Raw genomic sequence first — 56,219 nt, forward strand, 5'->3', positions numbered from 1 at the left:
GCGTGGGCGGCCTGGGAGGTCAGGGCCACGGCCGCAGCGGCGGTCGCGGTGAGCACGGTCACGCGGGTGCGGCTCGGCTGCTTGGGACGACGGTGTGACGCCACGAAGGCGAGCTCCTTCTTCCTCGAGCCGCCTACCGGGCTGTGGGGGATACGCACGAATCCCCGGCTCCGTGCACGTCACGGACTCGGCGGTTCCTTCGCCGTCACCCCGGATGGGTGATCAATCGAGCGGAGGTTCGAGGCCTGACCCTAGTAATCATCTTGTGATCTACGCAATCTTCACAGGGTGAATGTCGACACAGAGGTAACTTCTTTACTCGCATCACACGGCGTGTAGCGATGATCTGACGGACCGTCCCGTAATCTCCGGCCCGCGACAACGAGCCTCGGTCGAGGGGCGTGACCAGGGCGGCGCGCCCCTTCCGGAGTGCCTGCCGCAGGAGCCTCACCCACCGGACCAGGGAAGACCTTCTCGGTGACAACGGCGGAACGTTCGCCTTCGATGGGCTGCGGGCCGCAGCCCGGCGGGCCAAGGATGCCGCAGGAGACAAGGACGTCCTCGTGCTGGGTGCCGACCTCGCCCGGCAACTGCTCACGGCGGGCCTGCTCGACGCGGTGCACATCCACCTCGTCCCCCTGCTGATGGGGGAGGGCACGTCGCTGTTCGCCGGGGAACGGGCCGAGCTGATCCCGCAGGGAGAACCCTTGGCGGAGTCCGCGACCCACCTGCGCTACCGCATCCCGAAGTCCTGCCCGGTTTCGGCTCGGCAGGGCGACGTCGGCGTGTCGAGGGCGAGGCCGGTTCCGTTGACGACCTTCCCGCGTCGGCCGGGGTAGGGCGGCGGTCTGTCCGGGCTCAGCAGGGTCAGTAGCCGCTGGGGCCCTGTGGTTACCCCCAGGAACAACACTGCAGGGGGCAGGCTGGTCGTGACTTGCCGTCCGTCGCAGCCTTGATCCATGCCTGTACTCCACAGAACACATCGATTGCCTCGATTACTGCTGATCCTGTTGGTGCTGATGCTCGAGGCCGGCACGCTCTCGGTCGCTGCCCGGCCGGTGCACGCGAACGAGGTGCCCACCACTGATCCGGTGCGGGAGCTCGCCCGCGTCGCGGAGCCACTGCGTTCCACGGTGCCCGGTGCCCCCGACGGCGATCTGCGTCCCCTCGGCCGCATGATCGGGTCGGCGAAGATCGTCGGGCTGGGTGAGGCCACGCACGGCTCCCGGCAGTTCTTCACGATGAAGCAACGCGTCTTCCGGTACCTCGTCGAGGAAAAGGGCTTCACCACCTTCGCGCTGGAGGCGCCCTGGTCCACCGGCCTGGTTCTCAACGAGTACGTGTTGTACGGGAAGGGCGACCCGGCGAAGATCATGCGGAAGGAGTTCCAGAGCTCGTACCGGATATGGAACACCGGCGAGTATCTCGATCTGCTGAGGTGGATGCGCGCCCACAACGTCCGCCATCCCGACCACCCAGTGCAGTTCATGGGTGAAGACAACGGTTACGCGGGACCCGAGCTCTTCGACGAGGTCACGCACTATGTGTCCGCGCACCACCCGAAGCTGCTGCCGGAGTTCCGCCGCCTTTACCGCGAGCTCCGGCCGATGGGGAGCGTGGAGGAGACCGTCAACGGAAACTTGGCCAAGCCCGTCGCCGAGCGTAAGCGGACGGCCGCGATGGTGCGGCGCGCTTATGAGCTTCTTCAGGCGCAGGGGCCGCACGGGGACGGGCAGGCGTACGAATGGGCCCTCCAGCATGCGAGGGCCATCTCCCAGACCGGCACCCTCTACGCGTACTACGACTTCGACGACCCGGAGAAGATCGCGCAGGCCATGCTCTACCGCGACCAGGTCATGGCGGAGAACACCGTGTGGTGGCAGCGCCACACCGGCCACCGGATGCTGCTGTCGGCCCACAATGGCCATGTCTCGTACGAGTCCGACAATCCCGAGCAATACCCGAAAACCCAGGGGGAGTTCATACGTCAGACGGCCGGGGCCGAGTACATGAACATCGGCTACACCTTCGGGCAGGGGGCGTTCAACGCGATGGACCTGACGGATCCGGAGGAGCCCTACCGCCGCTTCTCGGTGGAGCCGCTCGGGGCGGGCAGCAACGAGGCGGTGCTGGAGCGAGTCTCGGGCCGGGACTACTACCTCGACCTGCGGGCCGTGCCCGAGTCGGCGCAGGACTGGCTGATGGCGAAGCGGCCGACCCGCTCGATCGGGAACTCCTGGCCGGAGGCGCTCTACGAAACTTCGCTCGGTCGCCAGTTCGACGTGCTGATACACCTCCATCGCGTCACGGCTGCGGATCTCCTGCCAACGGCACGGGAACGGAAGCCCAGGGGATGCGCATCGGGTGTCACCGGCGCCGGACATCCATCAGTTCGTTGTCCGCGGCAGGGCTGACCACCGGCGCTGTCGGCCAGTGCTTCACCTCCGCCCGCGCACCACGCTCCCGCCTGGCCCTCGCCGGGCGGGAGGCACCCCACTGTCCCGGCACCCTCACCCGGTGCCGGGGCAGTGGTCCGTCCGGGCCTGCAGGGCGCTGGTGAACCCGTGCTCGGCGATCAGGAATCACGCTCCGGGGCGGCGGCTTCCCTGCCGGGCCATCCGTGGGCAACGCGTTCCTCTCGGACGCCACTTGACAAAGCGGAGCGTCGTTCCGGATAGTAAATGGAGCGACGTTCCGTTTCGATTGGCTGGAGCGGGACGCTCCTTACCCCTTGTCCGTCGCCGGTCCCACGAGACCGGATGGCGGCAGGGCCCGCAGAAAGGGAAGCAACGCCCCGTGAACACCTCCACCTCCACCGCCGACATCTTCGGCGCACCCGCCCCGGTGCTGTCCTTCAGTCCGGTTGTGCTGTCCGTATCCGGACGTCCCGTGAACATGCAGGTGCGTGTCTCAGCACCCGCGACCGGGACCGGACTTCCCGTCATCCTGCTCTCTCACGGTCAGGGCCCCTCGAACAACCTCTCCTCGCTGAACGGCTACGCGCCGCTCGTCAACTTCTGGGCGGCACATGGGTTCGCAGTCGTCCAGCCCACCCACCTCGCCTCCAGGACTCTGAGCCACCTGGTCGCCGACGCCCCCGGAGCACCCTTCTTCTGGCGCTCGCGCGCCGAGGACATGAGACACATCCTTGACCGGCTCGACGTGATCGAGAAGGCCGTGCCGCTGCTCGCCGGGCGGCTCGACCACACCAAGATCGCTGTTGCCGGACACTCCTTCGGCGGCTTCACCTCCGGCCTCCTGCTCGGTGCCCGGATCACCGACCCCGACAACGGGGAGCAAGTGAGCCTCATCGAGCCCCGGATAAGGGCGGGCGTGCTGCTGGCCGCACCCGGCAGGGGCGACCTCCTCAACGGGCCCATGGCAGACGCGCTGCCCGTCTTCCGGACCACTGACTTCTCCACGATGACCACGCCCGCCCTGGTCGTCGCCGGCGACGAGGACGACTCCCGGCACTTCACGGACATGGGGCCGGACTGGCACGCCGATCCCTACACCCTCGGCCCGGGCCCCAAGTCCCTGCTCACCCTGTTCGGTGCGGGGCACGCACTCGGCGGGATCCCCGGGTACGACGCTGCCGAGACCACGGACGAGAACCCCGAGCGAGTCGCCGCCGTCGGGCGGCTCACCGCGGCCTATCTCCGCACCCAGCTCCACCCCGGCGACAACAGTTGGCAGACCGCACGCGAGACGCTGGCGAGCTGCCCCAACCCGGTCGGACGAGTCGAATCCAAGTAGGCCGTCCGAGTGGTCTCCTCGACAGGGTGGCCCGAGCCGGCGTCAGTCGTCCGGGTTGCACCCTCGGCACGTTTCGCGCTGGGTCGGCGTGCCACGCTCTTCTTCTCGCCCGCCGCGTCGCCGATCACGCTGCCCTTCCACTCTCTTGGCCGTAGTAGAGCCCCTGGTGCCGTATCCGGGGCGGCAGGACTCCAGGAGTCCAAGGACGATGAGTTTCGCCGTGGCTGCCAGTCCGCATCCCCGACACGTCATCACCGCCCTCGAAGGAGAGCATCATGACCACTACCTATACATTCGACGTCTTCTCCAGCCTCGACGGCTTCGGCGCCGCAGGCGGCAACTGGACCGGCTACTGGGGCAAGCAGGGCCCCGAGCTTCTGGAGCACCGCCTCGCCCTGTACGGCGAGGAGCAGCGCATGGTCTTCGGGGCCAACACGTATCGGGCGTTCGCTCGAATGCTGGCATCGAGTACCGCGCAGTCCGAGGTGCGTGACCCATGGGTCTCACGGATGAGGAGCCTGCCGGCAACGGTTGTGTCGACCACACTGGAGGGATCCCTCGACTGGCCGGACGCGAGCTTGGTGAGTGGCGATGCCGTCGACGTCGTCACCCGGCTCAAGGAGGAGTCCGAGGTGCCGTTGCGCTCGCACGGCAGCCTCTCGATGAATCGGGCGCTGATGGCCGCAGGCCTGGTCGACCGTGTCCAGGTGACGATCTTCCCTGTGATCACCGGTCGGACCGGGCTGGACCCGATCTTCCAGGGCGCGGCCGATTTCGACCTCGAGCTGATCGAGAGCCGGACGCTCGACCGCCACATCCAAGAGCTCACCTATCGGCCCGCCCTGCACGTCTGAGTCCATTCATGTAACTGACCGTCAAGCCGCGAACAACACTGCAGGTTCCCGCTGACGGCCATGGAGGGCGGTCCAGTTGGCCGCCCTGGTCGCGGCTTGCTGATCACCAACTGGACCGTCGGGTCGTTCGTCGAGCCGGTCATCGGCGGTAGATCCGTCAGTGGCCCGAGCACCAACTTCCGCACTCGGTGACGGGGTTCGACTCGCGCGAACCGACCTGTGATCCGGCCCATCAGGCCCTCGAATGCTGCCTGTCAGCGGGCAGGGACTACGCGGTGACCCGCGGCCACCGCATGATCTTCAGACCTCACACACCGATGATCGGCAGCGGGAAGGATCCAGCCTTCGCATCCGTTGTCCGCAAGCAGTGATCCCAGGAGTGCTGAACGAGGGGCGAGGCCGTGTCAAAGCTGTTCAACGAGGAGACGCGCAAGCTGCTGGACGGGAGGAACTTTGCCACCGTCGCGACGCTGAACCGGGACGGCGGTCCGCAGACCTCGGTGGTCTGGATCGTCAGGGAGGAGGATACGGTGCTGTTCTCCACGACAGCCGGGCGCCAGAAGGCGCGGAATCTCGCACGGGATCCACGGGTCAGCCTCACAGTCTTCGACATCACGAACCCGTACCGGTCCGTAGACATCCGCGGCACTGCCGAACTGATCGACGACTCGGAGAAATCGCTGCCGCGCGAGCTCTCGCAGAAGTACCTGGGCGAGGACCCGCCGGCCGAGCCGGAGGAGGTCCTCCGGCTGATTGTCCGGGTGACGCCGCAGAAGGTCACAGGCTTCTCCGTTTGAGGCACGCAGACGCCTGGTTGCCCGCCGTGCCCAGCGCGGTGGGCAACCCCGTAAATCCGTCTACTGCGGGCCGCCCTTCACCGGATTCGGTGTCGGGGTCCGCCCGGTCTGTGAGGGAACCGACGGCGCGTTCGCCCCGTATTGGGCTGCCTGGGCACTGAACATGCCCCGGTAGATGCCGTCTTGTCGTGCCATCAGCTGCTCGTGAGTGCCCTCCTCGGCCACCCCGCCCTGGTCGAGGACGTAGATGCGGTCGGCGTTGGCCGTGGCCGCGAGGCGGTGTGTCACGAGTACGACCGCGTGGCCTTCTTCCGCGAGGGACCACAGGCCGTCGAACGCGGCGATCTCCGCGTGCGGGTCGAGCGCCGAGGTCGGCTCGTCGACCAGGAGGAAGGGGGCGCCTCGGTACAGGCTTCGCGCGGTGCCGAGTTTCTGCCACTGTCCGCCCGAGAGCTGGACACCGCGCTCGTAGCCCTTGTAGACGATGGAGTCCCATCCGTGACGCAGGCTCTCGACCAACTTGAGGACACCCGCGGACAGGGCGGCGGCCTTGACCCGTCCCATGTCGCGGACGCGGTCGCCGGCGCCGATGGCGACATTCGCAGCTGCGGTCATCTCCCAGCGAGGGAAGTCCTGCGCGAGCAGCCCCACCATGGCAAAGATGTCGGCCCGGTTGGCCTCACGGAGTTCGACCCGGTCGCTGCCGTCGGCGTCCTGCCACCACACGTTTCCGTCGGGGGGCAGCAGCAGTCCGGACAGCACCTTGGTCAGGGTGGTCTTGCCGGATCCGTTCGCGCCCACCAGCGCGGTCACCTCGCCGCGGGGGACCCGCAAGCTGACGTTCCGCAACGCGGGGGAGTCGGCCCCGGGATAGGTGTACGACACGTTGTCCACGCGGATTTGATGGACATGGGCCGGGAGCGGGGCGCCGGTGGTGGGAATGGCGTTCTCGGTGGCCAGGGCGATGGCGTCCTCGGTGTCGGTGAGGAAGAGCAGTTCCTCGTAGAGCCGGTTGACCTGCTGGACCAGCGAGGTCAACCGGGCGGTGGAGGCGCGGATCGCGAGGACCGCGGTGCCACCGACGGCGAGCGGCAGCGAGCCGTCGGCCAGCAACCACCACAGAACTCCGTAGCAGGCCAGCGACGCGATACCCGCAAACCCACCGGCGACCAGGTCCGTGGAGGCCTGCGCACGGGCCAGGCGACGCTGCTCCGCCTCGGTCTGGTGGGACATCTCCTCGTAGCTGGACAGCAGCTTGGTCCCGGCGGCGTGTACGCGGATCTCGCCCTGCGCATGCGGGCGGGTCAGGAAGCCCAAGAGCGAGGCAATGGCCCGCCGGTGGTCGATCCAGTGCAGCTTCGAGACGTAATCGCGGCGTGCGGAGCTGACCGCGCCCCACCCCTTGGGCAGGGCGATCACAAGGAGCATCGGCAGTAGCATCCAGTGCAGTGACGCCAATACGACGGCGGCCGCCACCATCGAGACGAGGACGTTGCCAACCCCCACGGACAGCATCAGCATGCTGCGGGCCGAGTCCGTGCCGAACCGGCCTGCCTCCAGCACACGCTGGACCTCCGGGCGTTCGGTTGCTTCCAGTTCCACACGGGTGACGGCCGTGTAGTAGCGCGCCGAGACGGCCCGTTCCACCTGTGGCTCCAGCCGGCCGGACATCGCCGTCGACCACGCCATCAGCAGGGCCGCGACCACCGCGGTCGCTGCCAGTACTGTCAGGGACGGCAGGGCTCCGCGCAGCTTGTCTGCCGTCGGCCCCTCCGCGAACAGATCCGTGAGCACGCTGTTGACCGCGACCAACCCCCACGCCGCGGTCACCCCCTGCCCGAGCTGCGCTGCCACCACCCCCGCCATGGCCCGCCGATCCGTCTGGCAGCCGGTTCGGAGCACCAGGGCGACCATGCGTGGCAGCGCGGCCGCCATGTGCCGGAAGGAAAGCCTGGTCAACGGGCCCGCATGGCGCACGAAGGACTGGTCGTAGCGCAGCCGCCCCCCGTACAGTTCGCGCTCCGCGTTCGAGATCGTGTCCGTCGCTGATGCACTTTTTGCGCCCTGTGGGGCGCGGCGTGGGCCAGTGGGTGTCAACGTCGCTCCTTTTTGACGGTCGTGGCGGCATCGTCGGGTTCAACGACCCCGCCGAGTTTTCGAACAGGTGTCTTTCGGCCAAGTTGCAGATCTCGGTTCCATGCGGCTGCTGCAAGGTGCGGATTGCACGTGTGGCCGGGATCTCTACCTCGCGGGTGGGAGCCCGATCCGCTGTGGGTGTGTGAGGTGGAGGAGCGGTTGAGGTCGTGATCGCGTCGGATGCCGCAGTTGCAGCTACTTGGACGGCGTCTCCCGTATTGCTCTCTGCCGGCACCTCAAAAGGTTGGCGCTTGAGCTACCGTCGGCGTGACTGCTGCGGTTGACCCTCACACCGTGTCAGGCGCTGAACTCGGAGACATCATGTTCACCATCGGAGACTTCGCCCGGCACGGCCGCGTATCGGTCCGCATGCTGCGTCACTACGACGCCACTGGACTGCTACGACCGGCTCACGTCGACCCCGCCACCGGCTACCGGTACTACTCGGCCGCCCAGTTGGCGCGTCTGAACCGCGTCATCGCGCTGAAGGGCCTCGGCCTGACCCTTCAACAGGTCCGCAAGATCCTGGACGAGAAGGTCACCACCGAGGAACTGCGCGCGATGCTGCGGCTGCGGCGGTCCGAGTTGGAGGTTGCAATGGCCGCCGCGGCGGTGCGGCTGGTCCAGGTCGAGGCGAGGCTCCGGTCGATCGAGAGTGAGGGGCACATGCCCACGAACGACGTCGTCATCAAGAGTCTCCCGGCGATCCGGGTGGCGGAGCTGACCGCGAACGCCTCGAGCTTCGAGCCCGAGGACATCGGCCCGGTCATCGGGCCGCTCTACGACGAGCTGTTCCGGCGCTTGTCCGCGGCCGGGGTAACGCCCGCGGGACCCGGCGTCGCCTATTACGAGGACGCCCAGGAGGGCGGTGGCGAGATCAGCGTCCACGCCGCCGTCCAGGTCGCGGCCCCGCTTCGGGACGGCGCGTTCCGGGTGCTCGACCTGCCGTCTTTCGACCAGGCGGCGACCATTGTGCATCGCGGCTCCATGGACACCGTGCTGCCCACGGCCCAAGCCCTGGCTCTCTGGATCGACGAAAACGGGTATCAGTCAGCCGGATACCCCCGGGAGATCAACCTGGAATGCCCGGACAACCGCGACGACTGGGTGACCGAACTCCAGGCGCCGGTGACCAAGCCCTGAGCCCCAGGGCCATCCTCCCAGGACAGGGGCCCACGGGCTCGAGCGTCCCGGCCGGGCAGTCAGTGGTCGCAGTTGACCGCGGCTGCCCGACCGCAGTTCGGACAGCCTGCTTGTAGCAGTTCAGCGCGGCTACGGGACCGAGCATCGGAAGAATGCGCTCTGGCGCTCGTACCGAACTGTGAGCCGGTGGCAGCCGAACAGCTACGAGATCGACCCCGACCGGCGAGGCAGCACCGCCCCGATCGCCGACTGCCTGCCAGGGCTTCCCGGGGCGGCAGAGGATCCCTCGGCTGAAGCCTGGCGAGCCGTCAACGGCTGACACCTCCACGACTACGGAAGGCGAAAACATCCGGCCGGCCCTTCTTCAACTGCTCCGCAGGGCCTGCCTGGACGGCGCAGCAATCGGGAGCTGGGGGCGGCGAGACACCGAAGCGCTTTGCAACTAAGCTAAACCTAACCTAATAATGGCCTTCTTCAGCTCGGGAGTGGTTCTTCGATGTCCCAATCGCTCGCAGCCGGTCGGGTGCCACCGCAGCGTCCCATGTTCGTGACTGTCGCCGAGGTGCGCCGACTTACCCCGCGGATGCTCCGGATCACGCTGGCCGGGAACGATGTGGGCGACTTCCACTACGCCGGCGCCGACCAGCTGGTGAGGCTGTTCCTCCCGGTCTGCGATGACCTGCAGCTGCCGACCAGCTCCGATTGGTGGGCCGAACTGCAGGCGATGCCGGCCGAGCGGCGCCCTGTGGTCCGCAATTACACGGTTCGCCGTATCGATCATGCTCGCCGCCGGCTCGACATCGACTTCGCGCTGCACGGGGACAGCGGTCCGGCTTCTGCCTGGGCCGGCACGGCCAAACCGGGCGACCGGATCGGCATACTCAGCGACGGCGCCCGGTACCAGGCCGGAGACGCGGACTGGCAGCTGCTGATCGGCGACGAGACGGCTCTGCCCGCGATCGCGTCCATGCTCGAAGGCGCCCGCACCCCTGTGTACACACTGCTCGAAGTCGAGGATGAGCAGGATGTGCTGGACCTGCGTGGTGAGGCGACCTGGCTGTACCGCTCGGGCTCCCACGGTTCTCGGACGGTGGAGGCACTGCGCGACCTGCCCTTCCCCCCTGGCACGCCGTACGTATGGGTAGCCGGTGAGTCCACTCTTGCCACGTCCGTGCGGCGATATCTGGTGAACGAGCGAGGTATCGACAAGCAGCAGATCTACTTCTGTGGTTATTGGCGCGGGACGCCGTCCACCGTCCGAGCGGCCGCCGAAACGGAACAGGAGCCGGCACACGCCTGATCCGACGCGCCACGGGACAGTCTGACGGCTCAAAAGTGGCGAGCCCCCTTTGCCATTGAGCGGAGGGTCCCAGTGCCCCGAGTGCAGTTGGTCATTGGCATGGACTGCGAGCTCGTGCACGAAGCTCTCGGGCGCGAGCTGCGGGAGGAGGCCGGGCCGCCGGCGGGCGAACAGACACGGACCACACTCCTCGTGCTCATCGACTTCGAGCAGCATCACCCTTCGGCCTTGGCCGCTACCTTCGAGATCGATGAGTGGGCGCGGGGCGTCGGGTCGGAGGACGACGGCATCAAGCAGGTCGCCTTCGAAGAGCGAACCCGCCCCGCGCGGACAGGGCCGTGACGCACCACCGGTCCGGCTGTGGGATTCAGTAACCGGCGCCACCCCGGACGACGTCGAACCTCGCCCGGTCTTGCTACCTGCACAGATTTGACCGGGAACACACGTTCCGCCTGTTCGAGCAGTCCCTGGGCGGGACCCGCCTGTGGGACCCGCAGGCGGCGGGCCGGTGGGCCAGGAACAAGCTGAGCGGATCCGGGCCCCCTTCCCATCCACTTGCCCCACCAGGTACCTTGCATCGCATGGAACCAGGTGATTCGACCAAGCAGGCCCGGGCAGCCGCCCAGCTGCGCAAGGGTGTCCTGGAGTACTGCGTGCTCGCCCTGATGCGGGACCGCCCCCGCTACGGCGTGGAACTCCTCCAGGCTCTGGAGGACTCCGGTGCCCTGGCTACCAGTCAGGGCACGGTCTACCCGCTGCTCTCCCGGCTCCGCCGCGACGACCTGGTCTCCACCACCTGGCAGGAGTCCGTCTCCGGACCACCCCGTCGCTACTACGCGCTCACCGACAGCGGCCGGGCCGCACTCGATGAGTTCTCCCGCGTCTGGCCCGGCTTCCGCGACGCCGTCGATGCCTTCCTGACCACCCCGCACCCCTCCACCGGAGACCTCGCATGAAGAACTCTGCCGACCCCGTACGCGACTACCTCTCCGCCGTTGAGCGCGAGGCCTCCGCGCTCCCCGCCGACCGTCGGCAGGAACTCCTCGCCGACCTCGCCGAACACATCGAGGTGACGCGCGCCGAACGCCCCGACGCCACGACGGGCGAGGTCCTGGCGGAGCTGGGGGACCCCCGCACGATCGCGGCAACGGCGCTGGTCGAGGCGGGGAACGGGGCCGCCGGGGCCCCGGCCCGGGGCGGTGCGGGTGCACCCGCCCGGCGCGGCAAGGTGCACCCCCTGGTCCCGCTCCTGTTGCTCACTCTCTCGCTGCCCTTCATGATGATCTTCCCCGACGCCCCGGGCCCGCTGTTCGGCGTCCTGCTCCGCGTCATAGGCGCGGTACTTCTCTGCACCTCAGCCCACTGGATCGCCGTCCAGAAAACCACCGGTGTACTGCTTGCCGCCGTCCTGCCGAGTGCCGTCATCGCCACCTGGAACCTGTCCAGCGGCGGCCCGGCGGGCGACGCGCCGGCCCTCCTGGCCAATTTGGCGATGCTCGCCCTGCTGGCCGGTACGGCAGCATGGCTCTGGCGGGTCCGCCGCGCCTGAGCGCGGACACCGCCCTCATACCCGGCAATAGACCCGAAGAGTGACCACGCGACCGAGCCCACTGTTGTTCGTGGCGTGAGGAGATCTGACGGACGAGGAACGGGCGATGCCGGAGCTGTTGCCGCCGAAGAGCAAGAGATCCGGCCACCCGCTGACATGGGCCGGCGACAGCTGGTCGTCGGCATGCGGTTCCGGGTGTCCGCGCACCCGTCCGAATGGCCATGGCGAGATCTTCGCAACCGGAGATCACCACAGGGATGTGTGCGGCGAACCTCCGGGGGCTGTGATTCTCCCGTAGCGGTTGGCCACTTTCCTTCAGCTATCGCGCTCGACCGGCTGGCGGTCATCTCCGTGCCGAGCTGCCTTCGCGTCTTCCCGAAGTGAGCGCTGGTACTGGCCGGGTGTCTGTCCTACAAGTGTCGTGAACGCGTCGATGAAGGCGCTCGGATTCGCCCATCCGCAGGCGGTCGCCGTGTTGATTACGGAGACCTCGCCGGCGAGCAGCAGAAGCGCGTGGTGAACGCGAAGCTGCGTGCGCCACTGGGGGAAGCTCATTCCGGTCTCCTGCTGGAAGAGCCTGCTGAGTGTACGTTCGCTGGCGCCGACTTGATGTCCGAGCCGGCTGAGCGTGAGAGGGCTCGACATCCCCTCCTGCACGAGGGCGACAACGGCGCGGAGTCGGTCGTCGCCGGGCTCGGGAAGATGTAGCGGTTGTTCGGGCGCGGTTGTGATGTCGTCGATGATCACCCGGCGCAGACGTGAGCGTGCGCCCGCGGAACGGCGCTCGGAGCCGGTCAAGGTCAACGTGGCCTCACGCGCGAGCGGCGTCATGACGAGCACCGCAGGATGCGTCGGCAACAGCTCGGCCAGGCTCGGCGCCATGAACACGATGCGCATGTCGGTCTGGCCGTGAGCGCGATGCTGATGCGCGAAGCCTGCGGGAATCCACACGATCCGATTCGACGGGGCGATCCATGAACCTACCGAGGTCACGAGCGAGAGCACGCCCGTAGCCGGATACACCAGATGTCCGCGAGTGTGCTCGTGTTCGGGAGTGCGCTCGTCGTGCCCGAGCAGGAAGACGTGTTCACGGAGGACGTGGTCGAGCCGCATCGACTCGTGGCGGGTTTTGGGCATCTCTCGTCAGGTTATCAGTTGTCCGCCTCGGTCCCGGGCGGGTGAACTGTGGTCGTAGCTCGGCGCCACTTGCTGGCGACGACCTCGCGCTACGCCATGGACCTCCCCGGCCGATCGGGGATCGAAAGGACAACGAACGTGACCGATCTCCTCCAAGAACCGACTCTGCGAACACGGCCCGGTAGAGGCGCCCGCGGCAAACTCACCATTGTCGTGTTGGCAGTCGGCCTCCTTGCGGCTGCGTTCAACCTGCGAATCGGTGTCGCCTCGGTCGGCCCGGTGCTCTCGGACATCCAGACAGACCTCGGCCTCTCCGAAGTCGTCGTCAGCCTCCTCACCACCATTCCTGTCGTTGCATTCGGCGCCTTCGCATTTGTCACCCCAGCGCTGAGTCGCCGCCTGGGTCTGCACCGGCTCCTCGGAGCGACGATGATCGCGCTCGCTGCCGGCATTGCCCTGCGTCTGCAGCCCAGCCTCGCCAGCCTCTTCATCGGCACCGTCGTCATCGGTGCGTCGATCGCGTTTGCCAACGTGATCATGCCGGCCGCGATCAAACGGGACTTCTCTCACCGTGTCGGCTTGATGATGGGTCTGTACGCGACCGCGCTCTCTGCGGGCGCCGCCCTCGCCTCGGGCACCACGGTGCCATTGCTCTCAGTGGCCGGTGGTGGTCGGCGGCCCACGCTGGCGCTGTGGGCGATTCCCGCCCTCTTCGCCTTCCTCATCCTCATCCCGCGGTTGAGGCACACCCCAGTCCGCGATCCTCGGACTCAGAATGTCGCCGATGCCCCGTCCGTGGCCGGCGAGCCCTCCGTCCGCGCTCTTACGCGGGATCCGGTCGCCATCGCCGTGACCGCGCTCATGGGTCTCCAGAGCATGAGCTACTACGCGGCCCTGACCTGGGTTCCGACCCTGTTCCAGGACGCGGGTATGGACGCGCATTCGGCCGGCTGGATGCTGTCGTACTCAGCCTTTCCCGGCATAGTCGCCTCACTCGTGACGCCCGCGATCGCCAAGCGGACTCGCCCGACGTGGCTTCCCGTTGCGGTCGCCGTCGTGTTGACCGGTGCCGCCTTCGCCGGTCTGGCCACGGCTCCCATGCCGGCGGCCTATGTGTGGATGACCATGCTCGGGCTAGGCCAAGGGGCTTCCCTCAGTCTGTCCCTCACCTACATCGTCTGGCGCTCGCCCGATGCCAGGCACACCGGCCACGTTTCGATGATGGCCCAAGGCCTCGGCTACCTCCTGGCCGGCCTTGGCCCCGTAGGCCTTGGTGCACTCCACACCGTGACGCAGGGCTGGAGCATCCCGCTCTCGGCGCTCATCGGCCTGCTCGTCCTGCAGATGTGGGCAGGCGCGCTCGCGAGCCGTGAACGCCACGTTCTTCATGGCCACGGCTGAGAGACGCAGGGGCCGCGCCCCGCAGGTCGGACCTCGCGCGGGACCCGATTCGATTGGCGGACAACGGATCCACCGCCCTCCAGCAGTCCGTGTATCGAAAGCGGATCTTGAGCGTTGGTGATCGGCGGAAGCCGTCCCAGGGGTGGACTGTCTCGCCGACCTGGGGAACTGACGGCGCGAACCCTGGGGCGAGCCTCAGGTGGCGTCCCGCTCCGCCGTCTCGGCGATGCGCTTGAGGCGGTCGAGCCGTCGGTCCCACTCGCCGGCGAGCGCGGACATCCATCGAGCCGTGGCGTCGAGTGCGGCGGGTCGCACCGTGTACCGCACCTCGCGTCCTGTCCGTCGGCCGGAGGCCAGTCCGGCAGCGTCCAGGACGGCGAGGTGCTTGACCACCGCCTGCCGCGAGACGGGAAGCGCTTCGGCGAGTGTCGTCGCGGTGGCCTCTCCCTGTGCGGCGAGCAGGTCGAGTATCCGGCGCCGCATGGGGTCGGCCAGGGCGCCGAGGACGCTGTCGACGTCCTCGGCTGCCTCGTGGTGCCCTTCCGTCACGCCGGATCCCCTTCGGCACGCTTCCTGAGTGCGTCGAGCACCTGCGGCCAGCCGCCCGTGTTGTCCTCCATCGCTTTGCTGCGGAGTTCGTCGGACCCGGCCAGGGCCGCGAACCCGCTCTCCACGACGCGGAGCCGAGTCGAGCCGCCCTCCGGGACCAAGGTGAATTCCACGAGGGTGCTGTTGCCCTCGCGCAGCCCTTCGCCGGGGAACGCGCTGGCCCAGCGGTACGCCACGTATGTCAGGGGCTCGACCTTCTCCACTCGCACGGGGAATTCGCCGTACTCGGCATTCTTCGCCACCGTCGTCTCGCCCTCCTTGGCCACGGGGCCAAGCGGGGTCGTCACCTCGGCCACCCAGAAACCAGGCTGGGTCACCAGCGACCAGACCCGCTCCTGGGAGGCTGCGATCAGGGTTTCGCGTTCGATCCGGTCCTCGTTCACAAGAAGGCTCCTTCGCTTACGTCGAAAAATTGAGTGCAACCTCAGGGTTGCACATCTCTCATTCAGGAGCAACTGAAGGGTTGCGTCTTGTCGGCCCGGCGCGCCGTCCAGGAGGGCCGCCCATGCACGACCGCTCTCTCCCGCCGTGCCCAGGCATCGGTCAGCGCGTTGGCTAGGTGCAGGCACGGGCCATATGGAGGAGTCCCCGGACCGTTTCGCGTACCAGGGCCTGGTCTCGTCGGCGCACCTGAATTTCACCGCGGCCGGGTGGGTTTCGCGGTCCACGCGGGGCCGCAGCTGTTCTTCCTGCGAGGCGGCGACCCAGAGCTGGAGCGCCGCCGGATGAGCGGCCCCGTGCAGAGGTGGACCAGGGCGGCAATGACTCCCGGAAGGCGGCGGGCTGAACAGCTGAACAGGGCCAGTAACGCTGTCCCCGGCGCGCAGCAGCGCGGTCAGTTCGCCGCCAGGACCCGTTCGAGCGTGGCGTAGCCTGCCGGTTCCCATGTCGGTTTGCCCCCGGGCAGACCGAGCCTGCCGTTTCGGCCGATCCCGATCAGGCCCAGGGCGCGCAGGACGGCCCAGCCACGGGCCCGGGTGATGGTGGCTTCGTCGGCCTGCTCATAGGCGTCGAAGAACCGGCTCGCTGCACCGGCGGGCAGCAGGATCCAGGCGGCTGAAAGATCGGTCGCGGGATCACCTGCGCACATCTCGCCGAAGTCGATCACCCCGGCGAGCATTCCGTCCCGGACGACCACGTTTGCCGGATGCAAGTCACCATGCAGCCAGAGCGGCGCGCCCTGCCAGGGGGATGCCGCCACGGCCTTCTCCCAGACTGCCAGTGCGGCGGCAGCGGTCGCGTAGTCGTTGATGACCTCGAACCAGCTGTCGCGCTCCACCTGCAACCCGGCCAGAGGGATGCCGCGCACAGGGTTCGCCGGGGCGTCGGCGGGCGCCTTACGATGCAGCACGCCGAGGAACTCCGCGAGGATTTCGGCCGCATCGATGCGGGTGATCGGAGCGTGATCAGCCGGCTCACCCTCGACCCAACGCGCGATCGTCCAGGTGTGCTCGAAAAGGCTCGAAGGCTTGCCGATGCGCACCGGAGTGGGCGTCGGTAGCGGCAGGAGGTCTGCCAACACCGGCAGCCACGTCTGCTCAGTGTGCAGCAGGGCCGGCGCGCGCTCGGTACGCGGCAAGCGCACGGCCAATTCCTCCCCGAGGCGCCATAGTTGGTTGTCCCAGCCGCCGTTGACATCTCGAAGCCCGAGGTCTGCGAGATCCGGATGCTGCTCGCGTAGCAATGCCCGCACCAGGTCCTGCTCGAACTTGAACTCGTTCATCACTGAGGCTCCGATCGTTGGCATGCGCAGGCACGCTAGCAGCGGTCGAGCGCGGGCAGACGGAGATTCCGTCTGCACCGCAGCGTTCCGGTTCACCTGGTTCTTCAGTGGACAGCCCGCCCTTGGCGGGGGAGAGGAAGCGGGCTCCTGCGGAGCAGGGCAACGAGCGTCGCCGGCTCCGCCTGGCCTGGAACTCAGGGTCGTAGAAGGACGCGTCAACCGGAGAGGAAAGCTGAGGGGGGCGACGTACAGCGTGGACGCAGTAGTAGCGAACAGCCTGATCCGCATGGCCGCTGCAGACCGATCCAGGGAGCCCTGGCGGAGCCCTTAGGACGCTTGGCTGGTCAAGTTGGGCCGCGACGCCCCGGCCGACGTCGAGGTCCCGCCGCTTCCCTTACTGGCTCGGCTCGCTCGCAACGAGTACCCGAGGCCGCCGACCTGTTCGACCTCGTACTGGAAGGGTTGGGCCTGCTGCCGCCGCCGGCCTCCGAGCATCCCGCCAAGGCGCGCTGGACCGCGGCCCGTTGATGGTGCACAGCGGCTCGCGGGAATCCGTTCGCGTGGCGGGCCCCCGGCTGCTTGCTGTCTGATGTGACCTGGACCACCACCTGATCGTTTCGGGTCGGGCGTGCGCGATCATTATTGGCATGGACGCTGAATTCCTTGGCATCACTGAGCTGGTCGAGGTCCCATCCGTAGCGGTCGTGGTCGACGTCATGCGTGCCTTCACCGTGGCTGCCTGGGCCTTTGCCCAGGGGACGGAAAAGATCGTTCTTGCTGAGTCGCTGGACGACGCTCTGGCGCTCAAGGCTCGCCATCCGGATTGGGTGGCGCTCAAAGACGGGCCGCCCGCGCCTGGGTTCGACATGGTCAACTCGCCGGGCCTGCTGCGGTCTGTTGACCTTGGCGGCCGGACCGTTGTGCAGAAGACCACGGCAGGGACGGTCGGCGCCCTTGCGGTCAGGGAGGCGTCGCTGGTGCTGTGCGCCGGCTTCGTAGTGGCGGAGGCGACGGCTCGGCTCTTGCGGACGCGCACGAGTGACAGTGTCACGTTCGTGGTCACTGGCGACGGTGGAAAGGCCGATGAAGATCTGGCGTGTGCTCAATACATCGCTCGGAGGGCCACCGAGGCTGGGGCGGATGCTGCTGGGTTCCTTCGCCGCGCTGCCGAGTCTCGCGCCGCCGCCGAGCTGGCGGAGGGCGTGCGTAAAGGGGTCCATCCCGATGACGTTGCACTTTGTCTCGAGCTCGACCGGTTCCCCTTCGCCATGGTGGCGGCTTTGGAAGACTCGCTCATGGTCCTGCGTCCGTGCGCCCTGCCTTCGCTGGCCGACGGCGCCTCGATCTGACAAGCGGAAGCCAGCACCGGTCGGGTATGCGCCATCAGCTGCATGTTCCGATGGCAGTGGCTCGGGGAGGAAGCAGGCGGTTGACCCGAGTTGTGGTTTCGGCGGCGGCTTTGCGGAGTCGCATGGTCTCCTCGCGCTGGGCGGTGAGGCGGGCCAGAGCATGCGTGCGGAGGTCCGTGCGTATGAAGGTGATGCGGGCTTCGGTGTTGCAGAGGGCATCGCCGCTTCGATGAGGGTGAAGCGGTCCACGAGGGACAGGCGCCGACGGCGCTGCAATGTGGGTGAGCGGGGTGGGGTGGCCGAGGGCAGGGCAAGCCGGTGTAGCTGTCAGACCCCGGTGGGTGAGGCGACGGTGACAATCCGAGCGCTACAGCCGCGTGACAGGCGCGCCCGGCAGCGGCCACACCCTTTCGCTCAGGGTTTTTGCCGCGTCTTCTGCCGTGCGCGCTCTTCGGACTCCTGCATCTCGAGGATCCGGAAGACATGAGCGCTTGCCCGTTTACGTGCGCTCCCGCTGGTGAACAGCGCCGCGCCCGCGATGGCGGGTGGCACAGCGAGGAATCCGAGCGCGAGCAATTCCGGCCAGTCACGCTCGGCGCTGCACAGCTTGCCCGCGCCTTGGCTGTACGAGGTGCTCTCGCTGTCGTAGAACACGGGTGCGTCGCAAGCGATCTCGTCCTGGTAGTCGTGCACGCTGAACGGCATCAGCAGCAGGTAGCCCAGCCAGAGGAACAGGGCTGCTGAGACTGCCATCAGGCCGACACCCCAACTCTGTTGCCGCCCGGCCCAGCGGTCGAATTCCTGTCGGGCTGTCCATTGCATGCGAAATCCCCCCGCTAGTTGTCCGGCTCGCTTGCATTACCGAAGATCGTACGTGCGTTGCACGCGGCCCCGACGGCAGTCCCTGATCCCCGGAGAGGGTAACCCTGCCAACTGTCCTCACTTCCGCGGCTCTTGCTTCGGCGTGATCGTGCTCAGCGGGGGCGGTCTGGATCAAGGCCCCGCCAGCTCCCCGCGACGGCATCAACCCCTCAAGAAGAGAATCCGCTCATCGTCCAGTCGTGTGTCCTTTCCGGCCGGATGAGCCGTCATTCATCCGTCGAGGGCCTCGGTCATGGTGTCGAGGTCGGCCAGGAGGGCCGTCAGTCGCCGTCCGGGGTGCTTTCGAGCATGCGTTCCTCGATGGCGTAGACGGCAGCGTCCTACCGGCCCCCGGCTGAACGATTCCGACTGCGCGTGGCCGCCGGCCTGGCCCAGGCCGGCGTCGCCCACGCCTTGAGTGTGCGCGCACCGAGCATCACCGCCTGGGAAGCCGGCCGCGCCGAACCCAAGGGCGAGCGCCCGAAGGAATGCCGCGGAAGAACGGCTGGACGCTCGCGGAGGAAGCCGGGCACACCGGTCCTGACCGCATTCACCGGTTGCCGAACCGGATCGAGTTCGAAGGTGGCCATGGCCAAGGAGCTGGTCCACCGGGCGACCAGCGACAAGATCACCGTTCTTGAGAGTGGTGCGGTGTCATCGGCAGGAGGTCGCGGGCTCCTGCGCCGTCATGGGTCATCTCCAATCGACGGGCTGCCCGTCCTGCTCATCGCTGCGCGGCAGGCGGCTCAGAGCAAGACCTAGGACGATCACCGTGTACGCACACAGCACTGCGACCCCGGCCCACCACGGAAGCGGAAAATATCCTGCGGAGGGCGCATAGTGGGCGATGACCTGCGGATATTCGGTGAGGGTCTGCTGGGTGGCGAAGCCGGCGGCCGGAGTGACACGCAGCAGCCACTGGGACAGGCCGTCGGGCAGTAGCGGGACGGCAGTCACGGCGTACGGGACCGCGATCGCCGACACGGCGACGAGGATCGCCAGCCAGGTGCGCCGAAGCATGGCGCCGAGGCTGAGGGCCAGTACGGCCGCGAGGGCGAGCACCGCGGCAATACCGACGACGACCCGTACCCCTGTGAGCGTGGACACCTCGATGACGGGCATCCCGTTCGCCTTCAGGATCGCCAGACCGACCGGGATAAGGATGCCCACGGTGAGGAGACCGGTCAGGAACGTGACGGCTCCGATGACGGTCGCCTTCGCCGCGAGTACCTGGCGGGTGACCGGTGCGCCGCCCGTGGGTTCGCGGCGGTACTCGGCTGTTGCGAACCGCACCGCGACCACGAGCATGATGAGCAGTGCGAGGGTCAGACCGGTGAGGGTGCGCTCCACGGGACGGCTGCCCTCCGTCCCTGTCGGCCCGATGTCGCCGGTGCCGGTGACGGTGATCGTGCCGTTCGTCTCGACCACCCCCTCGGACGCCTTGTGGTACTTCTCCCAGTCGGTGTGGTTCATATCGCCGACGGCCCTGCTGCTCCAGCCCCGAGCGTCGTCTGTGCCTTTCAGGCTGACGTGGTCGAAAACGCCGCCGGCCTGTGTGAAACGCGTTTCCTCGGTGGTGCCGCCGAAGCCGGTTGGCCGCAGAGTCAAGTCGCCCGGGGAGGTGGCGAACAGGCCGACCTGTACGGTCGTGGGCAGCCCGGAGAGTTCCGCCGTGCCGACCTTCGACCACTGCTTGCCGTCGGCGGACTCGTAGCCGGTGATGTTGTCGCCCGACCGCGTCAGCCGAAGCCACCGCGGCGACTTTGCCGAGACCCCACCCGCGTGGCCGGCGATGTCATGGCGGTAGTCGTACTGCATCCGCACGCCGTGGCTGCCGGTGAGCATCAGAGCCGCGTAGGGCGACCCCTGACGGACACCGTCCTTGACGATGATCCCGGCCTTCGCCCAGGGCACCAGCCCCGACACGATCTGATCATGGTCAGGCGGCGGGTAGGTGATGGTGCCGGTCATGGACGTCATGCGAACGGTGATGCTGCCGTTCTCACCCAGATCCCGGTGCACGAAGTAGAACTGGTCGCTGACGAGGGAGCCGTCCGGTCCTGTCGGATCGGTCGGGCACGAGCCCTCGCAGGACGCATGGTTGCCGACCGCGTAGAGCAAACCGAGGGCGAGGACGACCAGAGCCGCGGCCGCCATCGCGATCAGCCGGCCCGGACGCCGGAATTTGGTCCACTCCTGACGGAGCAGTTCGTTGGTTGTGAGCATGGTCCGGTTCTACGGATTCGCACATAACGTCGTCCGAACGGCTGCTGTCATGTCGTTGTTAGGTGTGGCAGGGCATCCTGAGTTCGACCAAACCTGACCTGACAGGGAGAGCAACCATGGGCAAGCTGCGGCAGGGGACCGTCGGACGGCGGTTCACGATCTTGTATGCCGTGGTGTTTCTCGTGTCCGGAATGGGACTGCTCGCCCTGACCTACCTGCTGTCCGGCAGCGAGGAGGCCCGCGTCGCTCCCGGACAGCCCCCGCCCGGCCCGTCCGGCCTCGCCGCGGCCGAGCAGCACATCCGCGACCTGGAGGCGCAGCTCTCGGACGTGCATGCGCAGCAGTCCCGACAATTGCTGGTCGGCTCGCTGATCGCGCTGGTGGTGATGGCGGTCGTCTCCCTGCTGCTCGGCCGGGCCCTCGCCGGCCGCGTTCTGCGCCCGCTGCGGCTGATTACCGCGGCGACGCGGCGGATCTCCGCGGAGAATCTGCATCAGCGGCTAGCTGTGGCGGGGCCCGCCGACGAGGTCAAGGAGCTCGCCGACACGATCGACAGTCTTCTGGAACGCCTTGAGGCCTCATTCGCCGCGCAGCGCCGGTTCGTCGGCAACGCGTCACACGAGCTGCGCACGCCACTGGCGACCATGCGGGCGTCGCTGGACGTGGCCGTCGCCAAGCCTGAGCCCGCTGCGCCGACCGTGGCACTCGCCGATCGCTTGCGGACCGAGCTCGACCGGGTAGATCACCTGTTGGACGGCTTTCTCGTCCTTGCCAGGGCACAGAACGGCGCCCTGGCTGACCGGGCTGTTGTGTCGCTCGGCGAGCTGACCGGGGAGGCGCTGACCGCTCGGGCCGCCGACATCGCTGCGAAGAGCCTGACCGTCGACGACGAGGTGCGACCGAAGTCCTGGACGCGTGGCAGCCCGGCACTGTTGTCGCGGCTGGTAGGCAATGTGATCGACAACGCGATCGTGCACAACGTGGAGGGCGGCTGGATCCGGATCGCTGTCGATCACGTCGACGCCGAGGTGCGTCTCGTCGTCGAGACCGGCGGGCGCGTCCTCGACCAGGACCGGGTAGACCTGCTGGGGCAGCCGTTCGAGCGGCTCGGCGCCGACAGGACCGGGTCGGAGGAGAGTTCCGGCCTGGGGTTGTCGATCGTCGCAGCGATCGCTGCCGCGCACGGCGGCAGCCTCGCGCTCAGAGCCCGGCCGGAGGGCGGGCTGCGGGTCACGGCCGCGTTGCCGTCGGCGGCCGATGCGGAAGTCGGCCAGTTCGAAAGGGTCGGCCAGTTCCGAGGGATGACGCCATGAGGGTGCTGGTTGTCGAGGACGCGCGCTCGCTCGCCGAGGTTGTCGCCGAGGGGCTGCGGGACCAGGGGATGGCCGTCGACGTCGCGCACGACGGGCTGGCTGCCGCAGCCAAGCTCGACGTCAATTCATACGACGTGGTGGTCCTCGACCGTGACCTGCCCGGCATCCACGGCGACACGCTCTGCCAGATGATCACCGAGCGGGACGATCGCGCGATGGTGCTGATGCTGACCGCGGCAGGGTCGCCCGGCGACCGGGTCAGCGGTCTCACTCTCGGCGCCGACGACTACCTCGCCAAGCCCTTCCACTTCCCGGAGCTGATCCTGCGCATCCTTTCCCTGTCCCGCCGCAGGCCCGCGGCCCGGGCCCGCACGCTGTGCGTCGCCGGCCTCCAACTCGACCCGGTACGCCGGACCGCCTTCCGCGACGGCTGTTCGATGGACCTGTCTGTCAAGGAGTTCGCCGTTCTGGAGGCGCTGCTGCGGGCAAGTCCGGGCTTTCTGAGCGCAGAGGAACTCCTGGAACAGGTGTGGGACGAGAACGCCGACCCGTTCACCAATACAGTGACCGTCACCATCGGACGGTTGCGCCGCAAACTGGGCAGCCCGCCGATCATCACGACGACGCCCGGGGTGGGTTACCGCATCGGCAAGGCCTCGACCAGCTGACGAAGCTCTGATCAGCCAGGACTACGGTCATTCGCTGCACCTTGGCCATCAACCCATGGATTCAAGATCATCCCGATGCCGGCAATGAGTCGATTCGGGAGAGGCGGCGCCGGTCAACGCCGTCCACGGTGCAGAATTCATCCGGCAATCGAACCAGGGACCTCGTCGCACACAATTCCGTGTACTCGCCGCTCTTTTGCCGTTGCAGGAGGGTGCTGCTCTTTTCGGGACCCAGCAAATGGTGAGTACCTGAAGGTGGCCACGGACGCCGTGGTCGTCCGTATGGAAATCGTGGACACGAGGCTTTCCCACCTCATGTCGGCTTCCCAGCCGACGGGTCAACAGCTCGACGTGTCGGAGGTATCGACTTGTCCCCGGCCGATCGCTATCAGCGCGCGGTCCAGGACCTCCTGGACGTGGCCGAGGGCCGAGATCGTGGTCACCAGACCCTGGGCCTGGTAGTGGTCGACGACCGGCGCCGTCTCACTGCGGTAGACCTCCAGCCGCTTACGAACAGTTGCCTCGCGGTCGTCATCGCGCTGGTACAGCTCACCGCCGCAGGCGTCGCAGGCTCCTGCTACTTCAGGCGGGCTGTGGTCGACGTGGAAGATGTGTTCGCGGTCCTGACGGCACAGCCGTCGTCCAGCGATCCGGCTGACCACCTCGGCCTCGGGAAGCTCCAGGTCGAGCACGGCATCCAGCCTCGACTCCGAGTGGGCCAGGATGCCGTCCAGCGCCTCGGCCTGGGCAAGGTTGCGGGGGAAGCCGTCCAGCAGGAATCCGCGCTCGGCGTCCGGGCGGGCAAGGCGCTCTTTGATCACCCCGATCGTGACCTCGTCCGGCACCAGAAGCCCGGCGCGTATGTGCGTGTGAGCGTTCTGCCCGAGCTCGGTGCCCTGGTCGATGTGCTCGCGGAACAGGTCACCGGTGGAGATGTGCTGGATCGTCAGATGCGCGGCAAGGCGCCTTGCCTGTGTGCCCTTGCCGGCTCCGGGCGGCCCGATCAGGAGGATGCGCATCGATGAGGTGTCCCTTCGTCATGCGTGGCCGGGGTCGATCCCAGGATTCGAAGTAGCTGGGCGTCATGACTGCGTAGAAGCCCTTTATGTATTCCAGCAGATGATAGGCACCGTGACGTCGTTTCGCCCGGGTGCCCAGGTATCTCCGTGGCGTGCCCTGGGATGCCGAAGAGGTGCGGGCGCTTGCCGGCCCGGTGCGCGAGCGCAGGGGGCAAAGGGAGGTCCGCACTTACAGGGCGGAGGCCGGCGTCGGGCGGGTGACTGTGAGGTGCTTGCCGCAATCGTGTTCGTGGCTACCTCGGGCTGCACGCTGGAAGCCCTCGTGCGCGGCATCCCGCCCATCCGCCTCCGCCGCGGACCGCGACGCAGTCGACCGGGCACACTGCACGGTGACAAGGGATACGACTACGACCACCTGCGGCGATGGCTTCGCTCTCGTGGCATCACGTCTCGGATCGCCCGGCCTGACGGGCTGCGGCCATGATCTCGGTGATAGTGCGTGCCTTGAGAGCGGAGTAGGCGAGCAGAGTGGAGGCTTGGTCCGCTGCTTCACGCTTGGTACGGGCATACCGTCGTGCCAGATCCGGACGGGAAATGAGGAAGTTTCGGAAGAGAATGTTGTCTTTCCACAGTTGCCCATCGCGTTCCATGACGTGGACATTGGCGGGCGGCTCGGAGCGCCTCCTGAGGTACTCGCGTCCCGGCACACCGGCGGGGCCGAGATGCTCGAATCCCAGACGCTGGATGTCTTCGACGACAGCCGGGATGTGCGCGGAAGCACAGCCCACCTGCACATCGATGACTGGCTTTGCGTCCAGCCCAGGCACGGACGTGGAGCCGATGTGTTCGACATCAGCGGAGGCCCACACCAGCTGACGAGAGATGTCACGGACGAGCGCATGGCCCGTCTCTGCCCAGGCCGGGTCATAGGCCACCACGTGGATGGGCTCATCGAGATCCACCATGGCGCCAGACTAACGACAGCTGGCCCGCGAGTCGGGTGCGCCAGCAGACGACTCACTCAACCATCAGGAACGACGTCTTAGGAGGAGCCCACCGAAGACATGAAATGCCGCGCCGACCAAGGCGCTTGCTCCTCGGTCACCACCGGGCGCAGACGACCGCCCGGCCTGGAGAGGAAGCCGCTGAAAACGCTCAGCGTGCCCACTCCAACCGGACAGCAGGCGCGGTGAGTTGAGCGGGACCCCGGTCGCCTGGTCTGGCGAAGCTCTGGTGGACGACTTCACGACCAAGACCCTCGTTCGGCCAGCGCTTCGTCATGATTGTCCACCCGTCCGCGATCGGCCTGTCCAGTTCGCACCTGCGCAGCGTGCCCCGAGAGCTGGCCGATCACCGCCGTCAGGTCGGCATGGATCACCTGGATGCCGAGCAACGAAGTGCCCCATCCTGGACCTTGAAGGGAACGGAGGTGGGGTCGTGGGCGGGCCGGCATCTTCGCACCGCTGACGGCGTGTGCGGCCGCTGCTAGCCTGCGCCCATGATCAAGGGAAGATCGCCCGGCCGAATAGCTCACATGGCGGGGGGCAACAGGTCAGAGCGTGTATTGATCCTGGCGAGCTTCGTGAACCGGGTCGGCAATGGGCTCTTCAACACGGCGTCGGCGCTCTACTTCACCTTGGTCGTGGGTCTACCGGCAGTGCAGGTGGGTGCCGCCCTCACTGTCGCCGGCTTGATCGGCCTGCTCGCGGGGATACCGGGAGGGCACCTGGCCGATCGACGTGGGCCGCGCACGATCATGATGCTCGCTCTGACGGTTCAAGCAGTGTCGATGTGCGCTCTCGTCCTTGTCGAGAGCTGGGCTGCCCTCACGGTCATCGCTACCGTTGACCGGCTTGCCGCGGCCGCCGGCGGCGCAGCCTGGGGAGCCCTCGTGGTCCGGGTCGGTACTGACCGCCCGGCGTCGTTCAGGGCGAAGCTTCGTACCTACGTCAATCTGGGCGTCGTCCTGGGAACCGTGGGTGCCGGATTTGCGGTCACGGCGAATACTCGTACTGCCTACACGGTGCTGATTCTCGGCAACGCGGCCAGCTTTGCACTGTGCGCCCTCCTCCTGCTCGTGCTCCCCAACTACAGGGCAGTGGCGTCACCGTCGCAGCAGCGCCGCTGGATCGCTCTCACCGACCGGCCGTTCGTGACCTTCGCAGCCCTCTACGGTGCGATGGGGCTGCAATACCCTGCGGTGTCCCTGCTTCTGCCGATCTGGATCTCAGAGCACACAGACGCACCGCGCTGGACGGTGGCCGCGGTATCCGCGATCAATGCCGGAGTCTGCGTCCTGTTGCAGACCAGAATCGGATCCCGCATCGAAACCCCTCGCGATGGCGGTAAAGCGTTCCGCACGGCAGGACTGCTCTTCCTCCTCAGCTGTCCGATGATGGCCCTGAGCGCGCACGCTCCCGTGTGGGCGGCCGCCGGCCTCGTGGTCGCAGCGATCTTCGTCCACAGCCTCGGGGAGATATGGGAGTCCTCGGCCGGCTTCGCCCTTGGCTTCGGCCTGGCACCGGACCACGCCCAAGGCCAGTACCAAGGGCTTCTCGGACTTGGCTTCAGCGCAGGCCAGGCGCTGGCCCCAGCCATCCTCACCACCGTCGTGCTCGGACTGGGCACGGCCGGCTGGCTGCTCCTCGGCGTGTTCTTCGCCGCCGTGGGCGCCGTCGGCCCATCGCTTGAGCGCTGGGGCACGCGGACCCGAGCTGCAGTTGCGGGACCCGGCGGAGAACCGGACGAGGCGCACGCGTAGCCGCACCCTGGGTGCTGGCGCATGTGTGCCTCCGCGGCCTGCCCGACGTCGTCCGACTGCCCGAGCCCCCGGCATCACGCCCCCATACCGACGAAGGGCTGGGCGCTCACGTAGGGCGAGCCTCTGGGCAGCCGCCCCGGCTGTTGCCGGCGAATCGGGCCCATCGAGTGGCGGCGCCCGGATGGATACTGCTGAATGTTCGCAGACTGGGCCGCCGTTCCCGGCCGACGCAGCGATATCACCGGGCAGGGCGCAGCCGGTCCGGTCACTAGTGGGGGAAGCGACGGGGTGGGCGAGTCACTATGGAATCGCGGAACTCAGCGATGCGCGAGTGGACTTGACGCATCAGATGGGTGTCCTCGATCCGATCCAGGTAGAGACAGCGGGCCGCCAGGCCCGGGAGGTCGAAGGCGAAGTACAGGGACATCAGCGGGTTCACGAACAACTCGCTGCCCCGGGTGCGATCAGTGAACCGGACATCGCCGAACGAGCCGCGCACGGCTGCCGCGATCGAACCGTTCACGATGCTGGGGTGCTGCGGGGTGTGCTGCTGAGCGTGCGTAACCGCGTCAAGGTAGAGAGCGCCCTCGCGGGTGGCGCGCGGTATCGAGAACGCACCGAGGTACGCGCCGTCGCGCTCCAGCGCGGCGATATTCTCCAGTACCTGTGTGTGATTGACGCCGTGGTACGCGTCCACACCGAAACCGACAGATACGACGAGACGGGTCGGTACACCGTCCAGCGCGGCCAGCGCCGCCACGCTGGCCAGGTCCTCCTCCGGAGTGCCGAGCCCGGCTTCGTCACCGCGCATCAGAATGTCCGTGCCGCCGTCGACCAGCACCACTGCGTCGACTCGGTGCAGCTCGATCAGTGCCTGGTAGGCGGCGCGCAGCGGACGCACCCCGGTCTGGGGGAAGGCGTACACGGTGAATGGGTAGTCGTTCCGGCGCAGCCACTGGGCAAGGGTCCGCTCCGGGAAGTAGCTCTGGTGCAAAGCGGAGTCGGGAGTGACGGCGGCCAGGTCGGGGGCGACCCAGTCATCGATCGGGAGACCTTCGAGTGCGCTGAAGGAGAGGTTCGCGAGATACACCTGCTTGCCCTGGTGCAGGAGGCTGAGAGCCAACGGCAGGCCGGAGTAGATGTCGAAGCCACCGCCGGCGCCCGCGACGAGGATCCGTTCGGCATCGGCGAGCCGGGTGAAGAGCGGGTTGGAGTGGAGGGACGTCATACCGGCCATTGTCCGGGACCGGTGCCCCTGGCGGTCCCGATTTCTGCTGATCGGCAGTGGCCGCTCCTCGGCCTGGTGAGCCTGCAGCAGGTGTGCAACGGGTACTGACATTCGGTGCGGCGGCCATGACTGTGCCCCGGACAATGCCGGCCCGGGGCACAGGGTACGGCGAAGATCAGTAGTTGCCGTTGGACAGGAGCTCGCCGTCCTTGTCGTAGATGGTGACCAGGCCGTTCTCCGAGTCCTTCCAATCGGCGAATGCGGACGCGAGGAGCTTACCGTCGCCCTGGTGCGGGCCCATCAGGCCGCCGGCGTAGTCGGTGTAGACGTCCGCGGTGTCGAAGATGTCGTTCTCCTCCTCGGCGCCCTGCACCTTGATGATGTGCTCGGCGGCGGCCTTCTCTGCGGGGGTGCCGTTCTCGTTGATGAAGGCCTTGAACTTGTCGGCCTGCGTCAGCTCCTTCTCCGGGGCGGGCTTCGGGGCCGGCTTTTTCGTCTCCTTTTCTTCCGCCGGTGCGGCGGGCTTGGTGCTGTTCTTCTCGGCGGGCTTCGCGTCCGCAGTCTTGCTGGCGGTGGTCGACACCGTGTCGGACGAGGTGTTGCTGGGCGCAGGGTCGCCCACGGCGATCCCGATGATGATGAGGACGAAGAAGAACGCGAAGACGCTGCCAAGGACGGTCAGGACGGTGTGGCGGGCGAACCACGATCTCTGCGGCGGGACGGGGCCGCCGGGGTAGCTGCCCGGTGCGCCCGTGTACAGCTGCTGCGGGTGGCCAGGGTAGGTGTGGCCGGGCTGCTGCTCCCCCTGGTACTGGGGCGGGCCCTGGTAGAAGCCCTGAGGCTGCTGCGGCTGGTTCGGGTTGTACGGGGGCTGAGTCACGGTGAGGGGCTCCTTGAAAGGCAGGGCAGATGCGCTTGTGAACGGCGTCGACGAGCTCCCCACCGGTTTCCGGGGGTGCTGATCTCGGGGAGCCGGGTGGTGACGGTGAACCGCTCGAGGGCCAGCTCCGACGGTTCGGCCCGGTCGTCCGGGAACGACTTGACGGAGCTGCACTGGTTGATGCCGCGGATGAAGGTGGAGGCGCTCAACACGCGATTTCGCGGGGGGTCATGCTGGGCTCAGTCGCCCAGGGAGCCGGCGAAGGAGCCGGACTTCGCTTCCTCGGCGGAAAGCTGAATCTTCCCGCGGTGGCTGATCTCGACCTGGTAGAAGTCCTCGTCGGCCGGCACGTCCTCGACGGACACGTCGTAGGTGCACGACCCGGCGGCCTCGTCGAACTCCGACAAGGCCAGGAAGCTCGTGGCGATGACTGCTCCGGCGGCGTCGTACACGGTGACGGACGTGCCGAGCTCGATGTCGTCGTACCCGTCGGCCCCTTCGCAGCCGCCGATGCCGTCGCTGATGGCTGCCTCGGTGAGGGTGAATTCGCCTTCGAGGGTGAACGTGCCGTCAGGGGTGGTGTTGATGATGTCGGCGGGCAGCCCGGTCGCAGCGTGGTCGCTGCTGTCGCCGCCTGTGGCGGTGGTGTACCAGGCGCCGCCGACGATCGCTGCACCAGCTGTCGCGCCGATGAGGAGGGTGACGAGGGTGCGCCGCCAACTCGGCTTCCCGGATGCCTTCGCAGGGGCCTGGGCGGGGAAGGGGGCGGGCGGCCCGGCCGGCAGCGGAGGCGTCGCGGCACTGTCCGGCGTGGGCTGCTGCTCGTCGCCGGCAGGGGTGGGCTGGGTGTCAGTCATGGGCTACCTGTCGCGAGGGTCTGCCGGGCGGTGGGGTCGCGACGGCGATGTGGTTAATTTGTGTGACACCTGTGAAGGTCGGATGGTTGCAACCGGTGGGGAATATTCCGAAAGCGTCACGTTGCCCGCTCGAAACCCGGCCGCTCACGCCTTCGTGAGGACGTGAGTCAGCCCGAGGAACAACCCGGGGAATCCGAGCACGCCCACGCGTCGATCGAACTGGTCGGGTGTCAGTGCTGCAGCGGCGTACAGGCAGATGGCGAGGCGCCGCTCAGGTTCGACTTGCGAGAAGGTCGACCCCGAGCCTGTAGGGATGCTCCCAACGCCGAGCGGTGGAACCAGAGATGACCGGTGGTCGGTCTCGTGCGCGCGGGGTGCTCCGCTGGACCGGGAAGTGTTGGTCGCAGCCCTTAGGGTGCCGCTCAGGGGGCGAGATGATGAAGAAGAGTAGCTGGGGCCACCCGCGTTGGAATCTGACGATCGTGGTGCCGCTTTTGATCTTTGTGATCGTCGAGGACGACGTAATCACGCGATGTCTGGCAGCTGTGGCGCTCACGCTGGCGGCTGTCCGCTATGGGCACGAGTCGGCCAAGCGGACCAGTGTCAAAGCCGCCTTGCCCCTGACGTCAGCACCTGACAACAAGGCGTGCGAACCTCGGCGGCCGATCCCGAACGTAGACGACTGATCATTACGCTCCGGCGGCTGGTCTGCCGGCATCGAGACGTCACCTGGCAAGGCTGCTGCTCTGCGAGCCTGCGAGATGGTCCGGCCGCAGAAGCCGGAGCCGTAAAGGCCGCCGGGTCGGCCCCGGGCGTGCGGGGATGCTCCGCAAAGCGACGGTGGGGCCAGCCGTTCACCGCAGGTCGACCCCGCCCCCACCGATCCGGGTGACGCCCCCGCCAGTTGGTGCCCCTGCTTGGGCGGCCAGTCGGTGTGAGGCCCACGCGAACGACCGGGGCGGCGGCGACGCTGTCCGTCGCAGTGGCTCGCACGAACCGTCAGAAGCCCGACGAGGATCCGGCCGAGTGGCTGCGCCGGCACCGGAAGCGCAGTGCCGGTACGTGGGGGAGTGGGTGGTAACCCAAGCTGCGCCGGCAGCTGTCCGTGGACGCAGGGGAGCGTCTCCACTCGCCATCTGATTGCGCCCTCAATGAGCAGACGGGTTCTCTTCCTGAAGGCCGGCTGCCCTTGGTGCCGCGATGGACGGCGGCCCGGGTATGCGGGCCACAGGAGTCAGTCCGGCCATGAGGAGCAATGCGCCGATCGGCAGCAGGTCGAGGTTGGCCGAGAACAGAAGGAAGCCCCCGAGTACGAGCAGGGGACTCCAGGCGGGCAGCAGACGCGGTTTCGCGGCCACCAGCATGACCAGCAAGGTGAGCCAGCCCAACTGGAACGCAAGTGGGCCGATCATCTCCAGCGGTTCAGGCAACGGTGCTGCGCTGTCCAGGTCTGCGAACAGATCACCGAGAATCACCCAGAGGAAGCAGGCGACGCCGAACAGGGTGACTGCTGCGGTCACGTTCGCGAGGAGCCGCCTGCGCACGGTGGTGGTGGGGACGAGTTTCCGCAGCCTGACCGTCACCACGCCGAAGAGTACGAAGCCGATGAAGAACAGAGTGTGTCCGAGGTTCCAGGCGATCCCAGGTCCATGCTCCCCGTCCAACCCGTCGACGAGTCGCAGCAGGCCGTACAGCACCAGCAGGAGCGGAGCGATGAGGGCGGTGCTCTTCACGCCCACGAGTTTGGAGGTCATACCGGCAGACTCACAGGCCGCTTGCCTCCGGTATATCGGGGGCGGCCCCCACCGAACCCGGGAATGTGTCCCGTAGGGGCCGTGTGTCGCCGGGGGATGCGGGTGCCGAAGTCCTGACCCCTGGTTGAAGGCCGACCGGCGAATCTTCACGGTCGTCAGGCCGCCGGGCGACGGAGGAGCGGTCGGGGCCGGGGGATACGACACGCACCGCGAACGGCACGCCGGGCCAGGCCCCGGGGCACCTTCCGCCCCGGTTGTCGATTGTCTTGAAGGGTTGATTGGCCAACTGGGCACCCTTGCGGGGACATTGGACGTTTTCCTTGCGTTCAGAGCGCCTCCATAGCTTTGCCGGATGCTCGATACCCCTCCGGCTGTCCGGCGTTCCGCGCCGACATCCACGCACGCCCACGACGGGCCGCCGCTCATTTCGTACGTGCTACCGGTCTTCAACGAGAGGGACGGAATCCGGTCGTTCCACCAGGAGTTGCTGGCAGCCATCTCTGAACGACCCGAGTACGCGTACGAACTGGTGTACGTCAACGATGGATCCCTGGACGGCACCATGGCCGTTCTCAAGGACCTGGTGAAGAGCGACCGCCGGGTGCGCGTCGTGGATTTCGCCCGCAACTTCGGTCACCAGATGGCCATCACCGCCGGGCTGGACGAAGCGCACGGTGACGCGGTCGTGGTCATGGACACGGACCTCCAGGATCCGCCAGCAGTCAGTCTGGAACTCATCGACGCCTGGGTGGACGGGGCGGAGATCGTGCACGCGCGCAGGCGGACCCGCCGGGACGGCGTCATCAAGCGGGCCACCGCACACGCCTACTACCGGGTTCTGCGCGCCTGCGCCGAAGTGGATATCCCTCTGGACACCGGTGATTTCAGGCTGATGGACCGGCGAGTGGCGGACGAGTTGAGGCGCTTCCGCGAGCGCAGCCGCTTCGTGCGGGGAATCGTGGCCTCGATGGGTTTCACCCAGACCGAGATCTGCTTCGACCGCGACGAACGCTTCGCCGGGGAGACGAAGTACCCCCTGCGGAAGATGGCCCGGCTGGCCATCGACGGGGTCACCGGCTTCTCGACGGTCCCGCTGAAACTGATCACCCGTCTCGGATTCATGGTCCTCGGCCTGTCCTTCGCGGGCATCGTGTACGCGGTGGGCATGAAGGTCCTCCGGCCCGACATCACCGTCTCCGGGTGGACGCTGATGATGGTCGTGGTCCTCTTCATGGGCGGGACCCAGATGCTGTCGCTGGGGGTACTGGGCAGCTACATAGGACGGACCTACGCCGAGGCGCAGAACCGCCCGCTGTACATCGTGCGGCAGGTCATCCGGCATGACGGCGACTGATCCGGGACAGCGGCTGCGGGACCGTGGGGACGTACGCCAGCTGATCAGCTACGCACTGGTCGGCGGCAGCGGCGTACTGCTCGACCTGCTCGCCTTCCTGGCACTGTTCAACTGGTTCGGGGTCCACGAGCAGGTGGCCAACGCCCTCAGCACCACTCTCGGCATCACCAACAACTTCCTTCTCAACGCCCGGTTCACCTTCCACCGGCGCGACCGGCTGCTCGGCCGCTTCCTGCGCTTCTACGCGGTCGGCCTGACCGGTACGGCCCTGACGTTCGCGCTGCTGTGGATCTTCGCGGGCCGACTGGGGGCCGACCCGAACCTGGTCAAATGCGCCTCGCTGCCCTTCGTGCTCGCGATGCAGTTCGTGCTCAACAGAAAGTGGAGCTTCGCATGAATCTCGGCATCATCGGCGCCGGAGCGACCGGCCTCACCGCTGCCTACGACGCGGTGAAGGCGGGGCACGACGTGACCGTCCTGGAAGCCGCGGACGAGCTGGGCGGGCTCGCGGCCTCGATCGAGGTGGGCGGCACTCCGCTGGAACGCTATTACCACCACATCTTCCGCAGCGACCGGGCCGTGATCGAGCTGATCGAGGAACTGGGCCTCGGCGACGACCTGCGCTTCCACAGACCCACCACCGGGATCTTCCGGGAGGGGCGGCTGCACCCGTTCAGCACGCCGTGGGAGATGCTCCGCTTTCCCGCCTTCTCGCCGCTGGACGCGGTCCGCTTCGCCGCGTCCTCCGCCGCGCTGAAGGTGGTACGCGACGGAGAGCGGTTCAATGACGGCACCGCTCTGGCCTGGCTGCGCCGCTGGGCCGGCCATGGGGCGACCCGCAGCGTGTGGGAGCCCCTGCTGCGGGGCAAGTTCGGTGACCGCGCGGACGAGATCTCGATGGCCTGGCTGTGGGCCCGGGTCCACAGCCGCACTTTCGAACTGGGTTATGTGCACGGCGGCTTCCAAAGGGTGTACGCGGCGCTCGCCGACGCGGTCGCGACGGGCGGCGGGAAGGTCGAGTTCGGCAAGCGGCTGGCGTCCATCCGCCAGCCCGAAACGGATCATGTCACCGTCACCACCGAGGACGGCTCCTCCTACTCCTTCGACCAGTTGATCGTCACGACGCCGCAGCCGGTTTTCGCGGAGGCAGCGGGGCTGCCCGAGGACAGCACGGTGTGGCGAAATCAGTATCTCGGCGCCACCTGCTTCGTGCTGGAGCTCGACCGCAGCGTCATCCCGTACTACTGGCTCAATGTCAACGACACCGAATTCCCCTTCCTGGCCGTCGTGGAGCACACCCGCATGGTCGACCGGTCGGAGTACGGCGGGAAGCACATCGTCTACGTCGGGAACTACGTACCGCGTGACGACTGGCGCTTCACCACGGACCCGGCGGAGCTGCTGGATGCCTACCTCCCCTGGCTGCGGCGGGTCAACCCGGACTTCGACCGCTCGTGGATCACCGGCTGGCGCTTCTCCCGCGCGCCGTTCGCGCAGCCCGTCGTCACCCCCGGCTACCGCAACCTGATCCCTGCCCACTCGACGCCGATGAGCCGGGTCACACTGGCCACCATGGCGCAGATCTACCCGCACGACCGGGGGCAGAACTTCGCGGTGGCCATGGCCCACCGGGTCACCAAGATGATCGGGGCCTGCTGACCCAGCCCACCCCAACGCGCGTATCACGGCGTCCCCCGCCCGCCACCGGGCGAGGGACGCCTTCGTCGTCACCGCAGCCGGCACACCACCAGTGCCTCCCGAGGCCCGTCGGGGCAGTCGTAGAGCCTCTCCACCCTGGCGGCGACGCTCCGGTCGATCTGCCCGAGCGGGAACCACGACCGCTGCAGCACGGCGTACCGGGGAGGGTCCTCCTCCAGGCAACGGGCGTTCTCGACGTGCGAGTCGAGGGATCGGACGTCGGGCAGGTAGCGGACCCGCTGCAGGAAGGTCGGGATGGGGTAGCGGCAGGGCGAGGCGTGGCCGACGAAGTACGCCTCGTCCCCGAAGGCGAGGTACTGCACCAGCGCGCCATCGGGGAGTTGCCTCCGCACTTCGGCGGCCCTCTGGGCCTTGGCCTCACCGGTCCGCAGGTACGCGGCGTTGGTGACCTGGACCTTCCCCCGGTTCATCTGGTGCGGCGCACCAGGCCAGACCGTCACCGCCAGCAGGCACGTCCCCATCAGTACGGCCAGGGCTGCCGGGACCCGGGGGGCCCGTTCCGCGGCCCGCACATCGAGCACCACCGCCCCCAGACACGCCAGCGCGGTGACCCAGACGACGGCCGGCCGCTGCAGCTCCGGGGGCGCCTCCGAGACGAACATGCCCCCCACCGCCAGCAGCACGCTCAGCACCGCGAAGCAGAACGGCGGACGCCCGTACCTCGCGGACCAGCGGGCCACCGCCAGGCCCCACAGCGCGGCGCCGCCCACCGGTAGGGCAGCCGCGTGGTACGCGAACCAGTTGCCCTGAACCACCACCGCGCCGAGGCCCACGGCGAGCAGTAGCGCCAGGAGTGCGGACCACTCCGCCCGCCGTCGCCGCTCCCGCTCCTGTACCAGCAGCAGCGCGAACGCCGCCGGGAGAAGGACCAGTACCGGACTCAGTGATGCGCGGTCCGCCACGAAGTCCAGGGACCGGTCGAACAGTGCTTCCGGGTGGATGCCCTGGCGCGAGAGCGCCCCCTGGTTGATCTGCGGCATGTCGCGGATCCACTGCCACTCGTGTGACCCCTGCCAGAGACTGAAAGCGAGCAGGACCGTCCCTGATACCGCGGTCGCCGCCCCCAGCAGGGCCGCGCGTCGCCGGTCGGCGGCGAAGACCACGAGGAGTGCCATGACGGCGGTGGCTGCGGTGGAGTACTTCATCATCACCGCGAGGCCGAGCGGCAGCGCCGCGAGGGCCGCCGCCGGCAGCGGCCGCTCGACGGCGAGTACCGCGGCGACGGCGAGCACGGCGAGCACCACAGCCGTCCATTCGGGCTGCAGGAAGTCGGTCCGAGGGGCGAAGGCGAGCGCCAGGGCGACCATGACAGCGGTCACGGTCGCCTCCCGCGCCGGCAGCCTCCGGAGCAGGGCCGCCCGCAGAGCCATGCCGCAGGCGGCGCACAGCGTCACACCTGCCAGCCGGAGAAGCGCCTCGCGCACCGCGATCGGCCCCACGGTCAGCTGGTCCAGCCCGTAGAGGAACCAGCGGTAGAAGTAGGGCCGGTGGGTGAACACCTCCGAAGGCGAAATGCCGACGGCCTCACCGCTCCGCAGACACGCCAGCACGTACCGGATGTCGCCGTGAAGTCGCACCGACACGACGGAGTACGCGAGCAGGGCGGAGACAAGGAGGCCGGCGAGAACACGCCACCAGTGCCGAGCGCGGGGAGATGCGCCGACAGGGGATATGAGCGAGTGGGTCACACGCCGGGACGTTAACAGCACCCAAGGGGGCCAAAACGCTGTTGAACCGGTGTTCTTCTGAACTTCGGCAGAGAACCGGTTTTCATTTGCCGCACAGTCGGCCCACGGCTCCCGAGGGGGTGTGAGACGGCAGTCGAAGCCGCTTCCCGAAGAGTGCACTCACGAAGGAGGCGGTCCGACGACGTCGGGAGGCGTCACCGTCAGGGCCACAGTGAGCGAGCGTGTCGTGAGCGTCCGCCGGGGTGCGGCGGCGTCTTGACGTCGACCACGGTCACCACGGCGATTTGAGCGAACGGCACCGTGCCACGCCCAGGGGATATCCGCATACCCCCACGACCGGCCACCCAGTCAGGGCGCATCTCATGCAGAGCGCGATCAGTTGTGCCAGAAAGCCCGGTGGCTGCCGGCCTGCTGCCGTGGCTTCCGGAGCGGGGTGGGGGGCGGAAGCCACAGCGGGCCGGTGCTGTCCGCCGGCCGGGCCGGGCGCGCAGCCGTTGTCACCCTCCCGCCACGGGGAGGGGCAGGGGTGCGGACGCGCGCAACACCGACGTGTGCATCACTGCACCGGCCCCGGGCAGCCCTTCTACTCGCTACAGACGAGGACAGGTTTCGCGGCTCCTGGGATAGCCGTGTCACGGCACTGCTCTGGGAAGCCGCAGGGGACTGCGCCAGAGCGAATGGCTGGCGCAAGTCACTCTCACCTTCCCGTCCCGGGCGGTGGTGCCGGCCCCGATGCCGGCGCGATCAGTTCCGGCTGTCTCTTTCGGCTACGCGTCGGGGGGCAGCACCGGACGGCCCCGCCCAGGTGGCCGGCCCCCGGCGCCTGCTGTCCACTGGAGCTTGCGGCCCCGCTCGGGTGGCCGATGATCAAGGAGTCCCCGATGAGACGCCGCACCAGGACAGCCGCAACGCTGGCATCCGCACTGCTGATCGCGACCGCGGCAGCCGGCTGTTCCGACAACGGGCCCGACAGTGGCAGCGCCAGTGGGACGGACACGGGCGTCCAGCACACCGGCCGTCAGGCCGATGTGCCCGCCGCCCCCTCCAAGTCCCCGGCGGCCACCGTATCCGTCACGAACGGCACGTACGGCAAGTCGCTCGTGGACGAGAAGGGCATGACGCTCTACGTGTTCGACAAGGACACCAAGAACAAGTCCCACTGCACGGACACCTGTGCCAAGGCATGGCCGCCGCTGCTCGACGCGACAGCACCGACCGCGGGCAGCGGAGTCAAGTCGAATCTGCTGAAGACCACGACCCGCAGCGACGGCAAGAAGCAGGTGACCTACAACGGCCACCCGCTGTACCGGTTCGATGAGGACGAGAAGGCCGGCGACACCAACGGGCAGGCCGTCGACGCGTTCGGCGCCAAGTGGTACGTCATCAGCCCCGAGGGGAAGCAGATCACCACCACGCCGACGAACAACACCGGCAACGGTTACTGATCCCGGCCGACGTCCCACGAACGCTCGTGCTCTGACCGGGAACGTTCACCGGGTTGGTGAGTGGGCGCCCATGACGGTGTGGCCCGATCCAGGTGAAGAACGTGGTCTGTTCCGGCCGGTGCCGCACTACTCGCCGGTGACACCGTCGGCGAGTTCGCGGACCACGTCGAGCTGGCCGACGTGCCGGGTGTACTCCTGCAACATGTGGAACAGGATCCAGATCAGAGCTGGGTGGTGGTCAGGGGGGTTGAAGCCGCCACCGGTGCGCGCGGGTTGCTGCAGTTCGGCGCCTGCCACGATCTTGCGGGATCGTGCGCACTCGTCCAGGAAGAAGGCTCGGATCTCTTCTGTCGATTCCTCGGGTCCGACCTGCCATTTTCGTGTGTCAGGGTCTTCATCGCCCCAGATGGGATCCACTTGTTCGGCAGCGAACCCCCAGCGGAACCATCGCCGTTCCACGAACGCGAGATGCTTGAGCAGGGCGAGCGGGGCCCAGCCGGACGGGAGCCTGCTGCTGCGCAGGTCCTCCTCGGACATGCCGTCGAGCTTGCGCAGCAGCGCGGCACGGTAGTAGTCGAGGTAGGCGAGCACCAGCTCGCGGGGGTCGGTCAAGTTGTCTGGCGGCTCTACCGCGGGCTCAGGAAAGGCAGTCATGCGCCGGACGGTAGCGTCGGCGGCCTCTGCGGACCACCCGATATCGCCGAGACAGCAGGCCTCCTACGCGGCCGCGATCTTCACCAGGTTGTCTCAGGCAGCCTAGGGGAGGGGACGTCCCTTCAGCAGATGCCCTTCTGGCTGCGGATGCGGGCGTGCTCGCGGCGTTGGCCACAGCGGGCGACCCGTACGACATTACCGGCGCGGTCTTCCTGGCCCAGCGCCCCCGGGCGGCGGCGACAACCGTTGTAGGCCTGGCCTATTCCTCGAGCGCGAGCAGGTCCGTAGGTAGCCGCCGAGGGACGGGCGGCGAGAGCCGAGCCGATCAGCGCGGCCGTTTGGGCCCCGAGGCAGGCACCGTCTGCTCGTCCGACGCGGCGAATCCTCGATCAGCGGCTCGACCAACCTCGGCGCATGCGTCCGCAGCAGGGTGATCAGCCGCCGGTGACCAGCCTTGCGGATCTGGATCGGGATCCGAACCGTTTCAGCAGCGTGGGGACGGGCCGGGCGTGCAACGGTGGCAGAGCCCCCGTTCCAGCGCGGAGACGATGAGCAGGCCCAGTGCGGTTTGAAAGCACCGGCTCGGTAAAGACGGTTCCTTGACACAGTCTTTATGCGACCAGGTAGGAGAGGCATCATGGGCATCATTGCTTGGATCATCATCGGGTTGCTTGCGGGCCTCATCGCGAAGGCCCTGATGCCGGGCAAGGACCCGGGCGGCATCATCATCACGATGCTCATCGGCATCGCGGGTGGTCTGCTTGGCGGCTGGCTCGGCAAGGTCATCTTCGGCATCGACTCCATCGACGGCTTCTTCGACCTCTCCACCTGGATCGCCGCCATCGTCGGCTCGCTCATCCTCCTCGCCCTGTACCGGGTCATTGCCGGAAACCGCCGCCACGCCTGATCCGACCGCACATCGCCGCGAAACGGCTCCGCCCTGCCAGGGCGGAGCCGTTCCATCGACGGCATGCCAGAGCTGCCGGCCATCGTGGTCGCTTCAGCCCCTCGGTCGTCGGCGACCTGGAACTCGATCATGACAGCGTGCGGCTGCCGGAGGATAACGGGATCAGTGTCGTCGTCTGCGGCGCACCCCAGCCGGCGCCGCCGAGGACGGTCCGAAGCTGCTTGCCGGTCGGTCCGCCACCGCGGCCCGGAGCAGGACGCCGGCACCCCCACCACGACCGGGATGAGCGCTCGACGCCCCCAGCAGAGGGCTGTCCGGCCCCGCCTTGGGCCCCTGCCATCACTCCTCACAGCGCAGGCTCCCACCCGGTGACCGGTCGCGGTTGCATGGATGAACGGCCGTACGCGTGGCTGCATCGGGACCGTGTGCTGTTATGCACGGCGTCGGATGAGGCACAGATATGCACAAGCACCGCACGCCTACGGCCGCGTCATAAGCAGCGTACGCAGACGTGCGCCCGAGATCTGTAGGAGTGGACCTTCATGAAGGCTGTAGGGCTGACGGAGTTCGGCGGACCCGAGGTGCTGCGGGTTTTGGACCTGCCGGCCCCCGAAGCCGGCCCCGGCGAGATCCGGATCCGCGTACATGCGGCCGCGGTCAACCCCATCGACACCATGGTCCGCCGCGGGATCGCCTTCGTCTCCGACGCCGCACCACCCTACGTCCCCGGCATGGACGCAGCCGGAGTGGTCGACCAGATCGGCGACGGCGTCGACATCGACCTCAGGGTGGGCGAGCACGTCATGGCCGTCGCGGTCGTGTCCGGCACGCACGGTGCCTACGCAGAGCACCTGGTCGTCCCCGCCGAGTCGGTCGTCCGCGTCCCGGAAGGCATGAACGATGTCGAAGCCGCCACGCTCCCGATGAACTGCCTGGCAGCCCGCTTGGCCCTGGACCTGCTCGAGCTCTCACCCGGCGCCACCGTGGCGGTCACCGGCGCGGCGGGCGTGCTCGGGGGCTCCGTGGTCCAGCTGGCCAAGGCCGACGGCTACCGGGTGATCGCCGACGCGGCCCCGAACGACGAACAGCTCGTGAAGGACCTGGGAGCCGACATCGTGCTGCTCCGCGGCGAGGAGTACCCCGACCGGGTGCGTACCCGGGTTCCGGAGGGGGCGGACGGACTTGTCGACACCGCGGGCATCCTCGATCTCGCCATCCGCGCGGTTCGTGACGGCGGCCGGGCAGTCACCTCCCGCGCCGGGGCGGAGGGATCCGGTGAACGCGGAATCGTCACCCACTCGACGTTTGTGCCGCGCTACGCACGCGAGCACGCCAAGCTGGATCACATCCGACAGCTGGCCGAGGACGGTCGGGTCCTGGCACGAGTCGCGAAGACGCTGCCGCCCGAACAAGCCACGGATGCCCACCGGCTGCTGGAGGCGGGCGGCCTGCGTGGACGGATCGTGCTCACCTTTTGAGCCGAAGCTGGGAGAGGACTTCAACGTCGTCGCCCGCCGCCGCGCCGACCGTCCGCGGATACGCCGTGGCGATCGGCGGGTTCGGACGAACCGCGGCACTGGAATCATTCACTTTGAGTTGCCGGTGTGGTGGCACGCGCTCGCGGCTCGTCGGAGTTCGCGACCGGGCTGGAAGCAACCGCTCTGCAGCTGCTGCACGCTCGTCGACATCGGCCGCATCCTGCACGAAGTCGGACGCCTCGACGGGGTCCTGGCCCATGTGGGCGAGTTCGTACTTCGCCTACACCCCCGAAGACCAGCGGCTGGCAGCCATGAACGAACGCGACACCGCCGTCGCAGCCGCCGAAAGGCTGCGCGCCGCCCAACTGCCCATCACGACCGTGAGCGTCGGCTCGACTCCCGCCGCCCACGCTGCCGAAGACCTAACCGGTGTCACCGAAAACCCCGCGCCGGAAACTACATTTTCTTCGACCTCGTCATGGCCGGCCTCGGGGTCCGTCACGTCGACGACCTCGCCCTGTCGGTCGTCGTCACTGTCATCGGGCACCGCCCTGAGCAAGGCTGGATCATCACCGACGGCGGCTGGATGGCCATGTCGCGCGACCGCGGCACCGCCAACCAGACCCAGGACCGGGGCTACGGACTCGTCCTCGATCCGGCCGGGCCCGATCCCGAACCCGGTCATGAGCGCCGCCAGCCAGGAACACGGCACGCTCACCGCCCGCGACGGCGCCCTCTTACCCGATCTGCCTGTCGGCACCTGCCTGCGCATCCTCCCCAACCACGCCTGCGCGACCGCGGCCCGGCACGGCGGCTACCACGTCATCGACAGCGCCCGGGCCACGCACTCCGCACCCGCCAACCAGGTCAACCGAGCATGTATCACCGGCTGGTGACCAGCCGACAAGAACGCCCGCACCCGCCTCACCCGACCCACACAAGGACACTCCATGACCGCCGCTCTGCCCGTGACCTTCGACGACGTCCGCGCAGCCGCCGCACGCCTCAAGGGCATCGCCCACGCCACCCCCGTCCTGACCTCCCGCACCCTCAACGCCTACGTCGGCGCTGAAGTGTTCATCAAATGCGAAAACTTCCAGCGCGTCGGCGCCTTCAAATTCCGCGGCGCCTACAACGCCGCCGCGCAACTGTCCCCCGAACAACTCAGCAAAGGCATCGCCGCCTACTCCTCCGGCAACCACGCCCAGGCCACCGCACTGGCCGCCCGCGAACTGGGCACCAGCGCCGTCATCCTGATGCCCGAGGACGCCCCTCAGTCGAAGAAGGACGCCACCGCCGGATACGGTGCGGAGATCGTCACCTACGACCGCTACACCCAGGACCGCACCGCACTCGGTGAGGCGCTCGCCGCCGAACGCGGCCTCGCGCTCATCCCTCCCTACGACCACCCTCACGTCATCGCAGGCCAGGGCACCGCAGCCCTCGAATTTCTCGAGGAAGTGGGGGAACTCGACGCCCTCATCGCACCCGTCGGCGGCGGAGGCCTCATGGCCGGCACCGCCATCACCGCCAAGGCCCTGCATCCAGGCATCCGCGTTGTCGGTGTCGAACCCGACAACGGCGACGACACCAAACGCTCCCTCGAAGCCGGGGAACGCATCACCATCCCGGTGCCACGGACACTCGCCGACGGCCAGGCCCTGCCAACCCCCGGCGAGATCACCTTCGCCATCAACCAGCAGCTCGTCGACCACATCGCCCTCGTCAGCGACGACGAAATCCGAGCCGCCATGCGCTTCGCCTTCGAACGTCTCAAGATCGTCCTCGAACCCAGTGGCGCAACCGCCCTGGCCGCGCTCCTCGCCGGACACATCGACAACTACCCCCGGCGGATCGGCATCATCGCCTCCGGAGGAAACATCAACACCCAGCGATTCACCGAGATCATCAACGGCTGACCCGAGCACCCGGGAGCAGGGCCTTGCCGTCCCTGCCAACGGGTTGACGCATCCACCCACTTGCCGGCCCGACACCGGCCTCGGCCTCCACTGAGCCGGCGTGCGGGACCGATGCAGGCGGGCCGGCAGCGCACAGGTCCATGTGCGGGCTCGCGGGCGGTGGACGAGGGCAAGTGGGCCTCGGCCCTCCGGAGCGAGGCCCTGACCCGCAATTTCCTGCGGGCGCCGCAACAGAGCCGACATCGATCTTGGTCAGCGTAGAGCGTTCATGAAGACAGCGCGATTGATGGCTGTGTGGTCGTGTTCACGCCGGGACCAGTCGATTCTTGCGAGGATCTGCTCGCTGTCAGCTACGCGTGGCTCCGGGGTGTCGAGTTGCTGGTGCCACCAGAGGGCGTTGCGGTTCTGGCGGTCCAGGATGGCGTCGACGAGGTTGCCGCGCTCGGAGGTCTCCAACCCATACGAATCGGCGAGAACTCGTACCTGGTCTGCCTGTGCGCTGGGAGGTGGGGCTTGAGACCTGGATGAGATGCACCAGGTCCAGGCCATGTATCCAAGATCTTCCAGAGGGTCGCCGGGGGCTGCGGTGTCGAAGTCGATGAAGGCCATCGGGTGATCCTGCTGGAAGACGACGTTGTTCGGGCCAGGGTCGTGATGGCAGACGACCGGAGAGGTTCCGGTAAGGCGACTGCTCCGCGTGGCCTCATGCAACGAGCGCAGAAGAGCGCCGGCAGCCGCAACCTGATCGTCTTTCCAGAGTTGGAATCTGGCTGGCACTCGGCCGGGCACGTAGGTGAAAGTGTCGCGGCCTGTGCTGTCGAGTCCGAGATACCTTGGCGCGCCCGTGAACCCGCGTTGTTGCAGGTGATTCAGCAATTCGGCGACGAAGGATGATCCAGCTGTGACGGGTCGGCGCACGGTGTCGTCAACGCGTACGACCCCCGGAGTGATCCGGCCGCCAGACAGTGGCACTTCGCCCTCTCTTGTGTTCATGGCACCAGCTTCTCGCCCCCCCCCCGACCGCTCCAACGGCATTTGCCTGAGCGCGCGTTCACGCAGCGGGAAGTACGCGTTCCCGGAGGAGCTGGAAGCCAGGCTCTCCCGAACATGCGGAGTTTGGGCACCGCGATTGGGTTGATGTGCCAGTGCTGCCCGCCGCTCCACGGCCGCTTCGGCGACGAGAGGCCGCCGTCACGATGATGGTTCGCGGTCTCGCCGACCCCCGGATGAGGATCAAGATCGAGGTATACGCCCGCGGTTGAGCCTCCTGGCTTGCGCCCACCCCCGATCGCCACATCGGCTGAGTATGATCACCTATGCCGGTCTGAGTACGCGAGCGGGTTGCCCGCCGTGCGCGGCGCCGGAAGGGTGGAGACATGCGCCGACTGCTGCTGCTCGCACCGCTGTTGCTGTTCACCGCCGGCTGCGGGGTGGTGCAGTCCTCCGAGGGCGAGGCGACGGACGCCGCACGGGAGGTGGCCGGGAAGGCGGGGGAGCGGCTCTACGGCCAGCGTCCACGCACGGCGGAGGAGATCGGGCGCTCCGCCTCCGGCATCGACGGGGTGGAGGTACTGCGGGTGACGGGTACCTCGACACACGACGGGGACGGCATCGACGTGGTCGTCCGCACGTCCGGCTCGGCGTACAGCGGATGGCTCGACCCCAAGGAGGTCACCGTGCGGCGCTGTTTCGAGGTCCGGGTGTCGCCCAAGTCGGAGTGGGGTGAGGATCCCCGTGACGTGGACTGCCCGGATGGCCCTCCGCTGACCTTCGCCCCGCCACCCGAGCCGCCACCGCTTCCGTATGAGGAGCTCCGCGCGAACCTTCCCCGGGTGCCGGAGGGAGGCCGGGTGGACGAGGCCGAGGTGCGCCGTACGCTCGCCGCCCTGGATCTACATCCGGCGATCCGTACCGAGGTGAAGGCGGACGGCGGCCGGGTCGGCGTTCTCCTGTCGGTAAAGGGCAACGGCTTCGACGCGCAGGACTGCCTTCTTGCTCGCGTGGGCCCCGGCGCCACCGAGGTGTGGGTGCCGCCCCGGATCCAGCGGATGCCAGGAGAGGGCGGCTGCACCGTCGCCAATGCCCTGGACCCGACACCGCCACCGCACTGAACGGGGTACCTGGCTACCTCGGGCCACAGGCCCGCGTGCCCCATCAGGATCACTGCAGGCCAGGCCGGTCACGGCAGTGTCCCGACGGATCGCTCGCGTCTATCCTCACCCGTATGACGACCGATTGGACAGCGGCAGCCCGACAGACGGCCCGGGGGCGGCGCTTTGACGAGGCCGGCTGCCCCTCGCCGAGGCCGGACGCCTGCCCGGCGCCGCCGCTGTCCGAAACGGAGATCTGCGAAGCGGAGGCGGAGCTGGGCATTGTTTTCCCGGACCAGTACCGAGAGTACTTGCTCCGGCAGAGCGCCGGCGGCGCGGTGAACCGCCTGCACCGATCCGCGGCAGGCTGGGGGTGGCATGGCGACTCAAGCACCAACTACGGCCTGCTCACTACTGCCTTCCCGCATCCGGACTCCTACCGTGTGCACGAGGACGAGCTGGACGCGCGCGAGCCGCTGACGGAGGACTTCCCGGACCCCAACGCCTACCAGGCGGCTTGGAAGCAGTGGGACGCCGAGTACGAGGTGTTCCAGGAGCGCAAAACGTCCGGCGCTGTATGCATCCAGGACAACGGCTGTGGCTTCTCGACCCTGCTCGTTGTCACCGGTCCGCACCGGGGCACACTGTGGTTCGACGGCCGGGCCACCTGCGACCAGATCCTTCCTCTGCACCTGGGGGGTCAGCCCGTGTCGTTCACGGACTGGCTCGCTCGAAGTTCCATGGATCTGGTCGGCTGGTGAACGCCGCCCTGCCGACACCGGGCGGGGCCGACCCGACAGAGATCGCTCGGTCGGGCTGATCACGGGTCAGGTCGCAAGCGTGACTTCGAGCCACCGGCGGTGCGCATCACAGTTACGGACCTAGAGGCTCGGTGGGAGCTTGATCACCGAACGTGCGCGCTGTGCGGTGAAGTGGAGGAAGTCGCCCTTCCAGCCGTGCGGTGTCATCGGACACGGAAGCGTAGGCCGTGCCAGTCAGACGACAGAACTCGCTTTCCGCAGCGCGGTGTTCGCGGGGGACTTGACGGACGAGGCGTGGGACCGGCTCCCGCCGCTCCTGTCCATGAGCAACGTCGGTGCGATCCCCTTGACCTGCAGTGTGTAGGCCAGGCCGCAGTCCTCCAGGCCGTGGCGGGTCGAGGTGGCGGAGCGGGATGTGTTGTACCGGGTCCGGTCGGCGGGCAGCACCGCACCCCCGTCGGTCCGAAACGGGTGACGACTCCTACGGCCGGGAGGTGACCGACCGGCTGTCGGCCGCGGGCATGGCGTGTGAGGTCGCTCCGGTAGATGACCCCATACGGGTTGCCGGTGTGTCAGGTGTGTGTGGCCCACCTGTGGTCCGAGGACTACCCCGGCAGTCCTCCCCGGTGGCGGCTGCCACAGCAGTCCCACAATCGCGCCCGACTCTGGCACTGACCGAAGCGGCGCACGGTCAAGCCCGCGATCGGACTTGCCCGGCGGCTGGACGCATGCGAAGTCCGCGGACCGGTTCCGATGCGGCTGAGCTCGGGGCTGCCCTCTGTCCTCCGATGGAATGCGCGTCCTGCTCTGGGGCCACTTGCCTTCCAGGTGGCGCGCATGGCCGCCACGAGTGAGCCGATCCGCCCAATAACCGCCGCTGCTGGAGTGAAGGTACCGACTGCCGCGTGGCAGAGGTGGCAAGCATCCGCTGTCCGGATTCCAATCCGGAGCCCGGCTTCGCCCCGGATCGGAGTAGAAGTGAATCGTCTCAGCCGTTCGGCGGCTCTGGCCACGTCGGTTCTGGTGGTGCTCGGCCTCACGGTCGCGCCCCCTTCCAATGCGGCGGGCCGCGGGGAGCAGGGCACATATGTGGTGGTGCTGAAGGCGTCGGTAGCTGATCCTGCGGCGGCGGCGGCCAAGCATACGGGCAAGTACGGCGGCACCCGTAGAGCCGTCTTCTCGCATGCTCTGAAGGGGTACGCGGCCACAATGACGCCGACGCAGGCAGAGGCTCTGGTCGGTGACCCGTCAGTGCTGTTCGTAAGTAAGGAGCGCACCTACCGCCTCGCGCCGCCGTCACGCCGAAAGCCGGTGAAAACGGTGCGGTGCAGGGAGTTGCAGGGGGACGGGCAGTGTCTGCCCGACTGGGCGGATCGCATCAATGCCGAGCGGTCGTCGACGCGTTCTGGCGACGGCCGGGGTTCGGTGAAGGTCAATGTCGCGGTCATCGATAGCGGCATCGCCGGAAATGAAGCAGACCTGAATGTCAAGGGAGGCGCAGACTGCCTCACCGGCACCCCGGTCATCCCCGGGAGCAGCCTCAACGACCCCAATGGGCATGGCACGGAGGTTGCTGGGGTGGTGGGAGCCAAGGACAACAAAATCGGCATCGTGGGAGTCGCGCCAGGTGTCGCGCTGTGGGCCGTGAAGCCCTTTCCCGATGATGGCGGTCCGGCTTCGGACGCTGCGGTGCTGTGCGCCATCGATTGGGTCACCTCGACCCGTACCGACGACGACCCCGACAACGACATCGCCGTAGCCAACATGAGCTTCGGAGGGGAAGACACTCCACAGGGCGCCGACGACGGGAACTGCGGCACAGTAAACGAGGACCCCGTGCACGTTGCCGTCTGCAATGCCGTGCGCGCAGGTGTCACTCTCGTGGCCTCCGCGGGCAATGAGCATTTCGACCTTGCCAGGCAGGGCCCTGCGGCGTACGACGAGGTGATCACCGCTACCGCCATGGAGGACTTCGACGGGCAGCCGGGAGGCAAGGCGGCCCCGGACTGCTACGGCACCGACTACGGCTTTTACGGCAACACGGATGATCAAGCCACGCTGGAATTCAGTAACTTCGCCCGCTCACCGGCGGACCGCCGGCACACCGTGGCCGCCCCAGGGGTCTGCGTGGAGACCACAGATCCTCAGGGCGTCTCCCATCACACTCTCGTCGACGGCACGAGTTTCGCCTCCCCGGGCGTGGCAGGAGTAACGGCACTGTGTATCGCGAAGGGCCGATGTGGGGCCTCCACCCCGGGCCACAACCTGCGGACCATCGTCAATGACGCCAAGAAGTACAGCCGGTCCCATCCCCGTTACGGATTCCTCGGTGACCCGCTCCGCCCCATCAAGGGCCGCTACTACGGCCCCCTCGTAGCAGCCAACCGCTATTAGTACGCAGCTCTCCACGTCGATCAGGGACCAGCTACCCCCCTCCCGCCTCATACTCAACGAACTCGACGGCTGGCCGCGGCCGGGAAGCACCCCTCAAGCAGGCGGCATGGCCAGTGACTCCGTCAGTTGACTGAAACTCAAACGACTTGTGGGTCAGGGGATTCTCAGCCACACGACGACAGGTCGCCCGGCATATCAGCATGAGTCAGGAATGGAATTCCGCCGCGCGAACAGCCCACCGACCGAGGTGTGGTGGGTATGGCAACAGCTGCATTCGAAGTAGACGGAGCGCGGCTCCGCCCCGGATAGGAGTAGTTGTGAATCGTCTCAGCCGCACGGCCGCCCTGGCCACGTCGGTCTTGGTGGTGCTGGGCGTCGCAGGCACGTCTGCTTCCACCGCGGCAGATTCCCACGAGCAGCCGTATGTGGTCGTGCTGAAGGACTCGGTGGTTGATCCTGAGGCCGTCTCCGCCAAGAATACGAAGCAGTACGGCGGCGCCCGTCAGGCCGTTTTCGTGCACGCTCTGAAGGGGTACGCGGCCATGATGACGCCGGCGCAGGCCGCAGCCCTGGAGAACGATTCATCGGTGCGCTTTGTGACCAGGGAAGGTACCTACCGCTCCTCCCCGTCGTCAGGCCGGGAGCCAGCGCCGTGCAAGGAGTTGCAGGGCGACGGGCAGTGTCTGCCCGACTGGGCGGATCGCATCAACGCCGACCGGTCGTCGACGCGTTCTGGCGACGGCCGACGCTCGGTCAATGTCAATGTCGCGATCATTGACTCAGGCATTGCCGGGGATCAGCCAGACCTGAATGTCAAGGGAGGCACGGACTGCCTCACCGGCGCCCCGGTAATGCCAGGGGACAGCCTCAACGATGTCGTCGGTCACGGAACGGCACGCGCAGGCGTGGTCGCAGCCAAGGACAACAACATCGGCGTCGTCGGAGTCGCGCCGGGAACCCCGGTATGGGCTGTCAAAGCCTTCCCGAACGACGGCGGTCCGGCTTCAGATGCCGCTGTTCTGTGCGCCATCGACTGGGTCACCTCCACCCGCACGGACAACGACGCCACCAACGACATCGCGGTAGCCAACATGAGCTTCTCAAAGTTCAACTTCCAAGACGCCGATGACGGAAACTGCGGCGCGGTCAATCAAGACGCCATGCATGTTGCCGTCTGCAATGCAGTGAAGTCGGGTGTCACCCTCGTAGCCTCCGCGGGCAACTTCCGGTACGACCTCGCCGGGGCGGCCCCGGCATCTTACGACGAGGTGATCGCGGTGACCGCCATGGCGGACTTCGACGGCCGGCCGGGTGGCAGTGCGGACCCGAAATGCCACGGCTTCGACGCCGGACTGGACGGGCACGCGGACGACCAGGCATCGCTGTGGTTCAGCAATTTCGCCCGTTCGCCGGCGGACCGCCGGCACACCGTGTCCGCCCCCGGCGTCTGCATCGAGACCACGGGACTACCCGGATTCCCGCACGCGGTCGAGGAGGGCACGAACTATGCTGCCCCGGCGGTGGCAGGGGTAGCGGCACTGTGTATCGCGAAGGGCCGATGTGGGACCTCGACCCCGGGCCACAACCTGCGGACCATCGTCGATGACGCCAAGGAGTACAGCCGGTCCCATCCCCGTTACGGATTCCTCGGCGACCCGCTCCGCCCCATCAAGGGCCGCTACTACGGCCCCCTCGTAGCAGCCAACCGCTACTGAGAACTCCTGGCCTGTGTGCAACTTCGCGCGGCGTGGTCGACGAGATCGGTGAGGGCGTGCAGGGGGTGCGCATCGGCGACCGTGTCTTGGGCTGGGAGGCGTCACCTGCGCGACAGCGGAGCTGGCCGTGCTCTCGGCCTGGGCCGACGCGCCCACCACGTGGACCGACGAGGAGGCCCCCGGCGCCGGTCTGGCATCCGTGACCGCGATGGGCGGGCTGAAGGCGCTCGGTCCCCTGCGGGGGCGCACCCCTCTCGTCGAGGGCGCCGCCACACAGCCCTCTCCTCCGTGACCTTCAAGAGGAGATCCACCCCCGCGGGGCCTCGAGTACCTGCCGGTCACTCCGCTGCAGGCTCTGCAGACTGCCTCACGTACAGCTCCACCGGTCGCCTACCTCGCCGGGAGCCGGCGCGCTCCACTCACTGCATCTGCCTATCGCCTCAGCCCTTCAACGGCTGTCAGACACGCCAGTTCAGAGATTTTCTCAGAGGCGGACGACGACCAGGGCGATGTCGTCCTGGCCGCCTCCGGTGACGCCGAGCCGCGCGAGCAAGTTGTCCGCCAGCCGGTCAGGAGCAAGGTCGGTCATGCCGCCCAGGGATTCCTTGAGTAGGTCCAGGCTGGTGTCGATGTCTTCCCCCCGACGCTCGATCAGCCCGTCGGTGTACAGGACCAGGGTGTCGCCGCTGCGATAGGCGGCGCTGGCCTGCGGGCGCGGCACATGCTCCGGTCGCGCACCCAAAGGCGGATCGGTGGCATTCTCGAGCAGCTCGCATGTGCCGTTGCTGTGCAACAGCACCGGCGGAAGGTGGCCGGCGCTGGAGTAGACGAGCAGTTTCGACCGGGCGTCGACGAGCACGGTGACCGCGGTGGTCGCGAGTGCGCCCTCGACAGAGCGGGCATACATGCCCAGTACCTCCAAGGCCTGGGCAGGCCCGGTCACCGCCCGGCTGGCCGCCGACAGCGCGCTGCGGAGCATGCCCATCACGGTGGCGGCTTCCAGGCCGTGACCGACTACGTCACCGACGGCAACGGTGAACTGTCCGTCGGCCAGGTCAACGGTGTCGTACCAGTCGCCGCACACGTTCAAGGAGCCGATCGCAGGCAGGTACCGCACCGCCACATCCTCATGGCGGGCCAGATCCGGGGAGTGCAGCATCGACTCCTGCAACGTGACCGCGACCTCCCGCTCCCGTCCATGCGCAGCCCGCAGCTCCTCATTCAGACGCTGCAGCTCACGGGCCCGGATATACAGCTCGGCCTCCATCCCCTCCTCCCTCTCGGTCAGCGGCTCACTTGCCCCGCGGTTGCGGGCCCGGCGGGCCCGCACGAACGCGGTCACGTCCTCCACCCGGTGGATGATCCACGCCACATGCCCGTCGCGGTCGAACACGGGAGTGTTCACCGTCGACCACCAGCGCTCCTCGAACATCCCCGGCCGCGCGGCCACGGGAATGTCGTACCTCTGCATGGCCAGCACGTCTGTCTTCTCGACAGCCAGCACCCGCCCGAACGACGCCTCCACGTTCCGCACCCAGTCCGCATCCGGGTCGGCCGGGTTGTCCGGAAACGCATCGAACACGTACTGGCCGACCAAGTCCTCCCAGGCACGGCCGGTCGCCCGCAGATACGCCACGTTGACATCGACGATCACGAGATCCGATGCCAGCACCAGATAGGGGCTCGGCGTCGCTGCGAACAACGACCTGTAGTCCAGCTCGGGCTTCACACGCTTCCACCCCGTGCGCATCCTCGGCCTCGGCGGCCCTGGCTATTCCACGCTATGCGGCATCACCACGTCTCGCGCGCTGCGGCACCCGCTCGAGAGCGTCCGTACAGCCCGTCCCGAAGCCGAGCAGCCACTTTTTGCACGCTCCAGGTGCGGAAATTGGCGACCCGGACGCGATCGGACGCCTCTACCGCGGCCAGGCTCAAGGAGCGTCTACTCAGGCGGCCCGTCCTCGCGGCCGGAGCAGTGGGCTCCAGTACCCGTGCGGGGAAGGACCGCGAAGTCCCTTCGAAACGGGTTCTTCGTACGTACGATCGATTCTGGCTCCCGGGTGCCCGGGAGATCGACAGGAGGAGGGGTCGTGTCGGACATATCGAGACGCAAGCTGCTGGGGTACTCGGGGACGGCCGCGGCGGGGGCCGTGTTCGCGTCCGCCGCGACGGCCGAAGCGACGGCGACGGACGAAGCGACGGCGACGGCGACGGTCGAATTCATGGACGGAACCGAGTTCCGGGCCGACGCGAGCATGGCCGAGAGCGATCTCATGATGGACATGAGCTTCAAGGTCCGCGTCGACAAGCCGAACGGTTATCCGTCCGCGCAGGACATCACCCCCCTGGAGGTGGCCCAGGCACTGTCCGCGCTGGCCCAGTCCAAGGGCTGGCCGCCGCTCACCTTCTACGGCACACCGCCTCCCGTCGCGCTGAACTGACGCCGCACGGGCGCCGGGCGGTTCACGGTCGGTACGACCGAGTCCCGGCGTCCGTCCGTGCCGATCCGGGTGGGCTCGGAGAATGGGTGATCAGCCGACCGCGAACTGCGCCTGCCAATCACACGGTTGCCAACGATGATGTTCGAAGGTGAAGTACGAGGACAGCTTTTGATCCCACCCGCCCAAACGCCGGGCGCACCCACGACGCCAACACCGAGTACGCCCGCGGTGCCGAGGAGCAGGCGCCTGCGGCTGGTGCCGCTGACCATGACTCCATGGGTCATCTGACCTTCTCTGCACGCTCGTTGTGGGATCCCCTGAGTTCAGTGGCTGCCGGCACGGAAAGGTTGCCGAGACGGGGCAAGGGGGAGTTGGGGCACAGCACAGATGAGGTCGGGGCCGCGGATGGCCCGGTCAACCGCGGCCATCAATGAGATCGTCAGTGGCCGTAGCGACTCTTCAGGTGGCGCCAGAAGTCGCGGAGCATCCACTTGTCGAACTCCGTGACCTGCGTGGCAGCGCCCGCCTTCATGAGGAAGCAACACTGGCCGGTCGGTGTCCAGTCGTAAAAGTCATCGAGGCCGAAGGTGTGACCGACTTCGTGCTGGTAGATGTGGATGTTCTCCTGATCCAGCGCGCCGGTGAAGTACTCCTGCCCCACGCGCTGTCCCCAGTCTCCGCCGGCACCGCCCTGGAATCCCTTTGTGAGCCACAGCGACTGGTCGTAGTGGCGGGCCGCACCGCCCGGGCAGCGTGCATAGTCGTTGTCCTGGTGGAAGAAGCGGCCGCAGTCCGGCGCGCACTGCGGGGCGCCGCCGGCGTCGAGATTTCCGGCGTAGATGTCGACTGAGTCGTCGGTCCACTGGAGGGTCGACCGGTCCTTCACCGCCCAGCCGACGATGTTGACCGGCACAGTGGTGTACGGCCAGGCATTGTGGCCCGTGCCGTTCTCCACCATGGCCGACATCCATGTGCCGAACTGCTTCTTCAAGGCGGTGTGGACCCGGTCGCGCAGGGCGGCGCTGACCGGGGCGTCGGACTCCCATCGGACGCAGTAGTTGATGCTTCCCTTGTTGGCCATGACCTGGTCCCAGCCGTAGTTGCGGAACCCGTAAAGGTCCGAGTAGGTCGACTCGACGTGGTTCCACACCTCGCCCAGCGGCTGCACCAGGTTGGCGGGCGGGTTCCACTCCTCGGCGGCCTGCGCGGGGGATGCCGACATCCCGGCCGCGACGATCAACAGGACCAGGGCGGCGAGAAAGGTGACCAGACGCGCAAGTTGTTTGCGCATGGTGACTCCCTTGGTAGTGGGCTGACTTCCGCCCTCAAGTCGCCGCCACTGCCCGTGAGGTTGCCTTCCGGAGCGGCCGGTGCCGGAGAATTCACCGTTGGGGCCTATGGACGCGGCCAGCCAACGGGCTTGTTACACGCACCTCCGCCGACTTCGCCTGTGGGAGCTGATGTCGGCTCTTGGCCGGGCTGTGCCGGTGCAGTTGATAGAGAGAGGGACGCTGCGCAGGACTTGCGTGCTCGGAGCGTAAACGCCGCAGCCAGTCGGCACCTGTGCGGTCGGAGGTGGACCAGAGGGACGCGATTCTGGATCGGTTGACGATCATCGAAGATGCCGCGAGGCGCGCGGGTGCGATGGGAGGCGGATTCCTCATCCGGTGACGGCCCGGCGAGAACCGCAGGGGTAGATGGCCATGTCCATCGTGGAGACGGCTCCGGTGGTGAGGGGACTGGGTGGGGCTGGACTTGGGGAGGCCCATGCGTACGTGTGGCCGCTGGGCTCAGGAACGTTCGCGCAAGGTTGCGCTTGAGGGGGCAGGTGCGGTCACGCGTCGGTCTTGAGGGGGTGTCCGCCCCAGAGGACGCCGAGCGGGCCGAACTCCTGGCCGGGGGAAGAGGCCGTGTCTCCCGGCGGCACGGCCCGCCCGTCCGCTCCTGCTCCGACGTTCTCCCCATTGTGCCGGGCCACCGCGCCGATCCGCCGACCCCTTCCATTCAGTGGTGGGAAAAGGCATGGAGGGATGATGATCGGGCTGGTAGCTTGCAGTTGACCGTGACACCGCCCGAGGAGGTGAGACCCATGAACGCTGTATCGATGTGGGTGCTCCCCCTTCCGTCACGGTCGGGCGATTGACGTAGGTGTCGCCGGGAGCGCCTCGACAACAAGGCACTCCCGAAAGGCAACACCTGTGTACTCGCTGCAGTTCACCGCCGAGTCGTCGTCGAACGGCATGGTCGAGCGCGACTTCACCGTGGGCGACGTCCCCGGAGTTCTCTGGTCGCCGGCCTCCGGCGCCGATCGCGCGCCCCTGGTCCTGATGGGCCACGGCGGCGGCAACCACAAGAAGCATCCGGCGATGGCGGGCCGCGCCCACCTTCTGGTGACCGGCTGCGGCTTCCATGTCGCCGTCATCGATGCGCCCGGTCACGGCGACCGGCCGCGCAGCGCGCACGACGAGCAGGAGATCGCCGAGCTGCGCAACGCGCAGGCGGCGGGCGAGGCGGAAGGCCCGATCGTCGTCCGCTACAACGCCCGCCTGGCGGAGCTCGCCGTGCCCGAGTGGCAGGCGACCCTGGACGCCCTCCAGGAACTTCCGGAGATCGGCGCCGATGGGCCGGTGGGCTACTTCGGCATGGGCCTGGGCACCGCGATCGGGGTGCCGCTGGTGTCGGTCGAGCCCAGGATCACGGCCGCGGTCATCGGCCTGATGTGGCCCGATGCCCTGGTCGAGAGGGCGAAGCAGATCACCATCCCGATCGAGTTCGACCTGCAGTGGGACGACGAGCGCATCCCGCGCGAGGCCGGCCTCGCGCTGTTCGACGCCTTCGCCTCGAAGGAGAAGACGTTGCACGCCAACGCGGGCAAGCACTTCGACTTCCCCAGGTTCGAGGCCGACAGCGCGATCCGGTTCTTCGCCCGGCATCTTGGCCAGGCGGTCACCTCACCGGTCTGAAGGTGAGCGGCAGCGGCGTCCGATCTGCCCATCGGCCGCCGCTGACGCGGCCCGGGACAATCGCTCCCACAAGCAAGTTCGCGCCCGCGTCGGCCGTCCGCACCGCACGGCGGCGGCCCCCTCACGCCGCAACGCAGTCGCCGGCTTGGAGAAGCTACGCGGGCCAAGCCCGGTGAACGGGCCTCTCCAGGACGACTCCGACGCGGTGATCACAGCGACCATGGGGTGATCATCTCGCGGTGCTCGCGGGCGTCCGTGCCGTGCCTGTTCGTTTGTTCCTCCACTGCGCAGCGTCATGGCCTACCCGCCGGCCGCAGTCCCTGCCGCGCTTCCTTCCGACCGCACCGCCGACCGACCGGTTCAGTCGGTGATGTACCAATCGTTCTTGAGGTACTCCAGGGTGTAGTTGCCGAGGTCGCTCTCGGAGAAGGTTGCGGAAGCCCTGACCGCTTCGACCGGCATCTCGATCTTGTTGGGCGTGCGTACGGCGATACGTTGCGGGTCGACCGTAGCGGTCTGCAGGGCCTTCTTCTGCGCGGGCGAGATCATCTGGAACACCATGGCGTACGTCGAAGTGCACGGGCCGAGCCCCTGGTCCTGTGCGCTCTTCGCGGCGGGCCCGGCCACTTCGCAGACCGTGTCGATGTCCTCAGTGCCCAGGGCGTGGAGGTATTGCTCGTATCGCTGGATCGCGCCCTCCTTCGTCCTGGGCGCGGGCTGGTCGCCGGTTGGCTCGGCCGAAGGCTTTTCGGGCCGCGCGGACGCGGACGGCGTGGCCGACGGCTCTTCGGCTCGCGTGGACGCGGACGACTGCGAAGGCTTCGCGTCCGTGTCCTCCTTCGCTTTCTCCGGACCGCATGCGCACGCCATCAGCGCCACACAGGCCGATACCGCGACGCTTACCATCGTCCGAGCTCTCATTCGGTCCCCCAAACCACCAGCCGGCAACACAAGAGGTCACGCAGGATCCGGGGGAGCGGTTCCCGAGGCGGTCCAGGGGGACGCCGGCCGGTTCACGGAGGGCCCTGAGTCCGCGTGCGCCGTTGCGCGTAGCAGCGTGCCGGCCCAGCCCCCCGATGCCGACGGGGTTGACGAGCCTCCGCGGTCGTCCCTGGCAGGGAGATGAGTACCACGCACATCTGACCTTCCGCCCGGTCGAAAGCGATGGCGCGGCCGGCTTTCGTCGGGGATCATGCGGATGTTCCGCGCGCTGTGCCCCAGCCCCCAGGAAGCCGGACGGGGCGCTGCGTTGCTGTTCTTCGCGAGCAACTTGCTCGGCGAGCACTCCACGGGCCACCTGGGCGACAGCGGCGAGGAACAGGGGCCCGGGGCCTCCCGAAGCCGTGAACATCGACCGCACCGTCACTCGG

At 67.8% G+C, this 56,219-nt stretch carries 51 protein-coding genes and 4 pseudogenes; 32 read left to right on the top strand and 23 right to left on the bottom strand.

Annotated features, from left to right (window positions below; translation table 11 throughout):
* The first annotated feature begins 401 nt into the window (after positions 1-401).
* The 5 genes from ACFWFI_RS04265 (at position 402) to ACFWFI_RS04285 (ending at position 5,407) form a co-directional block, all read left to right on the top strand.
* Positions 402-839 carry a dihydrofolate reductase family protein gene (locus tag ACFWFI_RS04265; RefSeq protein ID WP_387385266.1) on the top strand — a complete coding sequence of 146 codons (438 nt, stop codon included), beginning with the start codon at positions 402-404 and terminating at the stop codon, positions 837-839.
* A gap of 120 nt (positions 840-959) precedes the next feature.
* Positions 960-2,414 (top strand): erythromycin esterase family protein, encoded by a 1,455-nt coding sequence (locus ACFWFI_RS04270; protein ID WP_387385269.1) that lies wholly within the window; start codon positions 960-962, stop codon positions 2,412-2,414.
* 382 nt (positions 2,415-2,796) lie between these two features.
* Entirely contained in the window at positions 2,797-3,756 is a 960-nt protein-coding gene (locus ACFWFI_RS04275) for an alpha/beta hydrolase family protein (protein ID WP_387385271.1), read from the top strand.
* A gap of 275 nt (positions 3,757-4,031) precedes the next feature.
* Positions 4,032-4,610 (top strand): dihydrofolate reductase family protein, encoded by a 579-nt coding sequence (locus ACFWFI_RS04280; protein WP_387385274.1) that lies wholly within the window; start codon positions 4,032-4,034, stop codon positions 4,608-4,610.
* A 401-nt stretch (positions 4,611-5,011) separates the two neighbouring features.
* Positions 5,012-5,407, top strand: coding sequence for a PPOX class F420-dependent oxidoreductase (locus tag ACFWFI_RS04285; RefSeq protein WP_387385276.1), 396 nt, complete (start codon positions 5,012-5,014; stop codon positions 5,405-5,407).
* 60 nt (positions 5,408-5,467) lie between these two features.
* Here ACFWFI_RS04285 and ACFWFI_RS04290 read toward each other — a convergent pair whose 3' ends face one another.
* On the bottom strand, positions 5,468-7,504 hold the full coding sequence (locus tag ACFWFI_RS04290) for an ABC transporter ATP-binding protein (protein ID WP_387385278.1): 2,037 nt from the start codon (positions 7,502-7,504) through the stop codon (positions 5,468-5,470).
* Between the two features lie 360 nt (positions 7,505-7,864).
* Between ACFWFI_RS04290 and ACFWFI_RS04295 the strand changes: the two genes are divergently transcribed.
* The 5 genes from ACFWFI_RS04295 to ACFWFI_RS04315 all read left to right on the top strand — a co-directional run bounded on the left by ACFWFI_RS04295 (position 7,865) and on the right by ACFWFI_RS04315 (position 11,535).
* Positions 7,865-8,686 (top strand): MerR family transcriptional regulator, encoded by an 822-nt coding sequence (locus ACFWFI_RS04295; RefSeq protein ID WP_387385392.1) that lies wholly within the window; start codon positions 7,865-7,867, stop codon positions 8,684-8,686.
* Between the two features lie 541 nt (positions 8,687-9,227).
* Positions 9,228-9,986, top strand: a complete 759-nt coding sequence (locus tag ACFWFI_RS04300) for a siderophore-interacting protein (protein WP_387385280.1) — start codon at positions 9,228-9,230, stop codon at positions 9,984-9,986.
* 81 nt (positions 9,987-10,067) lie between these two features.
* Complete coding sequence (locus ACFWFI_RS04305) at positions 10,068-10,328, top strand: hypothetical protein (RefSeq protein ID WP_387385282.1); 261 nt, start codon at positions 10,068-10,070, stop codon at positions 10,326-10,328.
* 239 nt (positions 10,329-10,567) lie between these two features.
* Complete coding sequence (locus tag ACFWFI_RS04310) at positions 10,568-10,942, top strand: PadR family transcriptional regulator (protein ID WP_387385284.1); 375 nt, start codon at positions 10,568-10,570, stop codon at positions 10,940-10,942.
* Positions 10,939-11,535: an HAAS signaling domain-containing protein gene (locus ACFWFI_RS04315; protein ID WP_387385286.1), complete on the top strand. Its 597-nt coding sequence runs from the start codon at positions 10,939-10,941 to the stop codon at positions 11,533-11,535. Before ACFWFI_RS04310 ends, ACFWFI_RS04315 begins: the two co-directional genes overlap by 4 nt.
* A gap of 315 nt (positions 11,536-11,850) precedes the next feature.
* Here the strand turns inward: ACFWFI_RS04315 and ACFWFI_RS04320 are convergent, their stop codons facing one another.
* Positions 11,851-12,648 carry an AraC family transcriptional regulator gene (locus ACFWFI_RS04320; RefSeq protein WP_387385395.1) on the bottom strand — a complete coding sequence of 266 codons (798 nt, stop codon included), beginning with the start codon at positions 12,646-12,648 and terminating at the stop codon, positions 11,851-11,853.
* A gap of 162 nt (positions 12,649-12,810) precedes the next feature.
* Between ACFWFI_RS04320 and ACFWFI_RS04325 the strand changes: the two genes are divergently transcribed.
* Positions 12,811-14,073 (top strand): CynX/NimT family MFS transporter, encoded by a 1,263-nt coding sequence (locus tag ACFWFI_RS04325; protein WP_387385289.1) that lies wholly within the window; start codon positions 12,811-12,813, stop codon positions 14,071-14,073.
* A gap of 195 nt (positions 14,074-14,268) precedes the next feature.
* On the opposite strand, the gene ACFWFI_RS04330 is transcribed toward ACFWFI_RS04325, so the two are convergent.
* The 4 genes and pseudogenes from ACFWFI_RS04330 to ACFWFI_RS04345 form a co-directional block, all read right to left on the bottom strand.
* Positions 14,269-14,556 (bottom strand): ArsR/SmtB family transcription factor, encoded by a 288-nt coding sequence (locus tag ACFWFI_RS04330; RefSeq protein WP_387385397.1) that lies wholly within the window; start codon positions 14,554-14,556, stop codon positions 14,269-14,271.
* A gap of 62 nt (positions 14,557-14,618) precedes the next feature.
* Positions 14,619-15,065 carry an SRPBCC domain-containing protein gene (locus tag ACFWFI_RS04335; RefSeq protein ID WP_387385292.1) on the bottom strand — a complete coding sequence of 149 codons (447 nt, stop codon included), beginning with the start codon at positions 15,063-15,065 and terminating at the stop codon, positions 14,619-14,621.
* 93 nt (positions 15,066-15,158) lie between these two features.
* Positions 15,159-15,475 (bottom strand): annotated as a pseudogene (locus tag ACFWFI_RS04340) (TetR/AcrR family transcriptional regulator); the annotation flags it as partial.
* 42 nt (positions 15,476-15,517) lie between these two features.
* Positions 15,518-16,405 (bottom strand): aminoglycoside phosphotransferase family protein, encoded by an 888-nt coding sequence (locus ACFWFI_RS04345; RefSeq protein ID WP_387385293.1) that lies wholly within the window; start codon positions 16,403-16,405, stop codon positions 15,518-15,520.
* Between the two features lie 647 nt (positions 16,406-17,052).
* On the opposite strand from ACFWFI_RS04345, the gene ACFWFI_RS04350 reads away from it, so the two are divergent.
* Entirely contained in the window at positions 17,053-17,754 is a 702-nt protein-coding gene (locus ACFWFI_RS04350) for a 2-phosphosulfolactate phosphatase (RefSeq protein WP_387385295.1), read from the top strand.
* Positions 17,755-18,168: 414 nt separating this feature from the next.
* On the opposite strand, the gene ACFWFI_RS04355 is transcribed toward ACFWFI_RS04350, so the two are convergent.
* Positions 18,169-18,576 (bottom strand): hypothetical protein, encoded by a 408-nt coding sequence (locus tag ACFWFI_RS04355; protein ID WP_387385298.1) that lies wholly within the window; start codon positions 18,574-18,576, stop codon positions 18,169-18,171.
* A 732-nt stretch (positions 18,577-19,308) separates the two neighbouring features.
* The gene (locus ACFWFI_RS04360; RefSeq protein WP_387385300.1) at positions 19,309-20,841 is read right to left on the bottom strand and encodes a hypothetical protein; all 1,533 of its coding nucleotides are present in this window, start codon (positions 20,839-20,841) and stop codon (positions 19,309-19,311) included.
* Between the two features lie 116 nt (positions 20,842-20,957).
* Here ACFWFI_RS04360 and ACFWFI_RS04365 point away from each other — a divergent pair, with 116 nt between their 5' ends.
* A complete protein-coding gene (locus tag ACFWFI_RS04365) occupies positions 20,958-22,154 on the top strand; it encodes a sensor histidine kinase (protein ID WP_387385303.1) in 1,197 nt (398 codons plus the stop codon).
* Positions 22,151-22,822, top strand: coding sequence for a response regulator transcription factor (locus ACFWFI_RS04370; protein WP_387385306.1), 672 nt, complete (start codon positions 22,151-22,153; stop codon positions 22,820-22,822). Before ACFWFI_RS04365 ends, ACFWFI_RS04370 begins: the two co-directional genes overlap by 4 nt.
* Positions 22,823-23,160: 338 nt before the next feature.
* Here ACFWFI_RS04370 and ACFWFI_RS04375 read toward each other — a convergent pair whose 3' ends face one another.
* Positions 23,161-23,841 carry an adenylate kinase gene (locus ACFWFI_RS04375; RefSeq protein ID WP_387385308.1) on the bottom strand — a complete coding sequence of 227 codons (681 nt, stop codon included), beginning with the start codon at positions 23,839-23,841 and terminating at the stop codon, positions 23,161-23,163.
* Positions 23,842-24,160: 319 nt separating this feature from the next.
* Between ACFWFI_RS04375 and ACFWFI_RS04380 the strand changes: the two are divergent.
* Positions 24,161-24,304: pseudogene (locus tag ACFWFI_RS04380) on the top strand (IS5/IS1182 family transposase); the annotation flags it as partial.
* Here the strand turns inward: ACFWFI_RS04380 and ACFWFI_RS04385 are convergent.
* Complete coding sequence (locus ACFWFI_RS04385) at positions 24,285-24,806, bottom strand: GrpB family protein (protein ID WP_387385310.1); 522 nt, start codon at positions 24,804-24,806, stop codon at positions 24,285-24,287. The pseudogene ACFWFI_RS04380 and the gene ACFWFI_RS04385 sit on opposite strands and share 20 nt — an antisense overlap.
* A 533-nt stretch (positions 24,807-25,339) precedes the next feature.
* On the opposite strand from ACFWFI_RS04385, the gene ACFWFI_RS04390 reads away from it, so the two are divergent.
* Entirely contained in the window at positions 25,340-26,602 is a 1,263-nt protein-coding gene (locus ACFWFI_RS04390; RefSeq protein ID WP_387385313.1) for an MFS transporter, read from the top strand.
* Between the two features lie 268 nt (positions 26,603-26,870).
* On the opposite strand, the gene ACFWFI_RS04395 is transcribed toward ACFWFI_RS04390, so the two are convergent.
* The 3 genes from ACFWFI_RS04395 to ACFWFI_RS04405 all read right to left on the bottom strand — a co-directional run bounded on the left by ACFWFI_RS04395 (position 26,871) and on the right by ACFWFI_RS04405 (position 29,567).
* Positions 26,871-27,830: a DUF1152 domain-containing protein gene (locus tag ACFWFI_RS04395; protein ID WP_387385315.1), complete on the bottom strand. Its 960-nt coding sequence runs from the start codon at positions 27,828-27,830 to the stop codon at positions 26,871-26,873.
* Positions 27,831-28,005: 175 nt separating this feature from the next.
* Positions 28,006-28,710, bottom strand: a complete 705-nt coding sequence (locus tag ACFWFI_RS04400; RefSeq protein ID WP_387385316.1) for a hypothetical protein — start codon at positions 28,708-28,710, stop codon at positions 28,006-28,008.
* 239 nt (positions 28,711-28,949) lie between these two features.
* Positions 28,950-29,567 carry a hypothetical protein gene (locus tag ACFWFI_RS04405; RefSeq protein WP_387385319.1) on the bottom strand — a complete coding sequence of 206 codons (618 nt, stop codon included), beginning with the start codon at positions 29,565-29,567 and terminating at the stop codon, positions 28,950-28,952.
* Between the two features lie 434 nt (positions 29,568-30,001).
* On the opposite strand from ACFWFI_RS04405, the gene ACFWFI_RS04410 reads away from it, so the two are divergent.
* A complete protein-coding gene (locus ACFWFI_RS04410) occupies positions 30,002-30,253 on the top strand; it encodes a hypothetical protein (protein WP_387385321.1) in 252 nt (83 codons plus the stop codon).
* 462 nt (positions 30,254-30,715) lie between these two features.
* Here the strand turns inward: ACFWFI_RS04410 and ACFWFI_RS04415 are convergent, their stop codons facing one another.
* Positions 30,716-31,321 carry a hypothetical protein gene (locus ACFWFI_RS04415; RefSeq protein ID WP_387385324.1) on the bottom strand — a complete coding sequence of 202 codons (606 nt, stop codon included), beginning with the start codon at positions 31,319-31,321 and terminating at the stop codon, positions 30,716-30,718.
* Between the two features lie 352 nt (positions 31,322-31,673).
* Between ACFWFI_RS04415 and ACFWFI_RS04420 the strand changes: the two genes are divergently transcribed.
* Genes ACFWFI_RS04420 through ACFWFI_RS04430 form a run of 3 tightly spaced genes read left to right on the top strand, consistent with a single transcriptional unit; the run spans position 31,674 to position 34,334 of the window.
* On the top strand, positions 31,674-32,675 hold the full coding sequence (locus ACFWFI_RS04420; RefSeq protein WP_387385326.1) for a glycosyltransferase family 2 protein: 1,002 nt from the start codon (positions 31,674-31,676) through the stop codon (positions 32,673-32,675).
* Entirely contained in the window at positions 32,662-33,072 is a 411-nt protein-coding gene (locus tag ACFWFI_RS04425; protein WP_387385328.1) for a GtrA family protein, read from the top strand. Before ACFWFI_RS04420 ends, ACFWFI_RS04425 begins: the two co-directional genes overlap by 14 nt.
* Positions 33,069-34,334, top strand: coding sequence for an NAD(P)/FAD-dependent oxidoreductase (locus ACFWFI_RS04430; protein WP_387385330.1), 1,266 nt, complete (start codon positions 33,069-33,071; stop codon positions 34,332-34,334). The genes ACFWFI_RS04425 and ACFWFI_RS04430 overlap by 4 nt, the downstream gene beginning before the upstream one ends.
* A gap of 68 nt (positions 34,335-34,402) precedes the next feature.
* Here ACFWFI_RS04430 and ACFWFI_RS04435 read toward each other — a convergent pair whose 3' ends face one another.
* Positions 34,403-36,082 (bottom strand): hypothetical protein, encoded by a 1,680-nt coding sequence (locus ACFWFI_RS04435; RefSeq protein ID WP_387385332.1) that lies wholly within the window; start codon positions 36,080-36,082, stop codon positions 34,403-34,405.
* 881 nt (positions 36,083-36,963) lie between these two features.
* Here ACFWFI_RS04435 and ACFWFI_RS04440 point away from each other — a divergent pair.
* A complete protein-coding gene (locus ACFWFI_RS04440) occupies positions 36,964-37,527 on the top strand; it encodes a COG4315 family predicted lipoprotein (RefSeq protein ID WP_387385333.1) in 564 nt (187 codons plus the stop codon).
* Positions 37,528-37,653: 126 nt separating this feature from the next.
* On the opposite strand, the gene ACFWFI_RS04445 is transcribed toward ACFWFI_RS04440, so the two are convergent.
* Complete coding sequence (locus ACFWFI_RS04445) at positions 37,654-38,181, bottom strand: DinB family protein (RefSeq protein WP_387385335.1); 528 nt, start codon at positions 38,179-38,181, stop codon at positions 37,654-37,656.
* 637 nt (positions 38,182-38,818) lie between these two features.
* Here ACFWFI_RS04445 and ACFWFI_RS04450 point away from each other — a divergent pair.
* Both ACFWFI_RS04450 and ACFWFI_RS04455 read left to right on the top strand, forming a co-directional pair.
* A complete protein-coding gene (locus ACFWFI_RS04450; protein ID WP_387385338.1) occupies positions 38,819-39,088 on the top strand; it encodes a GlsB/YeaQ/YmgE family stress response membrane protein in 270 nt (89 codons plus the stop codon).
* A 542-nt stretch (positions 39,089-39,630) separates the two neighbouring features.
* A complete protein-coding gene (locus ACFWFI_RS04455) occupies positions 39,631-40,566 on the top strand; it encodes an NADP-dependent oxidoreductase (protein WP_387385340.1) in 936 nt (311 codons plus the stop codon).
* Here the strand turns inward: ACFWFI_RS04455 and ACFWFI_RS04460 are convergent.
* On the bottom strand, positions 40,556-40,825 hold the full coding sequence (locus ACFWFI_RS04460; RefSeq protein ID WP_387385400.1) for a hypothetical protein: 270 nt from the start codon (positions 40,823-40,825) through the stop codon (positions 40,556-40,558). The two genes, ACFWFI_RS04455 and ACFWFI_RS04460, sit on opposite strands and share 11 nt — an antisense overlap.
* Between ACFWFI_RS04460 and ACFWFI_RS04465 the strand changes: the two are divergent.
* Both ACFWFI_RS04465 and ACFWFI_RS04470 read left to right on the top strand, forming a co-directional pair.
* A pseudogene (locus ACFWFI_RS04465) lies at positions 40,766-41,462 on the top strand (DSD1 family PLP-dependent enzyme); the annotation flags it as partial. The gene ACFWFI_RS04460 and the pseudogene ACFWFI_RS04465 overlap by 60 nt on opposite strands.
* 54 nt (positions 41,463-41,516) lie before the next feature.
* Positions 41,517-42,485 carry a threo-3-hydroxy-L-aspartate ammonia-lyase gene (locus tag ACFWFI_RS04470; RefSeq protein ID WP_387385343.1) on the top strand — a complete coding sequence of 323 codons (969 nt, stop codon included), beginning with the start codon at positions 41,517-41,519 and terminating at the stop codon, positions 42,483-42,485.
* Positions 42,486-42,737: 252 nt separating this feature from the next.
* On the opposite strand, the gene ACFWFI_RS04475 is transcribed toward ACFWFI_RS04470, so the two are convergent.
* Complete coding sequence (locus tag ACFWFI_RS04475) at positions 42,738-43,478, bottom strand: phosphotransferase family protein (RefSeq protein ID WP_387385345.1); 741 nt, start codon at positions 43,476-43,478, stop codon at positions 42,738-42,740.
* A gap of 383 nt (positions 43,479-43,861) precedes the next feature.
* Here ACFWFI_RS04475 and ACFWFI_RS04480 point away from each other — a divergent pair, with 383 nt between their 5' ends.
* Positions 43,862-44,596 carry a translation initiation factor IF-2 gene (locus tag ACFWFI_RS04480; protein WP_387385347.1) on the top strand — a complete coding sequence of 245 codons (735 nt, stop codon included), beginning with the start codon at positions 43,862-43,864 and terminating at the stop codon, positions 44,594-44,596.
* 113 nt (positions 44,597-44,709) lie between these two features.
* Positions 44,710-45,336, top strand: coding sequence for an SMI1/KNR4 family protein (locus tag ACFWFI_RS04485; protein ID WP_387385350.1), 627 nt, complete (start codon positions 44,710-44,712; stop codon positions 45,334-45,336).
* A 234-nt stretch (positions 45,337-45,570) separates the two neighbouring features.
* On the opposite strand, the gene ACFWFI_RS04490 is transcribed toward ACFWFI_RS04485, so the two are convergent.
* Positions 45,571-45,783, bottom strand: coding sequence for a hypothetical protein (locus ACFWFI_RS04490; RefSeq protein ID WP_387385352.1), 213 nt, complete (start codon positions 45,781-45,783; stop codon positions 45,571-45,573).
* Positions 45,784-46,314: 531 nt separating this feature from the next.
* On the opposite strand from ACFWFI_RS04490, the gene ACFWFI_RS04495 reads away from it, so the two are divergent.
* The 3 genes and pseudogenes from ACFWFI_RS04495 to ACFWFI_RS04505 all read left to right on the top strand — a co-directional run.
* On the top strand, positions 46,315-47,730 hold the full coding sequence (locus tag ACFWFI_RS04495; RefSeq protein ID WP_387385354.1) for a S8 family serine peptidase: 1,416 nt from the start codon (positions 46,315-46,317) through the stop codon (positions 47,728-47,730).
* A gap of 317 nt (positions 47,731-48,047) precedes the next feature.
* Positions 48,048-49,445 (top strand): S8 family peptidase, encoded by a 1,398-nt coding sequence (locus ACFWFI_RS04500; protein ID WP_387385355.1) that lies wholly within the window; start codon positions 48,048-48,050, stop codon positions 49,443-49,445.
* Positions 49,373-49,716, top strand: a pseudogene (locus ACFWFI_RS04505) (hypothetical protein); the annotation flags it as partial. The gene ACFWFI_RS04500 and the pseudogene ACFWFI_RS04505, both read left to right, overlap by 73 nt.
* A 213-nt stretch (positions 49,717-49,929) precedes the next feature.
* On the opposite strand, the gene ACFWFI_RS04510 reads toward ACFWFI_RS04505, so the two are convergent.
* Entirely contained in the window at positions 49,930-51,174 is a 1,245-nt protein-coding gene (locus ACFWFI_RS04510; protein ID WP_387385358.1) for a PP2C family protein-serine/threonine phosphatase, read from the bottom strand.
* Between the two features lie 361 nt (positions 51,175-51,535).
* Between ACFWFI_RS04510 and ACFWFI_RS04515 the strand changes: the two genes are divergently transcribed.
* Positions 51,536-51,886: a hypothetical protein gene (locus tag ACFWFI_RS04515; RefSeq protein ID WP_387385360.1), complete on the top strand. Its 351-nt coding sequence runs from the start codon at positions 51,536-51,538 to the stop codon at positions 51,884-51,886.
* A gap of 439 nt (positions 51,887-52,325) precedes the next feature.
* Here ACFWFI_RS04515 and ACFWFI_RS04520 read toward each other — a convergent pair whose 3' ends face one another.
* Positions 52,326-53,177, bottom strand: coding sequence for a hypothetical protein (locus ACFWFI_RS04520; RefSeq protein WP_387385362.1), 852 nt, complete (start codon positions 53,175-53,177; stop codon positions 52,326-52,328).
* Between the two features lie 543 nt (positions 53,178-53,720).
* Positions 53,721-53,864, bottom strand: a complete 144-nt coding sequence (locus ACFWFI_RS04525) for a hypothetical protein (protein WP_387385364.1) — start codon at positions 53,862-53,864, stop codon at positions 53,721-53,723.
* Between the two features lie 220 nt (positions 53,865-54,084).
* Between ACFWFI_RS04525 and ACFWFI_RS04530 the strand changes: the two genes are divergently transcribed.
* Positions 54,085-54,849, top strand: coding sequence for an alpha/beta hydrolase family protein (locus ACFWFI_RS04530; RefSeq protein ID WP_387385366.1), 765 nt, complete (start codon positions 54,085-54,087; stop codon positions 54,847-54,849).
* 360 nt (positions 54,850-55,209) lie between these two features.
* Here ACFWFI_RS04530 and ACFWFI_RS04535 read toward each other — a convergent pair whose 3' ends face one another.
* Complete coding sequence (locus tag ACFWFI_RS04535; protein WP_387385368.1) at positions 55,210-55,755, bottom strand: hypothetical protein; 546 nt, start codon at positions 55,753-55,755, stop codon at positions 55,210-55,212.
* Between the last annotated feature and the right edge of the window lie 464 nt (positions 55,756-56,219).

Source organism: Streptomyces sp. NPDC060209, assembly GCF_042728155.1.
GTDB lineage: Bacteria > Actinomycetota > Actinomycetes > Streptomycetales > Streptomycetaceae > Streptomyces.

Coding starts and splice junctions, on each gene's coding strand:
- ACFWFI_RS04270 (WP_387385269.1), top strand. CDS start 960: ATGCCTGTACTCCACAGAACACATCGATTGCCTCGATTACTGCTGATC.
- ACFWFI_RS04460 (WP_387385400.1), bottom strand. CDS start 40,825: ATGGGCCAGGACCCCGTCGAGGCGTCCGACTTCGTGCAGGATGCGGCC.
- ACFWFI_RS04350 (WP_387385295.1), top strand. CDS start 17,053: ATGGACGCTGAATTCCTTGGCATCACTGAGCTGGTCGAGGTCCCATCC.
- ACFWFI_RS04450 (WP_387385338.1), top strand. CDS start 38,819: ATGGGCATCATTGCTTGGATCATCATCGGGTTGCTTGCGGGCCTCATC.
- ACFWFI_RS04410 (WP_387385321.1), top strand. CDS start 30,002: ATGATGAAGAAGAGTAGCTGGGGCCACCCGCGTTGGAATCTGACGATC.
- ACFWFI_RS04440 (WP_387385333.1), top strand. CDS start 36,964: ATGAGACGCCGCACCAGGACAGCCGCAACGCTGGCATCCGCACTGCTG.
- ACFWFI_RS04405 (WP_387385319.1), bottom strand. CDS start 29,567: ATGACTGACACCCAGCCCACCCCTGCCGGCGACGAGCAGCAGCCCACG.
- ACFWFI_RS04485 (WP_387385350.1), top strand. CDS start 44,710: ATGACGACCGATTGGACAGCGGCAGCCCGACAGACGGCCCGGGGGCGG.
- ACFWFI_RS04315 (WP_387385286.1), top strand. CDS start 10,939: ATGAAGAACTCTGCCGACCCCGTACGCGACTACCTCTCCGCCGTTGAG.
- ACFWFI_RS04480 (WP_387385347.1), top strand. CDS start 43,862: ATGCGCCGACTGCTGCTGCTCGCACCGCTGTTGCTGTTCACCGCCGGC.
- ACFWFI_RS04475 (WP_387385345.1), bottom strand. CDS start 43,478: ATGAACACAAGAGAGGGCGAAGTGCCACTGTCTGGCGGCCGGATCACT.
- ACFWFI_RS04445 (WP_387385335.1), bottom strand. CDS start 38,181: ATGACTGCCTTTCCTGAGCCCGCGGTAGAGCCGCCAGACAACTTGACC.
- ACFWFI_RS04425 (WP_387385328.1), top strand. CDS start 32,662: ATGACGGCGACTGATCCGGGACAGCGGCTGCGGGACCGTGGGGACGTA.
- ACFWFI_RS04395 (WP_387385315.1), bottom strand. CDS start 27,830: ATGACGTCCCTCCACTCCAACCCGCTCTTCACCCGGCTCGCCGATGCC.
- ACFWFI_RS04310 (WP_387385284.1), top strand. CDS start 10,568: ATGGAACCAGGTGATTCGACCAAGCAGGCCCGGGCAGCCGCCCAGCTG.
- ACFWFI_RS04365 (WP_387385303.1), top strand. CDS start 20,958: ATGGGCAAGCTGCGGCAGGGGACCGTCGGACGGCGGTTCACGATCTTG.
- ACFWFI_RS04280 (WP_387385274.1), top strand. CDS start 4,032: ATGACCACTACCTATACATTCGACGTCTTCTCCAGCCTCGACGGCTTC.
- ACFWFI_RS04455 (WP_387385340.1), top strand. CDS start 39,631: ATGAAGGCTGTAGGGCTGACGGAGTTCGGCGGACCCGAGGTGCTGCGG.
- ACFWFI_RS04295 (WP_387385392.1), top strand. CDS start 7,865: ATGTTCACCATCGGAGACTTCGCCCGGCACGGCCGCGTATCGGTCCGC.
- ACFWFI_RS04390 (WP_387385313.1), top strand. CDS start 25,340: ATGATCAAGGGAAGATCGCCCGGCCGAATAGCTCACATGGCGGGGGGC.
- ACFWFI_RS04420 (WP_387385326.1), top strand. CDS start 31,674: ATGCTCGATACCCCTCCGGCTGTCCGGCGTTCCGCGCCGACATCCACG.
- ACFWFI_RS04415 (WP_387385324.1), bottom strand. CDS start 31,321: ATGACCTCCAAACTCGTGGGCGTGAAGAGCACCGCCCTCATCGCTCCG.
- ACFWFI_RS04535 (WP_387385368.1), bottom strand. CDS start 55,755: ATGGTAAGCGTCGCGGTATCGGCCTGTGTGGCGCTGATGGCGTGCGCA.
- ACFWFI_RS04385 (WP_387385310.1), bottom strand. CDS start 24,806: ATGGTGGATCTCGATGAGCCCATCCACGTGGTGGCCTATGACCCGGCC.
- ACFWFI_RS04360 (WP_387385300.1), bottom strand. CDS start 20,841: ATGCTCACAACCAACGAACTGCTCCGTCAGGAGTGGACCAAATTCCGG.
- ACFWFI_RS04370 (WP_387385306.1), top strand. CDS start 22,151: ATGAGGGTGCTGGTTGTCGAGGACGCGCGCTCGCTCGCCGAGGTTGTC.
- ACFWFI_RS04355 (WP_387385298.1), bottom strand. CDS start 18,576: ATGCAATGGACAGCCCGACAGGAATTCGACCGCTGGGCCGGGCGGCAA.
- ACFWFI_RS04470 (WP_387385343.1), top strand. CDS start 41,517: ATGACCGCCGCTCTGCCCGTGACCTTCGACGACGTCCGCGCAGCCGCC.
- ACFWFI_RS04430 (WP_387385330.1), top strand. CDS start 33,069: ATGAATCTCGGCATCATCGGCGCCGGAGCGACCGGCCTCACCGCTGCC.
- ACFWFI_RS04330 (WP_387385397.1), bottom strand. CDS start 14,556: ATGCGGCGCCGGATACTCGACCTGCTCGCCGCACAGGGAGAGGCCACC.
- ACFWFI_RS04520 (WP_387385362.1), bottom strand. CDS start 53,177: ATGCGCAAACAACTTGCGCGTCTGGTCACCTTTCTCGCCGCCCTGGTC.
- ACFWFI_RS04375 (WP_387385308.1), bottom strand. CDS start 23,841: ATGCGCATCCTCCTGATCGGGCCGCCCGGAGCCGGCAAGGGCACACAG.
- ACFWFI_RS04345 (WP_387385293.1), bottom strand. CDS start 16,405: ATGAACGAGTTCAAGTTCGAGCAGGACCTGGTGCGGGCATTGCTACGC.
- ACFWFI_RS04320 (WP_387385395.1), bottom strand. CDS start 12,648: ATGCGGCTCGACCACGTCCTCCGTGAACACGTCTTCCTGCTCGGGCAC.
- ACFWFI_RS04300 (WP_387385280.1), top strand. CDS start 9,228: ATGTTCGTGACTGTCGCCGAGGTGCGCCGACTTACCCCGCGGATGCTC.